Origin of the sequence: Streptomyces sp. NPDC050560, assembly GCF_044457285.1 — a bacterium.
Lineage (GTDB): Bacteria > Actinomycetota > Actinomycetes > Streptomycetales > Streptomycetaceae > Streptomyces.
Genome location: NZ_JBITGT010000008.1, coordinates 362,490 through 420,160 on the forward strand (window position 1 = coordinate 362,490; position 57,671 = coordinate 420,160).

The 57,671-nt window shown below is 69.0% G+C and carries 43 protein-coding genes (2 of these 43 cut by a window edge); 18 read left to right on the plus strand and 25 right to left on the minus strand.

All coding sequences use genetic code 11. From position 1 onward, the window contains the following. Both ACIBIW_RS20880 and ACIBIW_RS20885 read left to right on the plus strand, forming a co-directional pair. Positions 1–556, plus strand: partial view of a bifunctional FO biosynthesis protein CofGH gene (locus tag ACIBIW_RS20880; protein ID WP_399338217.1) — the 3' portion only. Its footprint begins 2,060 nt before the window's first position; only the last 556 of its 2,616 coding nucleotides appear in the window; the start codon falls outside the window, past its left edge; its stop codon occupies positions 554–556. A gap of 126 nt (positions 557–682) precedes the next feature. Then, entirely contained in the window at positions 683–901 is a 219-nt protein-coding gene (locus ACIBIW_RS20885; protein ID WP_399338219.1) for a hypothetical protein, read from the plus strand. Between the two features lie 154 nt (positions 902–1,055). Here the strand turns inward: ACIBIW_RS20885 and ACIBIW_RS20890 are convergent, their stop codons facing one another. Next, the gene (locus ACIBIW_RS20890) at positions 1,056–2,120 is read right to left on the minus strand and encodes an SCO7460 family lipoprotein (RefSeq protein ID WP_399338221.1); all 1,065 of its coding nucleotides are present in this window, start codon (positions 2,118–2,120) and stop codon (positions 1,056–1,058) included. A 295-nt stretch (positions 2,121–2,415) separates the two neighbouring features. Between ACIBIW_RS20890 and ACIBIW_RS20895 the strand changes: the two genes are divergently transcribed. Continuing rightward, complete coding sequence (locus ACIBIW_RS20895; protein WP_399338223.1) at positions 2,416–3,531, plus strand: ADP-ribosylglycohydrolase family protein; 1,116 nt, start codon at positions 2,416–2,418, stop codon at positions 3,529–3,531. A gap of 159 nt (positions 3,532–3,690) precedes the next feature. Here the strand turns inward: ACIBIW_RS20895 and ACIBIW_RS20900 are convergent, their stop codons facing one another. From ACIBIW_RS20900 to ACIBIW_RS20915, 4 genes are all read right to left on the minus strand, one after another. Next, complete coding sequence (locus ACIBIW_RS20900; protein WP_399338225.1) at positions 3,691–5,250, minus strand: sodium:solute symporter family protein; 1,560 nt, start codon at positions 5,248–5,250, stop codon at positions 3,691–3,693. 823 nt (positions 5,251–6,073) lie between these two features. Further along, positions 6,074–6,283 (minus strand): DUF397 domain-containing protein, encoded by a 210-nt coding sequence (locus ACIBIW_RS20905; protein WP_399338227.1) that lies wholly within the window; start codon positions 6,281–6,283, stop codon positions 6,074–6,076. A gap of 467 nt (positions 6,284–6,750) precedes the next feature. Then, entirely contained in the window at positions 6,751–7,614 is an 864-nt protein-coding gene (locus ACIBIW_RS20910; protein ID WP_399338229.1) for a helix-turn-helix domain-containing protein, read from the minus strand. A gap of 510 nt (positions 7,615–8,124) precedes the next feature. Beyond that, positions 8,125–8,886, minus strand: coding sequence for a GPP34 family phosphoprotein (locus tag ACIBIW_RS20915; RefSeq protein ID WP_399338231.1), 762 nt, complete (start codon positions 8,884–8,886; stop codon positions 8,125–8,127). Positions 8,887–9,113: 227 nt separating this feature from the next. On the opposite strand from ACIBIW_RS20915, the gene ACIBIW_RS20920 reads away from it, so the two are divergent. After that, the gene (locus ACIBIW_RS20920; RefSeq protein ID WP_399338415.1) at positions 9,114–11,858 is read left to right on the plus strand and encodes a D-alanyl-D-alanine carboxypeptidase; all 2,745 of its coding nucleotides are present in this window, start codon (positions 9,114–9,116) and stop codon (positions 11,856–11,858) included. A 221-nt stretch (positions 11,859–12,079) separates the two neighbouring features. Beyond that, positions 12,080–14,065 (plus strand): MFS transporter, encoded by a 1,986-nt coding sequence (locus ACIBIW_RS20925; protein WP_399338233.1) that lies wholly within the window; start codon positions 12,080–12,082, stop codon positions 14,063–14,065. A gap of 128 nt (positions 14,066–14,193) precedes the next feature. On the opposite strand, the gene ACIBIW_RS20930 is transcribed toward ACIBIW_RS20925, so the two are convergent. Further along, complete coding sequence (locus ACIBIW_RS20930) at positions 14,194–15,093, minus strand: MerR family transcriptional regulator (protein WP_399338234.1); 900 nt, start codon at positions 15,091–15,093, stop codon at positions 14,194–14,196. Positions 15,094–15,258: 165 nt separating this feature from the next. Continuing rightward, positions 15,259–15,780: a glutathione peroxidase gene (locus ACIBIW_RS20935; protein WP_399338237.1), complete on the minus strand. Its 522-nt coding sequence runs from the start codon at positions 15,778–15,780 to the stop codon at positions 15,259–15,261. 431 nt (positions 15,781–16,211) lie between these two features. Here ACIBIW_RS20935 and ACIBIW_RS20940 point away from each other — a divergent pair, with 431 nt between their 5' ends. The 5 genes from ACIBIW_RS20940 to ACIBIW_RS20960 all read left to right on the plus strand — a co-directional run bounded on the left by ACIBIW_RS20940 (position 16,212) and on the right by ACIBIW_RS20960 (position 21,437). Then, entirely contained in the window at positions 16,212–17,267 is a 1,056-nt protein-coding gene (locus tag ACIBIW_RS20940) for an SDR family oxidoreductase (protein ID WP_399338239.1), read from the plus strand. A gap of 217 nt (positions 17,268–17,484) precedes the next feature. Continuing rightward, positions 17,485–17,757 carry an acyl carrier protein gene (locus ACIBIW_RS20945; protein ID WP_399338240.1) on the plus strand — a complete coding sequence of 91 codons (273 nt, stop codon included), beginning with the start codon at positions 17,485–17,487 and terminating at the stop codon, positions 17,755–17,757. Further along, positions 17,754–18,902, plus strand: coding sequence for an acyl-ACP desaturase (locus ACIBIW_RS20950; protein WP_399338242.1), 1,149 nt, complete (start codon positions 17,754–17,756; stop codon positions 18,900–18,902). The genes ACIBIW_RS20945 and ACIBIW_RS20950 overlap by 4 nt, the downstream gene beginning before the upstream one ends. Then, a complete protein-coding gene (locus tag ACIBIW_RS20955) occupies positions 18,886–20,118 on the plus strand; it encodes a beta-ketoacyl-[acyl-carrier-protein] synthase family protein (protein ID WP_399338244.1) in 1,233 nt (410 codons plus the stop codon). The genes ACIBIW_RS20950 and ACIBIW_RS20955 overlap by 17 nt, the downstream gene beginning before the upstream one ends. Positions 20,119–20,231: 113 nt before the next feature. After that, positions 20,232–21,437, plus strand: a complete 1,206-nt coding sequence (locus tag ACIBIW_RS20960) for a beta-ketoacyl-[acyl-carrier-protein] synthase family protein (protein ID WP_399338417.1) — start codon at positions 20,232–20,234, stop codon at positions 21,435–21,437. A gap of 100 nt (positions 21,438–21,537) precedes the next feature. Here the strand turns inward: ACIBIW_RS20960 and ACIBIW_RS20965 are convergent, their stop codons facing one another. Continuing rightward, positions 21,538–22,572, minus strand: coding sequence for an endonuclease/exonuclease/phosphatase family protein (locus ACIBIW_RS20965; protein ID WP_399338246.1), 1,035 nt, complete (start codon positions 22,570–22,572; stop codon positions 21,538–21,540). A gap of 874 nt (positions 22,573–23,446) precedes the next feature. Between ACIBIW_RS20965 and ACIBIW_RS20970 the strand changes: the two genes are divergently transcribed. Then, complete coding sequence (locus ACIBIW_RS20970; protein WP_399338248.1) at positions 23,447–24,004, plus strand: OvmZ protein; 558 nt, start codon at positions 23,447–23,449, stop codon at positions 24,002–24,004. A 1-nt stretch (position 24,005) separates the two neighbouring features. After that, the gene (locus ACIBIW_RS20975) at positions 24,006–24,185 is read left to right on the plus strand and encodes a helix-turn-helix domain-containing protein (RefSeq protein WP_399338250.1); all 180 of its coding nucleotides are present in this window, start codon (positions 24,006–24,008) and stop codon (positions 24,183–24,185) included. 234 nt (positions 24,186–24,419) lie between these two features. Here ACIBIW_RS20975 and ACIBIW_RS20980 read toward each other — a convergent pair whose 3' ends face one another. The 8 genes from ACIBIW_RS20980 to ACIBIW_RS21015 form a co-directional block, all read right to left on the minus strand. Beyond that, positions 24,420–25,085 carry a class I SAM-dependent methyltransferase gene (locus ACIBIW_RS20980; RefSeq protein ID WP_399338252.1) on the minus strand — a complete coding sequence of 222 codons (666 nt, stop codon included), beginning with the start codon at positions 25,083–25,085 and terminating at the stop codon, positions 24,420–24,422. Between the two features lie 9 nt (positions 25,086–25,094). Next, entirely contained in the window at positions 25,095–25,892 is a 798-nt protein-coding gene (locus ACIBIW_RS20985; protein WP_399338254.1) for a hypothetical protein, read from the minus strand. Between the two features lie 170 nt (positions 25,893–26,062). After that, the gene (locus ACIBIW_RS20990; RefSeq protein WP_399338256.1) at positions 26,063–27,694 is read right to left on the minus strand and encodes a class I adenylate-forming enzyme family protein; all 1,632 of its coding nucleotides are present in this window, start codon (positions 27,692–27,694) and stop codon (positions 26,063–26,065) included. Positions 27,695–27,790: 96 nt separating this feature from the next. Next, positions 27,791–28,753 (minus strand): UbiA family prenyltransferase, encoded by a 963-nt coding sequence (locus ACIBIW_RS20995; protein ID WP_399338258.1) that lies wholly within the window; start codon positions 28,751–28,753, stop codon positions 27,791–27,793. A 3-nt stretch (positions 28,754–28,756) separates the two neighbouring features. Continuing rightward, the gene (gene pabB / locus ACIBIW_RS21000) at positions 28,757–31,060 is read right to left on the minus strand and encodes an aminodeoxychorismate synthase component I (RefSeq protein ID WP_399338260.1); all 2,304 of its coding nucleotides are present in this window, start codon (positions 31,058–31,060) and stop codon (positions 28,757–28,759) included. 166 nt (positions 31,061–31,226) lie between these two features. Next, positions 31,227–32,399 (minus strand): 4-hydroxybenzoate 3-monooxygenase, encoded by a 1,173-nt coding sequence (locus ACIBIW_RS21005; protein WP_399338262.1) that lies wholly within the window; start codon positions 32,397–32,399, stop codon positions 31,227–31,229. A gap of 117 nt (positions 32,400–32,516) precedes the next feature. Next, complete coding sequence (locus ACIBIW_RS21010) at positions 32,517–33,590, minus strand: polyprenyl synthetase family protein (RefSeq protein ID WP_399338264.1); 1,074 nt, start codon at positions 33,588–33,590, stop codon at positions 32,517–32,519. A 389-nt stretch (positions 33,591–33,979) separates the two neighbouring features. Further along, entirely contained in the window at positions 33,980–36,325 is a 2,346-nt protein-coding gene (locus tag ACIBIW_RS21015) for an MMPL family transporter (RefSeq protein WP_399338266.1), read from the minus strand. Positions 36,326–36,632: 307 nt separating this feature from the next. Between ACIBIW_RS21015 and sigJ the strand changes: the two genes are divergently transcribed. Together sigJ and ACIBIW_RS21025 are read left to right on the plus strand one after the other, a co-directional pair. Further along, positions 36,633–37,616, plus strand: a complete 984-nt coding sequence (sigJ, locus tag ACIBIW_RS21020) for an RNA polymerase sigma factor SigJ (protein ID WP_399338268.1) — start codon at positions 36,633–36,635, stop codon at positions 37,614–37,616. Between the two features lie 2,385 nt (positions 37,617–40,001). After that, on the plus strand, positions 40,002–40,769 hold the full coding sequence (locus ACIBIW_RS21025) for a transposase (protein WP_399338270.1): 768 nt from the start codon (positions 40,002–40,004) through the stop codon (positions 40,767–40,769). 65 nt (positions 40,770–40,834) lie between these two features. Here the strand turns inward: ACIBIW_RS21025 and ACIBIW_RS21030 are convergent, their stop codons facing one another. The 4 genes from ACIBIW_RS21030 to queC are packed head-to-tail and all read right to left on the minus strand — an operon-like array spanning position 40,835 to position 43,295. Then, complete coding sequence (locus tag ACIBIW_RS21030) at positions 40,835–41,602, minus strand: GTP cyclohydrolase I FolE2 (protein WP_399338272.1); 768 nt, start codon at positions 41,600–41,602, stop codon at positions 40,835–40,837. A 2-nt stretch (positions 41,603–41,604) separates the two neighbouring features. Continuing rightward, positions 41,605–41,961, minus strand: coding sequence for a 6-carboxytetrahydropterin synthase QueD (gene queD, locus ACIBIW_RS21035; RefSeq protein WP_399338274.1), 357 nt, complete (start codon positions 41,959–41,961; stop codon positions 41,605–41,607). After that, the gene (gene queE, locus ACIBIW_RS21040) at positions 41,962–42,597 is read right to left on the minus strand and encodes a 7-carboxy-7-deazaguanine synthase (protein ID WP_399338276.1); all 636 of its coding nucleotides are present in this window, start codon (positions 42,595–42,597) and stop codon (positions 41,962–41,964) included. A gap of 2 nt (positions 42,598–42,599) precedes the next feature. After that, on the minus strand, positions 42,600–43,295 hold the full coding sequence (queC, locus tag ACIBIW_RS21045) for a 7-cyano-7-deazaguanine synthase QueC (RefSeq protein ID WP_399338278.1): 696 nt from the start codon (positions 43,293–43,295) through the stop codon (positions 42,600–42,602). A 463-nt stretch (positions 43,296–43,758) separates the two neighbouring features. Here queC and ACIBIW_RS21050 point away from each other — a divergent pair, with 463 nt between their 5' ends. Genes ACIBIW_RS21050 through dbpB (ACIBIW_RS21065) form a run of 4 tightly spaced genes read left to right on the plus strand, consistent with a single transcriptional unit; the run spans position 43,759 to position 47,845 of the window. Then, positions 43,759–44,319 carry a hypothetical protein gene (locus ACIBIW_RS21050; protein WP_399338281.1) on the plus strand — a complete coding sequence of 187 codons (561 nt, stop codon included), beginning with the start codon at positions 43,759–43,761 and terminating at the stop codon, positions 44,317–44,319. Further along, positions 44,316–45,458 (plus strand): DGQHR domain-containing protein DpdB, encoded by a 1,143-nt coding sequence (dbpB, locus tag ACIBIW_RS21055; protein WP_399338283.1) that lies wholly within the window; start codon positions 44,316–44,318, stop codon positions 45,456–45,458. Before ACIBIW_RS21050 ends, dbpB (ACIBIW_RS21055) begins: the two co-directional genes overlap by 4 nt. Continuing rightward, complete coding sequence (dpdA, locus tag ACIBIW_RS21060; RefSeq protein ID WP_399338285.1) at positions 45,455–46,699, plus strand: tRNA-guanine transglycosylase DpdA; 1,245 nt, start codon at positions 45,455–45,457, stop codon at positions 46,697–46,699. The genes dbpB (ACIBIW_RS21055) and dpdA overlap by 4 nt, the downstream gene beginning before the upstream one ends. 48 nt (positions 46,700–46,747) lie before the next feature. Beyond that, entirely contained in the window at positions 46,748–47,845 is a 1,098-nt protein-coding gene (gene dbpB, locus ACIBIW_RS21065; protein WP_399338287.1) for a DGQHR domain-containing protein DpdB, read from the plus strand. A 63-nt stretch (positions 47,846–47,908) separates the two neighbouring features. Here dbpB (ACIBIW_RS21065) and dpdD read toward each other — a convergent pair whose 3' ends face one another. The 5 genes in view from dpdD to dpdH are tightly spaced (each overlapping or abutting the next) and all read right to left on the minus strand, a layout consistent with a single transcriptional unit that may run on beyond the window. Beyond that, positions 47,909–49,945: a protein DpdD gene (gene dpdD, locus ACIBIW_RS21070; RefSeq protein WP_399338289.1), complete on the minus strand. Its 2,037-nt coding sequence runs from the start codon at positions 49,943–49,945 to the stop codon at positions 47,909–47,911. Then, complete coding sequence (gene dpdK, locus ACIBIW_RS21075) at positions 49,942–50,460, minus strand: phospholipase D-like domain-containing protein DpdK (protein ID WP_399338291.1); 519 nt, start codon at positions 50,458–50,460, stop codon at positions 49,942–49,944. Before dpdK ends, dpdD begins: the two co-directional genes overlap by 4 nt. Then, a complete protein-coding gene (gene dpdJ, locus ACIBIW_RS21080) occupies positions 50,457–54,956 on the minus strand; it encodes a protein DpdJ (RefSeq protein ID WP_399338293.1) in 4,500 nt (1,499 codons plus the stop codon). Before dpdJ ends, dpdK begins: the two co-directional genes overlap by 4 nt. Continuing rightward, entirely contained in the window at positions 54,953–55,639 is a 687-nt protein-coding gene (locus ACIBIW_RS21085) for a hypothetical protein (RefSeq protein WP_399338295.1), read from the minus strand. The genes dpdJ and ACIBIW_RS21085 overlap by 4 nt, the downstream gene beginning before the upstream one ends. Continuing rightward, positions 55,636–57,671 carry the 3' portion of a protein DpdH gene (gene dpdH / locus ACIBIW_RS21090; protein WP_399338296.1) on the minus strand. The gene runs 1,066 nt beyond the window's last position, so the window shows 2,036 of its 3,102 coding nt (coding positions 1,067–3,102); its start codon lies off the right edge, out of view; its stop codon occupies positions 55,636–55,638. The genes ACIBIW_RS21085 and dpdH overlap by 4 nt, the downstream gene beginning before the upstream one ends.

Consider the following 57,671-nt stretch of genomic DNA (forward strand, 5'->3'; position numbering starts at 1 on the left):
CGCCCTGGGCCTGCGCACCTCCTCCACGATGATGTACGGGCACGTGGACCAGCCACGGCACTGGCTCGGCCACTTCCGCACCCTGACCGACGTGCAGCGCACCGCGCTGGAGAACGGCGTCGACGGCTTCACCGAGTTCGTCACCCTGCCGTTCATCCACACCAACGCGCCCGTCTACCTGGCGGGCATCGCCCGCCCGGGACCCACCCTCAGGGACAACAGGGCGGTCACCGCCATGGCCCGGCTGCTGCTGCACCCGTACATCACCAACATCCAGACGAGCTGGGTCAAGCTCGGCGCCGAGGGCGCCGCCGAGATGCTGCGCTCCGGCGCCAACGACCTCGGCGGCACCCTGATGGAGGAGACCATCTCCCGAATGGCGGGTTCCTCCTACGGCTCCTACCGCTCGGTGCGCGACCTCGTCGCGATCGCCGAGGCCGCGGGCCGCCCCGCCAGGCCCCGTACGACGCTGTACGGGGAGGTCCCCGAGGAGCGGACCGCCGCCGCTGCCGCCTCCGACGGGCACCTCCCCGCGCTGCTGCCGGTCCTCGACTGACCGGCCGCGGCGCGGCGGGCGCGGCCGCCACGCGGGGCCGCGCCCGCCGTGCCGCGGCACGACACGCCGGGGGTTTCCGTGCTCCGGCGGGATGCATTCGGGCCGGGAGTGACGGAGGGTGGAGGGGTGGCGGATGCACCGATAGTCGTACACCAGCCGAGCCCGTCGGGCGGGCGGCGCGTGACCGCGCGCGGCCAGATACTCGGGCTCGCGCACAGCGATGCCGACCTGCTGGAGTTCCTGCGCAGGGCCGGCCTGCCGGACGCGGACACCATCATCGACGACCCGGACTGGGTGGAGTGGCGCGGCGGCGGACCGCACACGTACGGCCCCGGCGGCGACTGACGCCTGGGGCGGCGCCGGTCGGACCACGGGGCTGATCACGGGGCGGGGCACCTGGCGGACGGCGCGGCGCGGGCATCCCTCCAGGCGCTGATCGGGGGACGCGCCGCACGCGCTCGGCAGGAACACCTGGGCGGGCCCCGCGTGCCTGTGAGCCTCAGCCGTACGTGTCCCGTGCGGGCGGGCCCTCCGCCTCCGGCAGCGGCGGCAGCCGCAGCGCCCCGCGCTCGTCCCTGATGCCGTCCAGCACGGCGGGCGTCCCGCGCAGCCGCCCCTGCGGGTCGACCGTCACCAGCGCGGCCCTGTCGCCGTAACACCGTTGGCCCGCGGCGGGTTTGCCCGCGCAGAAGAGGACGTATCCGCGCAGCCTGTCCACGCGCCCGGGGGCCAGGTGCCAGACGCCGCTCCAGGCGTCGACCACGGCGGCGTCCGGATGTTCCGCGGCGAGCCAGGCCGCCACCGACCCCCGCGCGCGGTCGGCGAAGCGCTGCCCCTCCTCGAACGGCTGGGTGCGCACGAGCTGCCCGCTGCCCGGCACGGGCGTGTCGCCGTGCCAGCGGAAGCTCGCGGTGTGGAACGTGTGCTTGGACAGTGCCGCCAGGAGCCGCCGTGAGGACATCCGCAGCACGGTCGGATCGCCGTCGCGGCCCCCGGGCAGCCCCCGGGCGTGCTCGGGCGCGACGATATGAACGGACATCCCGGTACGGCGGCCCGCCTCCCCGTCGCCCGGCAGCGCGCGGGCCCACGCCTGGAGGCAGGCGCCGACCTCGGTGAGGGCGGCCGTCGCGGTGTCGTTGGTGAGCGGCGCCGCTATCCAGGGCTCCGACACGGAGCCGCCCGCGGCCGTGACCCCGAGGACCCGGTGGCCGCAGCCCGCGAAGGCCGTGTCCAGCGCGCGCCAGTCGGCCGCGGCGCGCTCGCCGCTGTCCCTGGCCGAGCGCAGCGCCTCCTCGCAGGGCTCGCCGCCGCAGTCGTCGCGCTTGGCGTCCATCCGGAGCACCACGGCCGCGTCCGGGTCGTCCCGCAGCGCGAAGGTGACCTCGGAGCCCGAGGTCTCGGGGAAGAGCGTCCCGGCCCGCACCACGCGCAACTCGCCCGGGTACACCTTCTCGGCCAGTTCTCTGGCCGCCCTGCGGTCCGCCTTGGTGGTGGTCGCGCAGCCGCTCGCCAGCAGCAGGACAAGCGGCACCGCCATCGCCCAGCCCGTACGTCGCCCCGACATGCCCGCCCCCTCAGCACTGGATGCGCTCACGCTGCCTGACCAGGCTAGGAGCGGGCGTGGCCGCGGCGGATGAGTACGGCTACTCAGAGCGCATGGGGCCCGGTACAGGCGCGGGCGGCGCGTGCGGTGCACGGGGGGCGTGAACGGGTGTCCTGAACCGGACACGGGGCGCGCGGGCGTGCGCCCTGGCGCCGGTGAGGGACGGTCTCCGTTCGATTACAGTGCTGCGGGGTCGCCGGTCCTGTCCGCTCAGGAGGTTCCCACAGTGCAGGTACCGACAGCGCGGGGAGGGCCCGTGAGCACAGGTGCCGCCCCGGTCTGGGGCCGTGCCGAACAGCAGGACTTCCGCAGCAGGGTGCGCGGCACCCTGCTCGGCGCCGCGATCGGGGACGCGCTGGGCGCACCCGTCGCCCCGCTGACGCTCGATGACATCCGCGCCCGCCACGGCGCGGGCGGCGTCACCGCCTTCGCGGAGGGCCCCGCGGGCCGCGGCGCGGTCACGTCCTGCACCCAGCTCATCCTGTTCACCGTGGACGGCCTCATCAGGGCGCAGGTGCGCAGGGACACCGGGGCCTGGCACCCGCCGACCGACCTGCACCGCGCCTACCGCCGCTGGTCGGCCACCCAGTTCGACTGGGGTCCCGACGAACGCCGCGCCGAGGACGGGTGGCTGGCCCGCGAGGAGTGGCTGTACGCGCGCAGGGGCCCGCTGCGCGCCTGCCTCACGGGCTTCGGCGACTCCACCATGGGCACCATGGACGCGCCGAAGAACCCGGGGGAGCGGGGCCCCGCGGCGGCCGTCAGATCGGCGCCCTTCGGGCTGCTGGTGGGCTGGGAGCCGCAGTTGGTGGCGCAGTTGGCGGTGGAGTGCGCCGTCCAGACGCACGGCCATCCGGCCGCGTATCTGGCGGCGGGCGCGCACGCGGTGATCGTGCACGGTCTCGCGCGCGGCGAGGGCATGGACGGGGCGGTGCAGCGCGCCCTGGCGCTGCTCGCGGCCCGCCAGGGCCACCAGGACGTCACGGACGCCCTCCAGCACGCGCTGGGCGCGGTGCGGCAGGGCATGCCGACCCCGGCCCGGGTGGAGGAACTCGCGCTCGGCGGCGGCGCCGAGGGCGCCCTCGCGGCGGCGGTCTACTGCGCGCTGGTGGGCGACGACATCCGGCACGGCCTCGCGCTCGCCGTCAACCACGGCGGCGACTCGGCGTCCTGCGGCGCCCTCGCCGGGGCGCTGCTGGGCGCGCTGCACGGCGAGACGGCGCTGCCGCCCGCGTGGCTCGCGGAGGTCGAGGGCCGTCCCACGGTGCTGCAACTCGCCGACGACTTCGCCATGGAGATGACACAGGGCCCCGCGCTGCACGGCCCCGCCCAGGCGTCCGGGGCGTGGCTGGCCCGCTACCCCCGGGCGTGAGGGCCTGCGGCGCGCGGGGCGTGACGGGGGCGTGGTGGTTTGCGGCCCGCGGGCGTGGCGGGGGCGTGATGGCCTGGGGCGCGCGGGCGTGCCGGTGCCGTCCAACTGCCCTTCGCCGATGCAGTTGGACGGCGCGGCGTCGGGTGTGCGTGTCCGGTCTCAGTCCTTGACGCCGGTGCCGCTGCTGCCGAGGGACTCGACCTCGGTGTCCGCGGGGGCCTGGGTGGGCACCGCGGCAGCGGCGTCGTCGTCGTTGTTGACCCGGGTCAGGATGGCGTCGCGTACGTCGCTCGGCTCCGGCTTGATGAACCCGATCAGGATGTAGAGGACCAGCGAGGTGGCGATCGGGGTGACGGTCTGTATCTGGGTGCTCAGGCCGTCGATGCCGTAGTTCGTCAGCCAGAACGCGAACAGGCCGAGCGCCCACGACACCAGGGCCGCGGTCGGCCCGGAGCGCCGGAAGGCCCACAGCATGCCGAGCATGAACGGGATGGCGATCGGGCCCATGAGCCCCGCGACCCACTTGATCACCACGGAGATGATGTTGTCGAACGTGGGCGAGTTGACCTGGGTGGCGACGGCCATGGACAGCGCCAGGAAGGCGATGGTGGTCCAGCGGGCCGCGATCAGCCCCACCCGGTGCTGCCAGTGCCTGGCCTTCCTGCTGAACGCGGGCAGGATGTCACGGGTGAACACGGCCGAGATGGCGTTGGCGTCGGAGGAGCACATGGCCATGGTGTGCGAGAAGAAGCCGACGACGACGAGGCCGAGCAGGCCGTGCGGCAGCAGCCGCTCCGTCAGCAGCGCGTAGGAGTCGGACGCGTCCGGCTTCTCGGCGTGCACCAGCAGCGGCGCCGCCCACATCGGGAAGAACAGCACGGTGGGCCAGATCAGCCACAGCACCGCGGACAGCGTCGCGGACTTGGACGCCTCCCGCGCGCTCGGGGTGGCCATGTAGCGCTGGGCCTGGTTCCACATGCCGCCGTTGTACTCGAAGGTCTTGATGAAGACGAACGTCACGAGGAACGTCACGGTGTACGGGCCCGTGGTGGGGTGGGAGTGGCTGGCGGGCAGGTCGTCCCAGATGCCCCACAGGCTGGAGCCGCCCAGTTCGAGCAGCACCGCCACCAGCATCGCGATCCCGGCGACGAACTGGATGATGAACTGCCCCATCTCGGTGAGCGCGTCGGCCCACAGGCCGCCGATGGTGCAGTACACCGCGGTGACCGCGCCGGTGAGCAGGATGCCCTGGTTGAGCGAGAGGCCGGTGAACACGGACAGCAGGGTCGCGATCGCGGCCCACTTGGCGCCCACGTCCACGATCTTCAGCAGCACGCCGGAGGCGGCGAGCGCCTGCTGGGTGGCGACGTTGTAGCGGTTCTTGAGGTATTCGAGCGGTGACGCCACCCCGAGACGGGAGCGCAGCCGGTTGAGCCGCGGTGCGAACAGTTTGATGCCTATCGCCACGCCGATGGCGATCGGGAACGACCAAGTGGCGAACGAAGTGAACCCGTACTGGTAGGCGATGCCGGCGTATCCGGTGAACATGACCGCGCTGTAGCCCGACATGTGGTGCGAGACCCCGGACAGCCACCAGGGCATCTTGCCGCCCGCGGTGAAGTAGTCGCCCACGTCGCTCACGCGGCGGTGGGACCAGACGCCGATCGCCGCCATCACGCCGAAGTACGCGATGAGCACGATCCAGTCGAAACTGTTCATGTGCCCCCTCCAGGGGTCCGCCTGCTGGTTTTCCTCGTACGGGTGCTGGCACTTCGGCGGCGGGGCCCACGGCGCGTTCCGGGAGGTCCCCAGGTCGGCAGCCCGTGCGGGAGGGGCTCGGGGGATTGAACCGCCGTGCGCGGGAGTCGGTCAAGGGCATATTGGTCATGGATATGAACAGGGATCAGTATCGGGAACATTTTTGCGTTCTCTTGACTATGCGAACGGTTGTTGCGACGTTGGCATGGACAAGACCATTGAGCAGGTGCTTTGTCGGCGGGCGCGTCCCTGGGGCGCGCATGCTCAAGGCCGTTCGGGATGCGGGTCCCGCGCGGCGGGACCGGCGGCCCCCCTCCGGCCGGAAACGGCTGCTGAGGCGGGCGTTGGTGCGACGGGTCGAACCAACGGGGATGTCGTCGGGCGGCCGGGAGGTGGGGAGAGGGCGCCAACAGCGGGTGGGCCACCGGGTGTTCCGGGCGGTGCCACGGGCGCGGGAACGCGCCAGAAAGCGGCAAGGAAGCGCCCAAGGAGGCGTAAAGCGGCAGGGGTTGCGCGGCCCTTCGGGCGGTCGTACACCGCCGTTGTGCCCTGCTGCGGCCCACGGGATTCCGGCCACCGCCGGTCATGGACCTGAACGCCCCGGGAGGCCCCGTCGGGCGTGGGCGGCGGACGCGTGCGCCCACCGCCCACGACGGACGTGCCTACCGCCCGCGGGAGTTGCCGCGGTGGCGGTCGGGCGCGGCGTGGTCCCGGCATGGTCGAGCCCCCTCGGCCGGGACGGCGATGCCAGTCGAGAGGGCTCAAGCGGGGGATCGGGGCTGCGTCAGGCGTGCACCCCGCCGTCCCGGCGCACGTCGGTCACGAACGTCCGCCAGGAGCCCGGCGCGAAGCCGAGCGCCGCTCCGCCCGGCACCTTGGAGTCCCTTACCGCGATCAGGTCGAAGAGGGGGGACTTGATCTCGACACAAGCCCCGTTCCCCGTGGAATGCGAGGACTTGGTCCACTCATGCGTGGCGCCCTGCTGAATTGCCATGTCTTCTGCTCCGGTTCAGACAGTCATCGGAATCGGTCATGCCGCGACCGCACGCCGGAACGATCGGGCGCCGCTGCGCTCGGGCGGCCGATGACGGCGGTGCGAGACCATGGGGGCCAACGTGTCCGCTGGCGCAAGCGACGGTACTCGCCAACACCCCGGGACGAACCGGGCATTCACTCGGTCGGATGGCATATTCCAGATGAGTCTTCCGCCGGAACTGGCGCAGGTGTAATGTACAGCGCCCTTCCCGTATGAGTTGTTCGCGAAGAGTGCCGCGAAAAAGAACCCTCGACCCTATTGGGTGAAAGTGTAACTCCTGTCCGCCCGGACCCTATTTGGGCTGAACTCCGCCGGCCGCACCGGCGCACGGCACGCCGGGGCGCGCATCCGCCGCGCTTGCACGCCCCCTGCCCGCGGCGGCTCGCCCCTCCCCGCCAGGAGCCATGGCCGTCCGCCCCTCCCCGCTACGGCCGCTCCGCGTACTCCTCGGCGATGTCCGCGATGAACCGCCGCGAGTGCTCCACGTTCAGCGCCTGCGCCCTCAGGTGCTCGTACATCACGCTGTAGCGCTGCACATCGTTCGCCTTCTCCAGATAGAGGTCGCTGGTCACACCCTCGATATAGACCACGCTGGAGTCGGTCGCCTCCGGGAACTCCAGGATCGCGTACTGGCCGTTGAGCCCCGGGTGCGCGCCCATCTCGAAGGGGATCACCTGCACCGTCACATGCGGCAGCCGCGACTGCTCGACCAGGTGGTCGAGCTGCTCCCGCATCAACTCGCGCCCCCCGACCACCCGGCGCAGCGCCGCCTCGTCGAGCACCGTCCACAGCCGCAGCGGGTTCTCCGGCGCCTGGATGCGCTCCTGGCGGCGCAGCCGCACCTGCACCCGCTTGTCGATGTCGGCCTGCGCCGTCTCCGGCAGCGCGCCCGCGATCAGCGCCTCCGCGTACTGCGGGGTCTGCAACAGCCCCGGCACCACCTGGGGGTCGTACACCCGCAGCGAGGCCGCGTCGGTCTCCAGGCCGATGTAGACGCTGTACGGGATGTCCCCGAAGGAGTGCCACCAGCCCTGCTGCCGTGAGTCCTTGGCCATCTGCATCAGGGACTCCACGATGCGCTGGTCGTCGACCTCGTAGACCCCGCACAGATCACGCACGTCACGCTGGCTGATGCTGCGCCTGCCGTTCTCCAGCCGGCTGATCTTCGACTGGGACACCAGCAGCCGTTCGGCGACCTCCTCCGCCGTCATCCCCTTCAGCTCACGTAGCCGGCGCAGCTCCTGCCCGAGGCGGCGCCGTCTGACGGTGGGATTGATATGGGACGCCACGAACGCGCACCTCCGGCCTGTGCTCGCGTATCTACTGCTGAGCAGCGTGCCATCCGGGGCCTTTCCACCGCTGGGAAACGGCGGATATCCGGCGCGTTCACGGCGCACCCGGGGGCTGGAACCGGCGGCCGCGCCACCCGCGCGCCCCGCGCATGACGGGCCCCATGGAAAAACGGGCCGCGCGGGCCCGTGGACGGCGCCCGAGGGCAGCCCACGGCCCCGCGCGGCCCAGCGGCTCCCGTACCGGGTCCTGGGACGGCGGCGCGGTCTTCCCGCCCGGGTGCGGCGGCTGGTGCGGTCATGGCACGGCTTCTCGGCGAACCGGCGGGTAGCGGTCCACTTGGGTCGGGACTGTGTGGATACCGCTGTGCCGGTTCTCCGAGAAGCCGACTGGGTCATGCTGGGTGCTGCTGGGTCAAACCGGTCCTACTGGTCCTTCTGGTCCTGCTCGGTCCTCCTGCCACACGACACCGCACCGCGTCCGTGGACGCCCGCGGCGACGCTCGCGCGTCAGTGGGCCACCGCCCGCGCCATGGCGCCGCGCCGCTGGGGCACGGGCATCCTCGTCGCGGACTCCGCCACGGGCCGTCCGCCGCCACGACCCGCTGGCGCGGGTGCGGGAGCGGGAGCGGCACGCCGCGGCGGTGCCGCGGCCCCGTTCTGGACGTCCATGACGGCGTGCGCCACCAGGCCGCCCATGGGGTCGTGCCTGATCAGATCCCGGAGCCTGGAGCGCGACGAGCGCCCCTCGTTGCCCGGGTAGAGGTGCTTGCCGAGGCCGACGGCGTGCGCCAGCGCGGCGAGCGCCGCGGTCCGTGGGTCCGGCGGTACGCCGGTACGGATCGCCGAGTCCAGCCGGGTTCTGATCTCCCGGCTGATGGCCGTGTCCGTCGCCTGGTAGCGAGTCGTCGGCAGCACCCCGCACATCTGGCCCGCCACGGCATGCACCATGCCGCACCGTTCCAGGTGTGAGAGATACGTCTGGCGCAGCCCCAGCCGGGGCCCGCCGATCCAGTGCACGGCACGCACCGGGGCGCCACGCCTTCGCAGCAACTCCAGTGCGCAGTCGAGTGTCGGATCTCCGGTCGGCCGTGGCACCACCACGGCGATACGATCCCCGTCAGGGGCTATCCGTCCGGCCAGCGCCAGCTCCACTAGCTGTGCTCCGGCCAGACCGAGGTCGAGCGACTGCGGCTGCGCTGTGGTACCCGTGGTCGGGTCCAGAGCGAGCAACAGAAGCTCCTCCGGAAGTGTTCTGCGGCTCCTGCCCATCCATGCCTCCCCGCGTGGATGAATGACAGGGTGACCCCTCTCACATTGGTCTGTCGAGAGTGCGTGACCGCTTCGTAAGGGAACCGGTAGGTATGTCGTTCTCGTCTAGCACAAGGGTCAACCCCCCACACAGGACACTGGTACATGGTTCGGACAGCGGCCCCAGGGCCCGTACGGGCCGAGACGGTCGAGCGACGATCGGTTGTTGAGGCATGAGCGCAGGGCGCATGGAGGAGGCATCGGTGGCGGGCAAGTCCCCCGACGGTTCGGAGCGGCGGAGGTCGTTGGGAGAGGCCGGAGGGGCGGACCCGGCGCCGCAGTCGCCTCCCGAGCCCGCGGACCCGAGACTCGCCGTGGCGCGCGAGCCGGAGCCCCGGGTCGACCAGCCGACCGCGGTGTTCACCGCGGCGCCCCATGGCGACTCCCGGACATCCTCTGCGCCCGGGAAGACGCCCGAGGAGGCGTCCGCGGTTGCGTCCCCCGCCGGGGATGTTCCCGGCGCTCCTGAGGGCGCTGAGGGCCGCGAGGGGGCCGAGGAGGCCGGGGAGGCCCCGGCGGGCGGCGACGGCGGCTCGGACAAGGACGTACCGGAGGGTACGGTTCCGCCCTCCGGCCCGGCGGAGGGAACCGACCGCCCGGTTTCGAACGAGGCCCCGGAACCGGCCGCCGCGCAGGGGGACGCGGCGGAGGAGGCGGGGGCGCGGGGGGCTGCGCCCGCCTCGGGGGGAGACGACTCGGCTTCGGATGGTGACGGGGCCGCGTCGGATGGCGATGCCTCCTCGTCGAGTGCTGACGCTTCTGTTTCGGATGCCGGTGACTCGGACGCCGCGGATGCCGGGGCCGACGCCCCTGAGGCGGTGGGGGATGCCGCCCCCGACGGCGACGACGCCTCCGATGGCGAAGCTCCGGGTGGCGAAGCCTCCGGTGGTGACGGCGCGCAGCCCGCCGAGGCCGAGGCAGCCGAGCCCGAGCCGGGTGAGGCCGAGCGGGAGGAAGCCGGGGAAGCCGACGCCGAGCAGGCCGACCCCAAGCCGGACGAAGCCGAAAAGGCCGCTCCCAAGCAGCCCGATATCAAGGCCGACTCCAAGAAGGCCGACCCCAAGGCCGACCTCAAGGCCGAAGCCGAGCCGGACAACACCGAGCCTGACAAGACCGAGGCAGATAACACCAAGCCGGACAACACCGAGCCGGACGACACCGAGGCAGACAACACCGAGCCGGACGCGGCCGAGCCCGAGGCGGGTGGCAAGCAGGGTGTCGATCAGGCCACCGCGGTCTTCAGGTCCGTAAAGCCGTCGCGTACCGACCAGCCCACGACGACCCTGAAGGCCCCGTCCTCGGCGCCCGCCCCCACCAAACAGGCCGAGCCGGACGAGAAGGCCGAGCCGGAGCCCGCGAAGGCGGAGCCGGGCCTGCCGTCCGGCGTGCCCCCGCAGCCCGGTGCGCCCGCGCCGGTGGGCGAGGCCGCCGAGGCCCCCGCGCCCGCGGCCGCGCCCGGCAAGGAGTCGGGTGCGAGCGAGGCGGAGAGCACCAGCAAGGCGGAGAGCACCAGCAAGTTCGTCGCCCTCAAGCCGCTCGACCAGCAGGTCAAGCCCGCCGACCAGGCCGGGGAGCCGGCCGACCCCGGCATGCCCCCGGCCGAGCGCACCACGCAGCAGCCCGTGCCGCCGCTGCCGCCGCTCGACCTGCTGGCGGAGCTGACCAATACCCCGCCGCCCCCGCAGACACCGCTGCGCACGGTGCTGCGCCGCGTCAAGATCTGGACGCCGCTCGTGCTGCTGCTTGCCGTGGTGTTCGCCGTCGTGCAGGCCGTACGCCCCCTGCCGACGCCGGAGCTGACGCTGACCGCGCAGTCCGAGTACGGCTTCGACGGCTCCGAGACCAAGCTGCCCTGGCCCGGCGAGGGGCAGGGCTGGATGGACGTCGCCGGCCTCGGCACCATGGACAACTTCGGGCAGCAGAAGCCCGTGCCGATCGGCTCGGTGGCCAAGACCATGACCGCCTATCTGGTCCTCAGGTCGCATCCGCTGAAGTCGGGCGAGCAGGGGCCGAAGATCAAGGTGGACGCGACCGCCGAGAAGGAGGGCGGCTTCGACTCCGAGGGCGAGTCCACCCTCAACACCATCAAGGAGGGCGACACCCTCACCGAGCAGCAGGCGCTGTCCGCGATCATGATCCCGTCCGCGAACAACGTGGCGCGGCTGCTCGCCCGCTGGGACGCGGGCTCCGAGAAGGCGTTCGTGGCGAAGATGAACGCGACCGCCAAGAAGCTCGGCATGAAGCACACCACCTACACCGACCCCTCCGGCCTGAACGCCACGACGGTGTCCACCGCCGAGGACCAGGTGCGGCTGGCCAACGAGCTGGTGAAGACGAAGGCGCTCATGGACATCACCAAGCTGCCGAGCTGGAAGGACCCCTCGGGCAAGACCTGGCAGAACTACAACCGCCTCGTTCCCTACGACGGCGCCCTCGGCATCAAGACGGGCACCACCACCAAGGCGGGCGGCAACCTGGTCTTCGCCGCGACCAAGAAGGTCGGCGCCGACGTCGTCACCGTCGTCGGCGCGATCCTCGGCCAGCACAAGACCCCGATCATCGACACCGTCAACGCGGTCAGCAAGACGGCCATGCTCGCCGCCCAGGACGCCCTGAAGTCCAAGACGATCCTGAAAAAGGGCGACGTCGTCGGCTATGTCGACGACAAGGTCGGCGGCCACACCCCCGTCATCGCCACCAAGGACGTCTCCGCGGTCGGCTGGGCGGGCCTCACCGTCCGCCTCACCCTCGACGAGGGCGCCGAGGACCTTCCGCACAAGGCCAAGGCGGGAACGGCCGTCGGCACCCTCACCGTCGGCGACGGCACCAACGGGGGCGCCGGAAACGGCGACAGCGCCGTGAAGGTTCCCGTCGCGCTACAGAAGGATCTGGCCGAGCCCGGCTACGGCGCGAAGTTCACCAATGTCGGCTGAGGCCGGGCTCCCGCCCGTGCCGACCCGCCCTCGACGGGGCACACGGACCCCGGGTCCCCTTCCGGTTCCGGCCACCGTGGCCCGCACCGCCCGTCCGGCGCGAACCCACCCGGGTTCCCGCTGGCGGGCGGCGTGCTAGCGTCGCGAAATCGGGGCAGGACGCCGGACAATCCGGGGGCGCATCCCCGGACCCCGGCCCAAGTGAACGGGGAGAGCTTTCCGTGGCCACTGCGGAGCCGACGCGGGCCGACGACGCCGAGCCGGGCGGCGGACGGACCCCGCGCGCCGACCGGGACGGCGCCGGGGACGCCCCGTCCCGTGACGGTGGCGGCGAGCCCTCGGAGGCGGGCACCGACACCCGAATACCGCAAGACCCACCCACGGAATCAGGCCAGATCCAGGACCGGGACACCGCCGCCCCCGAACCGCCCGCCGCGGCCAGCTCCGAGCCGCCCGCCGCGGCCGACGGCGAGGACGCCGGACGGACGGCCAGCCGGGAGCGTGCCCTGCGGCGGCTGTACCACCCCGTCACCGTCGCCACCGTGACCGCCGCCGTCGCCCACCTGGTCTGGTTCTTCACCTTCGCCAACGGCGGCGGCGACCTCGCCGCCCAGGACGCCTGGGCCGAGTTCGTCGGGCGGCACCCCGACTCCGCGTACAACCTCGCCTGGTACGGCGGCATGCACCCGGTGTCGTACAGCGTCGTCTCGCCGTATCTGATGTCGTTGCTCGGCGTGCGCACCACGATGATGATCGCGGGCACCGCCTCCGCGGCGCTGCTCACCCTGATGCTGGTGCGCAGCCGGGTGGTGCGCACCCCGCTGCCCGCCGCGCTCGCGGGCGTCTTCGGGCTGCTCTGCAACGCGATCTCGGGCCGTGTCACCTTCGGCCTCGGCACCCTCTTCGGGCTCGCCGCCGTGGCCGCCGTCTTCTGCTGGCCCCACCGCTGGCGCCGCAGACGCTGGGCCAAGGCCGTCGCCGCCGCGCCGCTCGCCGCGCTCGCGACCGCGGCCTCGCCCGTCGCGGGCCTCTTCGTCGGGCTCGTCGCGGTCGCCCTCTTCCTGGAGAAGCGGCGCCCCGGCGCCTACGCGCTGGGCCTCGCGCCCGTCGTGGTGGTGGGCCTGTCCGCGTGGCTCTTCCCGTTCGCCGGGACCCAGCCGATGTCGTTCGGCTCCGCCTCGCTCCCCTTCCTCTACGCCGTCGCCGGTGTGTTCCTGGTGCCCAAGCGGTGGCGCACCGTCCGTATCACCTCCGGGGTCTACGCGCTCTCCGTGCTGCTCGCCTGGCTGATCAGCTCCCAGGTCGGGTCCAACATCACCCGCCTCGCCATGCTGTTCGGCGGCGCGGTGCTGCTGGCCGCGCTGCCGTTCGCCGTGCCGCGGACCCGCAAGTGGTACGCGATCGTGGTGCTGTGCTGCGGCTTCGTGGTGTGGATCGGCGCCAAGTCCGCCATCGACGTCGTCCACACCACCCCGGCCGCCTCCTGGGCGAGGGAGCTGGCGCCCCTGGTCCACCAGCTCCAGACCGAGGGCGCCGAGCGCGGAAGGGTCGAGGTGGTCCCGGCGCGCAGCCACCGTGAGGCGTCCGCGCTCGCCCCGTACGTCAACCTGGCCCGCGGCTGGAACCGCCAGGCCGACATGGCCCGCAACCCCCTCTTCTACGACGACACCCTCAACTCCGCGAACTACCACGAGTGGCTGCGCCGCTGGGCCGTCCACTTCGTCGTGCTGCCCAGGGACGACCCCGACGGCGACGGCGGCCAGCGCGAGCGCGAGCTGGTCCAGCGCGGCCAGCCCTATCTGCGCCAACTGTGGGGCGACGCCAACTGGCAGTTGTTCACCGTCGTCGACCCGGTGCCGCTCGCCGACCCGCCCGCCGTGGTGGACCGCGCCGAGCAGGGTGAGTTGATCGTGGAGGTGAAGCGCCCCGGCCGGGTGCTGATCAGGGTGCCGTACTCGCCCTGGCTCGGCCTCGTCGACGCGAAGGGCAAGGGCGTCGAACCGCCGAAGGAGACCGAGGAGTCCAAGGACAGGCCGGAGGGCAGCCCCAAGGCGTTCGACAACGTCAACGGCTGTCTGATGGAGACGGACGAGGACAGCGCGGGCGACAAGTGGACGGAACTCCTCGCCCCAGGACCCGGCGTCTACCGCCTCGGCGCCCCCTACCAACTGCCACGCGGCACCCCCTGCCCGAAGGAACTCCGCTGAGCGGCCCACCGCGCGGACGTCCGGCGGCGGTACGGGGCCGAGGGCACCGGGGCCGGTGTCGTACAGGCTGACGACGTCCGGGGCCGGTGACTTACGGGGCCGGTGACAGGGCCGCGCGGGGCTCGGGCTCAGGCCACCACCGGGTAGGCCACGTCGCACATCGCCTCGTCGGGACCGGCCGCGTCCCACTCCTCCGCGGCGAAGTAGACCTCACGGCCGGGGCCCGCCACCCGCAGCCCCTGCCGGGCGATCCACTCCTCGACGGCCTCGTAGGCGCCGATGATCTGCGGGTACTCCACCTGCGCCTTGGTGATGGTGGTGCACGCCAGCCGCCGCGCGGGCTCCTGGCGCACCCCCACGGCGCCGGAACGCCCCTGCGCCAGCACCCACGCGCGTGCCGCCGCCGGGTCGCCCACCGGCACACAGGTCTCGACGGGGCCGTCGCTCTCCTGGGTGACCTCGGCGTGGAAGACCACGAACGGCGCGTCCGCCACCCCGCCGCACGCCGTCTCCGCCGCCCCCACCAGCCGGTCGAGCGAGCCCCTCACCCACGCGGGCAGCTCGTGCGCCAGGGCGTGCCGTGACTGCGTGATCACATACTGCGGCGCTACGTCCACGACCCTGACGTGGAACTGCTCGTACAGCCGCGTGGACTGCCCGGACAGCCGGGCCCGCAGATACTCGACCAGCGCGCGCTGCGCGGTGATCCTGGCCTCCACCTCGGCCCAGAACTCCCCGAGCCCGCGCGCCGCCGACGCCGCCCCGAGCCCGGTGACCTCGGCGACCCGGGGCAGGGGCATGTCCAGGCGGCGCAGCAGCGCGACGAGCCTGGCGTGCTCGACCTGGTCGGCGTCGTAGTAGCGCTCGCCGCTCGTCTCGTCGACCCGCGCGGGGGAGAGCAGTCCCAGGCGGTCGTAGAGGCGCAGCGCCTTGGGGGAGAGGCGGGAGCGGGCCGCGAACGCGCCCAGGGGCAACGCCGGGTGCCGGCCGTCCGCGCGCCGCTTCTCGTCGTCAGGTGCCCCGTTCACCCGTCCATCCTGCCTTGCCGCGGCGCCGTGCGACGCGGGCGGGGCAGGCGGCCGTACGGGCCGGGCGGCCCGCGGGGGCCCGGCGCGGTGGACCGTGGCGGAGGGCGGGCCCGCCTCCGGCAGGGCGCCGGGGCGGGCCATGGGTGCAGCCTTGTGCCGGTGTGGTCAGTGGCCTCCGGCGGTGGCCTTCTCGACGGCGGCCAGCACCTCGGGGGCCTCCGGCTCGGTCTGGGGCGAGAACCGGGCCACCACCGCGCCGTCGGGGCCGACGAGGAACTTCTCGAAGTTCCAGCGGATGTCCCCTGAGTGGCCCTCGGTGTCGGCGAAGTCCACGAGGCGTCGGTAGAGCGGGTGCCTGCCCTCGCCGTTGACCTCGACCTTCTCCGTCATCGGGAAGGTCACGCCGTACGTGGCCGAACAGAACTCGGCGATCTCGCCCGCCGTGCCGGGCTCCTGCCCCATGAACTGGTTGCAGGGCACCCCCAGTACGCTGAAGCCCTGCGGCTCGTACCGCTCGTGCAGCCGCTCAAGACCCGCGTACTGCGGGGTGAGGCCGCAGCGCGAGGCCACGTTCACCACCAGGACCGTACGCCCGCGAAACTGCCCCAGATCGGCTGCGCCCCCGCTCAACGCCCCGATCTCGACTTCGTAGATGTCCCCGGCCGTGCTCTGCGCTTCATCGCTCATGCCCGGATGCTAACTCCGCCGTCTGAACGGCCGCCCCCGGCACGGGACCCGGAGCCCGGCGCCCCCGGTCGCGAACGCGCCCTCGCGTAATGGCCCGCCGCCGAATTCCGCCGGGGCGGCCCGCGCGCGAATCGCCACACCCAAAAGAGGTGCATCTCTGTTCCGGCGCGAAAGCGAGACTCATGCGCCCCCTCGTCACCAAGTCGCCTCCCAGCCACGCCAACGCGCCCCCCGCGGCCCGGACACAGCGGGCCGACCAGCCCCGGCCACCACCCATACCCCGACAGGAATGGGATGATTCGCCATGTTCCCCAAGGCAAACGCTTAAGCGTCGAAAAGGCGTTCATTCGAATGGCCCACATCTCTTTTCGCCTTTGTCCGAATGATCTGACACAGTCCTCAAAGTGACACAAACAGCTCAAGGGGGATTCATGCGTACCCGGAGGGTCCTGGTGACCGGAGCCGGCGGTCAGGTGGCCGCCGCGGCGCTGCCCCTGCTGGCCGCCGACCACGACGTGGTGGCCCTGACCCACCGGACCGGAGTGCCGGGCCCCACGGTGACCGGCGACATCACCCGCCCCGGCCTGGGGCTGCCAGGCGACGTCCGCAGGGAACTGGCCGCGCGCGTGGACACGGTGGTGCACTGCGCCGCCGACACCGGATTCGGCCCCGACACCGCGCACACCCTGCGCGTGAACGCCGAAGGCACCCGCAACGTCGCCGAGTTCACGGCGGAAGCGGGCGCCACCCTCGTCCACCTCTCCAGCGCCTTCGTCGCCAGGAGAGAACTCGCCCGCGGCAACGCCGCCCTGTTCGGCGGCTCCGACACCGCACCCGTGCTCGCCTACCTGGACTCGAAACTCGCCGCGGAACGCATCGTGCGCGAACTCGGCGTGCCCACCGTGACACTGCTGCCCTCCGTGGTCGTCGGCGACTCGCACACCGGCCGCAGCCAGCGCCACCAGGGCCTCACCGCGACCCTGTTCTGCGTGGTACTCGGCTGGGTGCCGTGGCTCCCCGGGCAGCCCGACACCACGCTCGACCTCGTCCCGAGCGACCTGGTCGCACGCGCCATCGCCACCGCCGTCACCCGCGGCGAGAGCGGCGGACGCCACTGGGTGACCGCAGGCACCACGGCCCCCCGCCTCGACCGGCTCTGCGACCTCGCCCACGAGATCGCCCACGACCACGGCATCCACCTGCCGAGGCCACGCCTCGTGCCTCCCCCCGAGGCCCCCGCGCTGCTCAACCGCCGCGCCCCCGGCGCCCGTACCACCCGGATGCGGCAGATGCTCGGCCAGGCCGCCGTCCTCCACGGCGGCGAGCCCTTCCCCTCGGACCACCACACGCTGCTCGGCGCGCCACCCGCCACCCCGGCCGCCACCGAGAACGCCTTCCGGCAGACCTTCACCCATGTCGTGCGGGAACACCTGTGGTCCAGACCCACGAGCACCCGCAGGGGCGCGCCGCCCGCCCCCGCCGCCTGACGACCGCGACACACGGTCCCGTGCCTGCCCGGACCGCCCCGAACCCGGGAGCGGCTCGCGCGGGCACGCCCGCGACCCCGCGCGCCACCGCGCAGGGGCCGCACAGGCACGCCAGCCCCGCACCCACACCCGTCCCCGCGGCGCCCCCGCGCGCCGACGGGCACGACACGCAACGGCAGGCCGGGCCACCCCGGCAGTCCCGCCCTCTGGAGTCCCCATGGAACGCAGCGCCCCCTCCCTCCCGGAGGAGTTCGTCTCTCTGCTCACCGACCACTTCCCGCTCGACCGGGCACGCCTCGTGCCCGACGCCACCTTCGAGAGCCTGGAGATGGACTCACTCGCCCTCATGGAGATGGTCACCATCGCCGAGGAGGACCTCGGCTTCGAACTCCCCGACGAGGCCATGGACCTGACCCCCGCCACCACCCTCGGCGAGGCCGTACGCGCCCTCAACCTCGCGCCCGCCCGGCACGCCGCGAGGGCCTCATGAAGACCATCGGCGACCCCGGCCTCCTCAGAGAACTCGAACCCTGCGTCGCCCGCTACGTGGACCGCCACCTCAGGACGTCCCGCATGTGGTTCCCCCACCAGTACGTGCCCTGGAGCACCGGCAGCGACTTCGACGGCCCCCTCGGCGGCGAGCCCTGGGACCCCGGCCAGGCCGCCCTGCCGGCCGCCGTGCGCGACGCCATGGTCGTCAACCTCCTCACCGAGGACAACCTCCCCAGCTACCACCTGGAGATCGTCCGCCACGTCGGCCGCGACGGCCCCTGGGGCACCTGGGTGCACCGCTGGACCGCCGAGGAGGACAGGCACAGCCACGCCCTGCGCGCCTACCTCACCGCGACCCGCTCCGTGGACCCGATCGCCCTCGAAGAAGAGCGCATGCGGCACGTCTCCACCGGGTTCCGCTTCGACCACGACGACTCGCTGCTGAGCGCCCTGTCGTACGTGGCCGTCCAGGAACTCGCCACCCGCGTCGCGCACCGCAACACCGGCCGGGCCTGCCGGGAGCCCGCCGGGGCCGGGCTCCTGGCCAGGATCGCCGCCGACGAGAACCTCCACATGGTCTTCTACCGCGACGTCTGCTCCCAGGCACTCGAACTCGCCCCGGAAGCCTTCATCCGCGCCTTCACCGACGTCCTCACCTCCTTCCGCATGCCGGGCCACACCCTGCGCGGATACGGCGCCAGGGCCGGCCGGATCGCCGCCTTCGGCATCTTCGACCCGCGCATCCACCACGACCAGGTCGTCGTCCCCCTCGTGCGCTCCCTCGGCCTCCTGGAGCGGGGCGCACTGCACCCCGAGGGCGCCCGCGCCCAGGACGACCTCGGCCGCCACCTGGAGGACTCGGCCGACCGCGCCGACCGCTTCGACCGGCTGCGCCCCCGCCTCGCCCGCCGCCACCCCGGCGGCACGGAACGGCCCGCCGCCGCACCGGAACAGGCGTTCCCCACGATCCCCCGCGTCCGCCGCCCCGCCCCCGGCGACACGGCACACCGGGCCGCACGCCCAGGACCCGCCGCCGCCGACGACGGCTGCCCGAGCCTGCCCCCACCGGTCCACCCGCTGGACCGGGACAACGGCCCCCGCCCGCACCCACCCGAGAGCGAGAACGATGCCCGCCGCACCTGACGTCGCCGTCACCGGACTCGGACTGATCACCCCCGCGGGCCTCACCGTCGAGGACAACTGGGCCACCCTCTGCGCGGGACGCTCCCTCGCCACCCGCGACCGTGCGCTCGCCGGGCTCCCTGTGGACTTCACCTGCCGCGCCCCGGCCTTCGACGCGGCGGCCGAACTCGGCAGAGCGCGCGCGTTCCGCCTCGACCGGGCCGCGCACCTCGCGCTGCTCGCCGCCCGCGCCGCCGTCGCCGACGCCGGACTCGACCCCCGCGCATGGCCGGGCGAACGCGTCGGCGTCGTCCTCGGCACCGGAGGCAACAGCCTGGACACCTACCCCACCGAGTTCGGGCACCTCAACGCGGGGCGCCACAGCCGCATCTCCCCCCTCGCGCTGCCCCGCAGCATCGCCAGCACCCCCGCGGGAGAGGTGGCCATCGACCTGCGCGCCCTCGGCCCCAGCTTCGCCACCGCCAGCTCCTGCGCCTCCGCGGCCACCGCCATCGGCATCGCGCGCGACCTGCTGCGCTCCGGCACCTGCGACATCGTCCTGACCGGCGGCAGCGCCGCGCCCCGCGACGCGATGAGCGTGCTCTCCTTCACCCGCATGAAGGCGCTCTCCCGCCGCGCGGAACGCCCCGAGGAGGCATGCCGCCCCTTCGACGCGGACCGCGACGGCTTCGTCCTCGGCGAGGGCGCCGCCGTCCTCGTGATGGAGCGCGTCGACGACGCACGCGCGCGTCGGGCACGCGCCTGGGCCCTGCTGCGCGGCTACGGCTCCACCTGCGACGCCCACCACCCGCTCGCGCCGCTGCCCGACGGCGCCGGTGCCGCCCGCGCCGTGCGCACCGCCCTGGACGACGCGGGCGCCGCCCCCGAGGACATCGGCCACATCAACGCCCACGGCACCGCCACCCGGCTCGGCGACGAGGCCGAGGGCGCCGCGCTCGTACGGGAGTTCGGCGACTGCCCGCCTCCCGTCACCGCCGCCAAGGGCGTCGTCGGCCACTCGCTGAGCGCGGCCGGGGCCCTGGAGGCGGCGTACACCATCCTCAGCCTGCACCACCAGCGCATCCCGCCGACGGCCAACTTCCGCCACCAGGACGACGCACAGCCCAAGCTCGACATCGTCGCGGGCGCCCCGCGCCCCACCGCCATGAGGGCGGCGCTGTCGTCCTCTTTCGGCTTTGGCGGCCACAACGCCGTGCTGCTCTTCACCACGCCCTGAGCCCACGGAACACGTACAGAAAGGTTCCGCCCGTGCCACCCCGCGCAGTTCCGCAGCGGCCGGCAGCAGTCCCCGAAGGACCCGGCACCCCGCCCCCCGGGGACCGCGACGCGATCGTCACCGGCATCGGCCTCGTCACCCCCGCCGGCACCGGAACCGAGGCGGTCTGGGCGGGCCTGCGCGCCGCCGCCCCGCGCGCCGCCGCCGACCCCGTCCTCGCGGGACTCCCCGTCGACTTCTCGTGCGCGGTCCCCGACTTCGACGCCGCCGCCCTCCTCGGCGCCATCCGCGCCCGCCGTCTCGACCCCTACTGCCACTTCGGGATCGCCGCCGCACGCCAGGCCGTCGCCGCCGCCCGGCTCGCCCCCGCCACCTGGTGCGCGCCCCGCGTGGGCGTGGTCATCGGCACCAGCGGCAACAGCCTGCACTCCTACGAGGACCAGTTCCACCGGCTGCGCCGCGGTGCCCGCCGACTGTCCGCGTTCAACATCACCCGCAGCCTGCCCAACATGGTCGCCGCCGAGATCGCCCTCGACCTCGGTGCCCGCGGCGTCAACCTGGTCACCGCCACCGCCTGCGCGTCCGGCGCCACCGCCCTCGGCACCGCGCTCGACCTGCTGCGCGCGGGCCGCTGCGACATCGTCCTCGCCGGTGGCAGCGACTCGGGCCGCAGCAGGATGACCGCCGCCTGCTTCGCCAGCATCGGCGCCCTGTCCCGGCGCCGCCACGACCCGGCGCGCGCCTCCCGCCCGTTCGACACCGGCAGGGACGGCTTTGTCCTCGGCGAGGGCGCCGCCGTCCTCGTCCTGGAGCACCCCGCGCACGCCCGCCGCCGCGGCGCCCCGGCCCTCGCCCGCCTCGCCGGGTACGGGGCGGGCGCGGACGCCCACCACCCCGTCGTCCCGCACCCCGGGGGCGCGGGCGCCGAGGACGCGGTGCGCGCCGCGCTCGCCGACGCGGGCTGTACGGCGGCGGACATCGACCACATCAACGCCCACGGCAGCGCCACCGTGTACAACGACGAGGCCGAGGCCCGGCTGATCCGCCGGGTCTTCCCGCACGCGCCGCCGGTGACCGCGAGCAAGAGCGTCATCGGGCACTGCCTCGGCGCCGCCGGGGCCGTGGAGGCCGCGATCACGGTGCTGTCGCTCCGGCACGGCGCCGTGCCCCCCACCGCCAACCTGGACGGCCAGGACCTCGACCTGGAACTGGACGTGGTCACCAAGGCCCCACGCACGGTGGCGATGCGCACCGCCCTGAGCACGTCCTTCGGCTTCGGCGGGCACAACGCCGCGCTGGTGTTCAGGGCGGCGGACTGACCCGCGCGTACGCCGCCCTGGCGCCCGGCGAGGGCCCGCCGCGGACGGACACGCGCGCTCTACGCGCGGGGCGCGCGCGTCCCGCGTGACCTCGGCCGGGTCAGCTCGCCGGGAACGTGGTCGTCGCGGTGACCGGGACGTGGTCCGAGGACTTCACCCGGGCGTCCGTCACATAGCAGGACGTGGTGGCGTCCTTGCTGGCGAAGATGTAGTCCAGCTTCGAGCCGCGGGTGCCGTCGGTGCCCTGGAAGGTGCCCTCGCCGTCGCGCGCGCCGCCGTAGTTGGCCTGGTCGCACTCGGTGTACGCGTCGTACAGCGGCCCCACGGTGCTGTTCTTGCTCGCCACCGGCGTCGCCGAGTTGAGGTCGCCGCCGAGGATCACGCGCGGGCCCGAGCCCCCGTAGCCGATGAGGTCCTTCACCTGGGCGGCCTGCGCGTCGTGGAAGGCGGCCGAGGAGCCGCCGGGCGCGGGCGTGAGGTGCGTGCCGCACACGCGCGTGTTCCACGAGGCGACGTCGGCGCAGATGGCCGCCTGGTGGACGTTCCAGTGCTTCCACTTGTCGCGCGCGTGAGGCACGTGGTCCTCGGGGTAGTAGTGCACGGCGAACGAGGCGTCGGCCTTCACCCCGATGGAGATCCCGAAGTTCCCCCGGCTCTTGGCGCAGGCCCGCGGTGCGACCGTGCCGGTGGGGGAGGAGCCGCTGCCCTCGTCCTTGATGCCGGTGAACCGGAAGTTCCAGTCGGAGCTGACCTTCTTGCGCAGCGCGACGATGTCGTTGTAGCAGACCTCCTGGAGGAACACCACGCGCGTGTCGGGGTGGAGCGTCTGGATGCGGTTGGCGAGGTCGGAGGCTACCTTCTCGGTGTTCTGACCGTTGATACAGACGTTCGTGGTCGGCGCGGTGTTGGCGCACGCGTTGAACGTCATGGTCTTCAGCGTGAGTTCGGCGGCGGCAGCCGACGCCGCCTTGTCCGCCCCGGCCTTGGCCCCCGTGGACGCGGCGTCCTGGGCGGCCGCGGTCTGGACGGCGCCGCCGGCCAGGGCCAGGGCCGCCCCGACCGCGAGCACGCCCCGCGCGCGCCGCAGCCCCGCGCGCCGACTCGCCTCACCTGTGCGGTACTTGCGTTGGATCATGTTCTGCTTCCCCCTGAAACTGAGTCATGTCCGTGACAACGGGGCCGACCCTAGCGAGCCCTGACGTGTCGTGGGGACCGTCCGCTGCACATCGTGCGGATTCGTGACGCCACGCCCCATCATGGGCAGGGAGGGGCCACGACCATGCGCCGACGCATCCGAAGCGCCGCTTTCCCGGGCTTCCGGTAGATTTGTGAAAACAGGGGGCGGGAGACCCGTTTCGACTGCCGGTGAGGTGTAAATGGGCGCATGAGGGTGATGAGGGGGAACCGCTAAGGGCAATTCCGTTTTCGTGTGCGGCTTGACGCTTGTTCTGGTGTCTCATCTCCTCTGTGTGGCGGGCGGGTTCATGGATTTCAACGCCCGGTACGATGAGCGTATGGCCATGAATAATTACTTCACGACGGCATGATTGCCTGTTTCTTTATGGGGCCTGTGGATTTCCTCCTTGACGCTGCTCAGGGCCCTGGTTACCTTGGAGACCCTGAATCACGCAGGGAATTGCCTCGGGGGATTCTCATGGGCAAGCCGCTCTTTCCACATGGCCGCGCACGGCGATAAAGCGAATTCGCCGTGCCCCATCCGCATGGCGCCGGCAGTCACTGCCGCCCATCCTTTAGTCGGCTCGCCCATTCCCCCCTGCCCGGACTCATGGCACCGCGCCATGAATCCGAATTCACCTCCCCTTGCCTCCGTGGCGCCACAAACACGCGAGAAAACTCGCGCCACCCGTGTGTGCCCGCAGGGGAACTCGAATTAACGGGAGCCTCAAATGAACCACGGTCAACCATGCCCGGTAACAAGGCGGACAGAAGTCGCGGAAGCCACCCAATTAAACCGGGCCCGTATCGGGAACGGCCCCTCACCGGCCAGAATGCAGGCCCTTCTCGACGAACTCCCCGCCCTCTACGACGCATGCGGGCACGCCCTGGCAGGACCGGGCGACCGCAGGGTCAAGGAACGCATCACCGGCACCCGGAACATCGGCATCGCACTGCGACAGGCCATCCTGGACGTACGCGACGCCACGCTCCAGGTGCTGGCCTCCTGGGCCGACCTGGTGGTCCAGGAACGCGCGACGGACGACCGGCCCGCCCGGAACGTACCGGCCCTCGCGGAGTTCCTCTCCCACCACCTGCCCTGGCTCGCCGAGCACCCCGCCGCGGACTCCCTCCTCGACGAACTCGACGCCCTCACGGCCGACGCCCACCGCGTCATCGACACACCGGAGCCCGCCGACACCGTCCTCGGCCCCTGTGTCATCCCCGGCTGCGACGGCACCATCATCGCCCCGGCCACCCCGGACACCGGGACGGGCCCGCCCGCGCCCCGTGTCCACTGCGACGCGGGCCACACCTGGAGCCCCCAGCAGTGGCTGCTCCTCAGCCGCCGCATCCAGCCCGGCAACAGCCCACGGACCACAGGAGACTGACGTGCCGCCGAACCGCCACAGGCGGCTGCCCACCAAGCTGGCCGCCCTCGCCCTCGGCGTGTCCGAGGCCACCATCCGCCAGTGGGCCCGCCGCGGAAAACTCACCCGCTACGGCTCCCCCGGCCGCGCCATATACGACGTCGACGAACTGGCAAACCTGGCCGAACGCCGGGACCACTGACCGCAGGAGGGCGGCGCCCTCTCCCCGTCACCGCGCCCCGCGCGTCCCGGAGTCCTCGGCGGACGCGTACGCCGCATCACGCGCGTGGGCGCGGACCACCGCGACGCGGCGCCGGTGGTTGGCCGTGGCGATGAGTTGGGCGATCGCGCTCCGACCGGGTTCAGGGGCGCGAGCCCGCCGGCCACACCCCCACCGGGGCTCCGAATCCCGCACACCCTTCACGCCGTATCCGGCTCACCCGACGGTCGCCTCGAAGAGCCCGCAGCATCCCTCCATCCGTAGCTCGTACGTCGAGAACCGTCGGGCCAAGGCGTCGTCCAACGCCTCCGCGCCGTCGTCCGCGTTGTGGAAGACCCCGGACCTGTTCAGCCGGCCCATTTGAAAACGGGCGCCCCGGCCCACCGGCACCCCCGCCGACAGGACCGTCGCCCCGAAGATCCGGCCGCCCTCCCGCACACACGCCGCCACCCGGTCGAAGACGCGCGCCTTCTCTTCGAACGAGCCCGGCAGACAGTGCAGCAGGAAATTCATCGACGCCGACTCCTGGGACCGCTCCGGCAGCGGCAACGGCTCCAGGGCGTTCGCACGCACCGCCACCGGCCGGAACCGGGCCAAGCGCTTCGCCGCGTACCGCAGCGCCGTCTCGTTGAGGTCCACCAGCGTGACCCGGGGAACGGCACCGGACTTCTGGCAGCGGTCCAGGAGATAGCCGGTCCCCACGCCCACATCGAGATGCGACGCCGACACGTTCCGCCCGAACAGCTCAAGCAGCTTCCCCTTCGGGCACTTCCAGGTGTAGCGGCAACTCACCTCGTACAGCGCGAAGTCGTACACCGCGAGCGTCAGCCGGTTGTACACGGCATGGCCCGCCCGCACCTCCGGCGACAGCGGTCTGGTCACGGCAGCCTCCTAATCCGTCGTCGCCCCGGACACCGCGCCCGCCCCCGGCCCGACACCGACCACCGCTATGTCCTCCGTACCGCCGCGCGCCACGTCCACGGGGGGCCTGCGAAGGGTCCACGGCGACTGCCCCTCCGCGCGTATGCGCCGGCGCAGCAGCACGATGTAGGCGATGTCGAGGGCGCTGACACTCGCCGCTAGCAGCTGCAGCAGATGCCGCTCGGGATACAGGCCGACGAAGAGGAAGCCCACCATCAGCGTCCCCAACCACTTCCCGAACGCCACGTACAGGCACTGCCCCGCCGACGAACCGCGCCGGTGCAGCATCAGCAGAAACGCCAGACTCAGGGCGATGTTGATCCCGAGCCCCGTGTAGATGCCGTAGAAGTCCCCGAACTCGAAGGTGAGCGTCACCAGGAACACCGAGGCATAGCCGAGCGTCCCCCACACCACCCACCGGAACGCCCCCGGAGACAACCCCGTGTCCCTGCCCCCGTACCGCAGCGCCTGGGCAAGGATCACCAGATCGAGCACCATGGCCCCGAAGTTCAGCGGGCGCTGCTCGGGCAACTGCTCAAGCACTAGGGAGTGGGTGAACTCCCAGGCCAGATTGACCGGCACCAGCAGCACCGGGATGCCCACCCGGCGGTCCACCCGCGCCCGGTGGATCGCCAGCGCGTAGGCGGGCAGCCAGAAGACACCGACCGACAGCAACAGGGTCCAGTAGAGCCAGTCCGGCATCGGGGACGTGGCGGTGTCCACCGGGGCGGTGGCCGGAAGATCGATGAGAGGGTCGGGGACCCACATGGGAAGCACTCCTTGTCTGGGGGAACTCCGGGACGCGGTGACAGGGCGGGAGTGGGCCGGGCAGGGACGGAGCCGGAGCCGGAGCCGGAGCCGGAGCTGTGCCGTGCCGTGCTGGAGCCGGTGTTGCAGCCGGAATCCGGGCAGTTGGGCGGGGGCGGGGCCGTTGCCGCTCAGGTCCAGCGGCCGGTGCCGAAGGACTCGCCGGGGCCGAGGACCTTCTCCCGCAGCGGTATCCGGCGCACCTTCCAGGTGGCCGTCCTCGGCATCTCGTCCCAGGGCAGGATTCGCGGCCTCCCCAGCGCCGGCAGCCCCTCCGTGGCGAGCCGCCACTCCTCGGAATCGAGTTGCCCGTCCCGGATCGCCAGTACCGGCACGGGCAACTCCCCGCGCACCGCGAGTACCACCACCTCCGTGGCCCTCGGCAACCGGTCGAGCAGCACGCTCTCCAGTTCGATACAGCTCAGGCCAGGAATCATGTCGACCTCCCGGTCGATCAGGCTGAACCGGAAGAGTCCCACCCGTCTGCCCAGGTCCCCGGTGTTCCACCAGCGGCCGTCGAGCTTCGCCCGGTGCCGGTCGCTCTCCCCGAGGTAGTCCAGACAGCGTCCCGCGCTCGACGCCATCAACAGCCCTGGCTCACCGCGCCGTACCGTCCGCCCCGTCGCCGGGTCGACGGCCCGCACCCGGCACAGCAGCGGCCAGCCGACCTCGTTGGTGACACCGTGCGTGCCGGCCCGTTCGCCCGCCGACGGACGCGGCCGCACCGAGCGCCGGGTGAAGAGGTTCGAGCACAGCGGCCCCGTCTCCGACTGTCCCCAGCCGTGCGCCCACAGCGGCAACTTGCGCTCCGACGCGCTCAGGAACGCGCGAACCGTCCGCGGGTGGACGGCGTCGAAGGTCGTGACGAACAACCGCACACGCGCGAACAGCGCCGGTCTCAGATCCGCCAACTCCTCCCACCGCTGGAAGATGTTCGGACACGCCTCCAGCACCGACGGCCGGTGCCGGGACAGCATCTCCGCCACTCGCTCCGGCGCCGGGTCCGACAGGACCACCATGCGTCTCGGCGCCAACCTGAGCTGCCCGGCCGTCCACGACAGCACACGGAAATGCGCAAACGAGATCGCCGAAGCGGTCACGTCCGACCGTCTGCTCACCACCACCGGCAGCCGGGACGACTCAAGCCGTGCCTGCGCCCCCACCGCCGTGGCGGCCGAGTGGACGACCAGCTTGGGCACCCCTGTCGTGCCCGAGGAGTGGGTCACGACCATCGGCTCGTCCGCGGCGCCCATCCGCACCGGCGCGGGCGCGGCACCGAGCACGTCCGCGAGCCGTAAGGCGTCGCCGGGGAGCGGGACCCCCGGCTCACCGAGGACCACCGTCCGCTGCCCGGAACCGACCAGTTCACAGCTCTCCACCGCGGCCCGCGCCACCACGGCGGCCCCGAGGACCACAAGCCGTGGACCAATCCGGTCGATCATGGTCCTGATGGACCCGGTCGCCGTGATCGGTGCGATCATCACCGGGAGGGCGCCCATCCTCGCGGCCCCGGCGGCGACGATCACCGTGTCGTAGTGGTTCTCCTTGACGATGGCCACCCGGTCCCCGTGCCGCAGCCCCGCCGCGTGCAGCCAGCCGGACGCCTCCCGCACCAGAGCGGCCAGCCGGGCGCCGTCGAGGACCGTCCCGGCGTCGGGGGCGATGTCGAAGGGCCGGTCCACGTGCATCACCGTCTGCCGGGACCGGCCCGCATGCCATTCGAACAGCTCTCCGAGGTGGTTCGGCGTGCGCGCGCGTGCCAATGGCTCCTCCTTCGGTGGGGGTACGGCTGGTGGGGTCAGGGCAGGGGTGAGCGCCGCACGTCGTGCGGGGGCGTTTCGGTGGTGGGGGGGGGCGGGTCAGCCGCGGAGTGTCAGCAGGGCCGTGGTGGCGGCACCCAGGAAGCCGAGGTCGTAGGCGAGGAAGCCGATACGACGTGCCTTCAGCCACTGCCCGCGGAGCGGGCCCGCGCGGAGCTGCGCGAGATGGGCGGCCACCACGGGGGCCAGCGTCAGCGTGGTCCACCAGGGCCACCGGGTGCCCAGGGCCAGCGCCCACACCAGCCCCCAGGAGAGCAGGGCGATCACGACCAGGACCGCGGTGACCACCCGGGGGCCCGCGACCACCGCCAGGGTGCGCCGCCCCACCCGGCGGTCGCCCTCGGCGTCGTTGGCGTTGGAACAACTGCTGACCATCACATGCCACGTGCCCAGCAGCGACGCCACCAGCAGGGCGTCGGCGGACCATCCTTCGTGCACGGCCACATACGGGGCGAGCAGTCCCGCGGCGGTGGCCGAACCGAGCAGGCACTCCGCGCCACCCCTGAAGAAACTGAGCCGCAGGCCCGCCGAGTACTGCACGCTCAGCGCGAACCCCAGCGCGTACAGCAGATACGCGGAGACCGGGGCCGACCATCCCAGGCTCCGGAACGCCCCCGCCCCGCAGAGGACCGCCGCGGCCCCCGCGCCCCACGCGAACCACAGGGCCGCCCGCTCGGTGAGCGCGCCGCTGAGCAGGGGCTTGCCCCGTATGTCGCGGGTGGTGTCGCCGGTGAGGTAGTTGGCGGCGTCGCTGCCGTTGCGGTAGCCGACGATGTCATCGATCGCGCAGGCGCAGGCGAATATGGACACCGAGCCGCCCAGGAACAGCCACATCGGAACCACGGCCGCGGGCCGGTCCGCCGCCGTCGGCGCCAGCAGCAGCCACGCCAGGAGCCAGCCGTAGTACTGCTGGTAGACGAAGCACTTCGACAGCCGGACGCATCCCGCGACTGCCGTCCGGCCGCGCCGTGCGCGCGGGCGGACCCCGGTGGCGGCGGGCATGGCTCACCCCGCCGACCACGGGACCGTCACGGGCCGCGCGGTGATGCCGCGTGGTGTCGCGCGCGGGACGCCGCGCAGGGGGTGGGGGCCGCCCGGGGCCGCGGGCGGGGACAGTGCCCGCAGGGGGGCGTGGGCCTTCAGCAGCATCTCGGCGTACTCCTCCGCGGGATCGGAGTCCAGGACGATGGCGCCGCCGGCGCCGATATGCCAGGCGCCGTCGAACAGCACGGCGGTGCGGATGACGATGTTGAGATCGGCGGTACCGTCACAGCCGAGGTAGCCGATGGCCCCCGAGTACACGCCCCGCGCGTGCCCTTCGAGCGAGTCGATGATCTCCATGGTGCGCTTCTTCGGGGCGCCCGTCATGGAGCCGCCGGGGAACGCGGCCCGTATGCAGTCGATCGCGTCCAGGCCCTCCTTGAGCCTTCCGGTGATCGTGGACACCAGTTGGTGGACGGTGGTGTAACTCTCCACCGCCATCAGCCGGGGCACCGTGACGCTGCCGGGCTCGCAGACGCGCCCGAGGTCGTTGCGGAGCAGATCGACGATCATCAGGTTCTCGGCGCGCGTCTTCGCGCTGGTGGCCAGGGCCTTGGCGAGCAGCCTGTCCTCGCCCGGGGTGGCGCCCCGGGGCGCGGTGCCCTTGATGGGCTTGGCCTCGACCCCCCATTCCCGGTCGACTTTGAGGAACCGCTCGGGGGACGAGCACGCGATCTCCATGCCGTCCCACTTCAGATAGGCGCCGTACGGGGCCGGGTTGTGGCGGCGCAGCCGCCGGTAGAAGGCGATCCCGTCGTCGTCCGAGGGGACGCGCAGGGAGTTCGTCAGGCAGATCTCGTAGCTCTCCCCGGCGAGCAGTTGCCGTCGGCAGGACTCGATATCGGCGACATAGCGTGCGCGGTCCCGTGCGAGCCATGGCTCCGGGTCCAGGGTGCCGGTGGGGGCGGGGGTGGCGCGGGCTGGTTCCGTGCGCGGCAGCCGTGCCAGTGTGGCCGCCGTCGCGTCGAGCCAGCGCTCGGAGTCGGCGGCGCCCGTGGCCGTGCCGTCGTCGAGGGCGAGGACATGGGTGGTGTCCGCCTCGTGGTCGACGGCGACGAGCCGGTCGGCGAACAGCCAGCGGGCGTCCGGCGTGGGGGAGCGGAACCGGGTGGCGGAGCCGCAGTCGGTCCGGAGTTCGTAGCCGAAGTAGCCGACATAGCCGCAGCGGAAGTCGAACGGCAGCTCGGGCCCGCTGACGATCCGCCGCCGCAACTGCCGCTTGAGGTGGTCGAACACGCTGCCGGGTATGCGCCGCGGCACCCCGTCCGCGCCTACCGCCTCCACATGGCCGCTGCCCACCCGGTAGGTCAGGGACTCGGCGAGGGGCCCGCTGCCGTCCCCGAGGAAGGAGAAGCGGGAGAGGCCGGGTTCGACCCGCGCGCTGTCCAGCCAGAATGCCTGGGGCGAGGCGGAGAACAGCGCGTCGAAGACCCGCTCGGTATCCACAGCACGCCCCACCGTCCGCACGCGTAGCCGGAAGACCTGCGGCCGGGGCAGGGCCTCCGCGTGACCCGCGGCACCGGCCCCAGCGGCCTCCGAGTGACCGGCCGCACCGGTTCCGGCCGCCGGGCGTTCCGACGCCATCCGACCGCCCACCGAATCCCCTCCGCTCGTGTGGGTGTCCTGCGGGCGGCCGTTGTGGGCGGGCCCCGGCGTGGACAGCACCGCCTGGTCGCGGCGGGCGGCCTGGTGGCGGCGGGTGAGGTCGGCGAAGTTGCGGACGAGGGCGAGGCCGAAGCGGGTCTCCACGGACTCCGGGTGGAACTGCACGCCCCACTGCGGCCGCTCCCGGTGCCGTATGGCCATGACCACGCCGTCCTCCGCCCAGGCGGTCGCCTCCAGCGCGGTCGGCAGCGCCGCGTCGACGCAGAGGGAGTGGTAGCGGACCGCCGTGAAACCCTGGGGAATGCCGTCGAAGAGTCCGCGTCCGTCGTGGGTGACCGCGGTGAGGTGGCCGTGCCGCGCCCGGGGAGCGGCCCGTACGGTGCCGCCCGCGGCGACCGCGATGCCCTGATGACCCAGGCAGACGCCGAGCAGGGGGACCCGCGCGTCCGCGACGACACTGGCGGCGGCCCCGAAGTCCCTGTCCCGCGCGGGGTGGCCGGGTCCCGGCGAGATCACCACGTTGTCGAACGAACCGAGTTCCACGTGCCGCAGCCGGGGGTCGTCGTGGGTGAGGACGACCGGCTCGCTCCCATTGACCTCGGCGAGTAGCTGGAAGAGGTTGTAGGTGTACGAGTCGTGGTTGTCGATCAGTAGCGTACGCATCGGTGGACTGCCCTCTCTGCGGACGGTGGTGGCTCCGTGACCGGGGCACGCCGAGGGCGCGGCCACGCGCGGACGACAGCCGGGCGGGGCGCGTCGCCGAGTGGGGGGCGCCGCTCGACCCTCCGCGGGCCCACCCGGACTTCGGCGCTGTCCGGGGCCGACGCGGTCAGGCGCGGGGCGTGTTCACATACCGTTCCGCGAACTCCCTCGCCGCGGACGGCGAGCCGACGAGCCGTTCGAGGCGGGCCCGCTGGAGCTGCTGCTCGAACCGCTCGTGGTGGTCGAAGCGGTGCAGCAGCGTGGTCATCAGAGCCGAGAACTCCTGTCCCTGCCAGGCTCTCCGCAGTGCCTGGGCGGAGTAGCGGTCGAGGGGCTCCGGGTCGCGATCACGATACCAGGAGGTGAGAGCGTCAGCGAGGGCGGCGGTGTCGGCCATGGCGAGGTTGAGCCCGAGGGCGGCGCTGGGCGGCACGATGTGCGCGGCGTCGCCGACGAGGAACAGCCGCCCGTACCGCATGGGTTCCGCGACGAAGCCGCGCATGGCCGTGATGCCCATGTCCAGTACGGGCCCTTCGGCGAGGTCGTCGAGCGCGAGCCGCAGCCGTAGCTCGGGCCAGACGCGCCGCTCGGGCCAGTCGCTCAGGCAGGCCCCGCTGCCGACCTGGAGGTAGAGGCGGCTGACGGCGCGCGACCGCATGCTGTGCAGGGCGAAGCCCCTGTCGTGGACCGCGTACATGACCTCCCGTGTCGAGGGCGGCACCCGGGCGAGGATGCCGAGCCAGGCGAAGGGGTAGTCGTACCGGTACACCGTGAGCCGCCCGCTGGGTATCGACTGCCGGGACACACCGTGGAATCCGTCGCAGCCCGCGACGAAGTCGCAGCGGAGCCGTGTCCGCTCGCCCCCGAGCGTGCAGTGGAGTGCCGGGGTGTCGCCGTCCACTCCGGAGATCCGGATGTCGTCGACGCCGAATTGGAGCCTTCCGCCGACGTCGAGCCGCGAGGCGATGAGGTCCTTCACGATCTCCTGCTGGCCGTACATGGTCACGCGGCGGCCGGTGAGTTCCGCCAGCGGGATGCGGTGGGCCCGGCCGCCGAAGCGGAGTTCGAAGCCCTCATGGACCAGGCCCTCACGGTCGAGCCTGGCGGCGACTCCTGCCTGTCTGAGGGTGTCCACCGTGGAGTGCTGTAGTTGCCCCGCGCGTACCCGCCCTTCCACGTACGCGCGTGTGCGTTTCTCCAGCACCACCGACTCAATGCCCCGCTGGTGCAGCAGGTGGGACAGCAGGAGCCCACTGGGGCCCGCCCCGACGATGCCGACCTGGGTGCGCTCCTGCTTCAACCGGCCCCCTCGCTCGCGGCCGTGCTTCTGGCACCTTCCACCTCGGTCCCTCCCTCTCGTCCCGTGCCCGTCTCCTCCGCCCGCCCGCACCGCGCGCGGTGGTGTGGCGGGCGGGCGTCATGTGGTGCGGTAGGCCACCGCGTAGGCCATGTCGACGAGTTCGTCACGCCACTGCTGGGGCAGCGGTGCCGTCGCCAGCGCGTTGCGGCCGTCGGTCACGAGGCGCTCGATGGTGCGCTCGACCTCGTCCGCCACCCCGGCCTCGGCCAGCAGCGGGCGTAGTCGCTCCGGTTCGATCCGTCCCGCGCGTACGAGCGCCCGCACCCTGTCGTCGCGTTCGACGGCGAGGGAGAGCAGCAGGGTCATCTTGCGGCGGCTGAGGTCGAGCCCGGCGGGTTTGCCGCTGGCGGTGGTGGTGCCGAAGGCGTCGATGAGGTCGTCGCGGAGTTGGAACGCCTCGCCCACCTTGGTGCCGTACGCCTCGAAGAACGGGGCGAGCCCGGGGCGGCCCGCGAGGGCGGCCCCGATGACCAGGGGCCTGTGGACGGTGTAGTGGCCCGACTTGGTCAGGGCGATGTGCCGGGCCAGCCGTGGGTCGGTGGAGAGGTGTGCGGCGGCGCTGATGTCGAGGCACTGCCCGGTGATCAGCTCGGTGCGCAGCTCGCCCCAGAGTTCGCGGATCTCGAACGGCACTTCGGCCATGAACCGGTCCGAGTAGACGAGGGCGAGGTCGCCCGCGAGGACCGCCATGCTCTCGCCGAACCTGCGTGGTTCGCCGTGCCAGCCGTGGTCGCGGTGCCGCCCCGTCTGCTTGGCATGGACGGTGGGGAGGCCGCGGCGGTGGGAGGCGGCGTCCATCATGTCGTCGTGGATCAGGGCGGAGGCGTGGAGCAGTTCGAGCGCGATGGCCGCCGGCACCGCGCGGGGGTCCTCGGGGTCGCCCCCGGCGGCGAGATACCCGCTCACGCAGAACGCCGGACGCAGCCGTTTCCCCCCGGCGGTCACCAGCTCGGATATGGCCTCCAACGGCACGACCGCCCCCGGCCCCACGCCTCGCCATCGGGTGTGTTCGGCGGCGAGGAACGCGCGTAACCGCTCCTCCGCCAGGTCCATCAGCCGCCGACGCTGGCGGCGCAGCGTGTCGCGTGCCGACGCTGCCGCTACCGCGGGCGTTCCCGCACCGGTTGTCATGGAAATCGGGCTCCTTCCACGCTCGGATGGGCACGAGAGGGGGCTCGTAAGGCGGCGGACGGGGGCGGACGGGGAGGGGTGTTCGTGTGCGGGGCGGGCCAGGTGCGGGGATCGGTCGCGAATTCGGCACGGCTACCGGTGGAGTCCGGCCGTGCACAGCGCAACGGCCCCGGATTCGCGCGGAATCCGGGGCCGTCGTCGCTGTCTTCAGGATGGGGAACGAGCGTGCAATGCCTTGGAGCGGTCCGTCACCAACTCCCGGACCTCAACGCGGGCACACTGCGCCGCCAAAAGTGTGACACAGGCGATGTGCCCCGCACAACCCCCTTTGAGGGGCCGTATCCCCTGAAGTCCGAAGTCCATCCCGGCGGTCCGCGTCCCGCACCGTTTCAGGAGTCCGTGTCACAGAGCACACCGTCGGCCGGTGCCGCCTCCTTGCCCGGGGGCGGCGCCTCCTCCCCGTCCCGCAGCCCGAATCTGCCGTGCAGCCTGGTCAGGGCGGCCGGGGCCCACCAGGTCGCCCGCCCCGCCAGCCGCATGGCAGCAGGGAGCAGCGCGCCGCGCACCAGCGTCGCGTCCATGAGTACCGCGAGCGGAAGCCCCACCCCGAACGCCTTCGCGAAGCTGATGCCCGAGAAGTTGAAGGCGAGGAAGACCAGCGAGATCAGCACGGCGGCCGTCGTGACGAGCCGCCCGATGCGTTCGAGCCCCTGCGCCACCGCGGCCGTACCCGAACCGCTCAGCGTGTACTCCTCCCTGATCCTCGCGAGCATGAACACCTGGTAGTCCATGGCGAGTCCGAAGGACAGCGCGAACAGCATCACGGGAACCGTCGCGATCACGCTGCCCGTTACCGTGAAGTTCCCCAGCAGCCAGGCCAGATGCCCGTCCTGGAAGATCCAGACGAGAGCGCCGAAGGTGGCGGTGATGCTCAGGCTGCTCAGCACGATGGCCAGGAACGGCAGCAGCACGCTGCCGGTCAGCAGGAACAGCAGCACCACCATCAGCACCGTCAGGGTGATCAGTGCCGCCGGCAGCCGTTCGCCGAGCGCCGCGGTGGCGTCGACGCTGATTGCGGCGGGGCCCGCCACCAGCGTCGTGAACGGCGCCCGGGTGCCGCGCACCGCCCGCACCAGCCGCTCCGCCGCTCCGGTCGCCTCGTCCGCGCTCGGCACCACCGAGAGGTAGAAGGCGTCCCGGGCGCCGAAACGGCGGTGCTGCGCCCCCGCCTCCACCGCCCTCGCCCCGGAACGGAAGCTTCCGGTCACGGTGTCCACACGGGCGACTCCGTCGAGCGCCGAGAGCCTGCGCGCGTACGCGGAGATCGCCTCCGGGGTGGCGTCGGCGTGCGGCGCGACGACTTGGAGCGCGTTCTGCTCGCCGGTCGGGAACTCCGCCCGTACCACCTCCGCGACCTGCCGGGACACGCCTGAGGACGGCATCACGCGCTCGTCGGGCAGGCTCAGTCGAAGCCCGAGCACGGGCGTGCCGAGCAGCAGCAGGAAGGCGACGACGAGGGTCGCGATCGGCACGGGACGCCGCATCACGAGCGTGGCGAGCCGGTGCCAGAAGCCGTTCTCACCGCCTCCGCCTCCGCCTCCGCCTCCGCCTCCGCCTCCGCCTTCTCCCCTGTTCTCGTCCCCACGCCCGTCCCTGTCGGCCGCGTCCCGGTCGGCGGCGGCTTCACGCGCGCGTGCCGCCCTTCGGCGTCCCAGCAGCCTCCCCCGGTCGATGTTCGGCCCGAGCGCGGCCAGCAGCGCAGGAAGCACCACCAGCGACGCCGCGGCCGCGAGAACGGCCGTGGCGACACCCGCGTACGCCATCGAACGCACCGCGAGCAGCGGGAACCAGCCGAGGCACGCCAGCACCACGGCCACCGTCAGCGCGGAAAAGACGACGGTACGGCCCGCCGAGCCCATGGTGCGCCGGACCGCGTCCCCGGTCGCGTGCCCGGCGCGCAGCTCCTCGCGGTAGCGGTTGACGATCAGCAGGCTGTAGTCGATGGCCAGGCCGAGCCCGAGCAGGGTGACGATGTTGACCGAGAAGATCGACAACTGCGTGAACGTCGTCAGCAGCCACATCACCCCCATCCCGAGCAGCGCGGTCACCAGCGCGACCACGAGCGGCAGCGAGGCCGCGACGACGCTCCCGAACACCACGACCAGCGCGATCAGCGTCACCGGGAACACCAGCGTCTCGCCGAACGTGGCGTCCTTCTTGGTCTGCTCTGTCAGTTCGTACTGGAGCACCCCGTAGCCGCCGGGCTTGATGTGCAGCCCGCGCCAGGTCGTGTGGTAGCGCGCGAGCAGCTCACGCGCGCGTTGCTGCACGGCGCTCTCGTCGCCCGTGATGGTGCCGACGACGAGCGCCTTCTCGCCGCCGGCCCCGCGCAACTGCGGTGATCTGCCGCTCGTCCAGTACGAGGCGGCGTCGACCACGCCCCGTTCCGCGCCGAGCCGCCGCGTCAGCGCCGTACCCGCGCGTGTGACGTCCTTCGTGTCGACCCCGTCGGGGGCCGTGACCAGCAGCACCAGGTTCGGCGCGCCCTGGTCGAAGGTCTTGGCCAGGGCCTTCGTGGCCCGGTCGGACTCGCTGCCCGACGCCTCGAAGCCGCCGGGGGACATCCGGCCGAACAGCGTGGTGCCCGCCGCGCCGCCGAGTAGCGCGAGCAGCAGCGCGCAGACCAGCACGGACCGCCGCCTGCGCAGCGCGAACGCCGACAGTCTCCGTAACATGACAAGTTCCCTTCTCCGTGTCGGGCGCCCGCGCGGGACTCGTGGACGGCCGTCGGCCGCGTGGGCGCCCGTGTCGTTTCGCCACCCGCGCGTGAGCCCGCTCGTGCGACCGGGGGCGTACGAGCGGGGCCCGCGCGGTGCGGTAAACCGTTGCGTCCGGCCCGGCCGGACCGTTGTGATCTCGGCTGCGCCCTAGACGCACGGGACGTCCGCGATGTGACATCGGCGCCATCTCTGTCGCGTTTGCCGGATTGACCGCGTCTTCGGGCGGTACGCGGGCATGCCCCAGGAGAGCGAAGGAGCGAGGGTGCGTGAGGACACCAGTACCGGCCGCGACACGGCGAAGCCGGTGCTCGACGAGGCCACGGAGTCGTTCGTGCGGCACAGGGAGCTGCTGTTCTCACTGGCCTACAACCTGCTCGGCACCGTCTCCGACACCGAGGACGTCCTCCAGGAGACCTGGCTCTCCTGGGCGTCGGCTCCCCGCCGCGACATCGTCAACCCGCGCGCGTATCTCGTACGGATCGCGGTCAACGAGGCGGTGTCACGGCTGCGGCGCGTCCAGCGGAGCAGGGAGCGCTACGTGGGCCCGTGGCTGCCGGAACCCCTGGCCACCGAGGTGGCAACGGCGGAGGAGCGGGCGCTGCGCGCCGAGTCGGTGTCGCTGGCGCTCTTGGTCGTCCTGGAGACGCTGACACCACTGGAAAGAGTGGTTTTCGTGCTGCGGGAGGCGTTCGGCTACGCGCATGCGGAGATCGCCGCGATCCTCGGCCGCAGCCCCTCGGCGGTCCGTCAACTCGCGCGTCGCGCCCGCGCGCACGTGGAGGCGAGACGGCCCCGCTTCGACCCGGACCCCGCGGCCCGCCGCGCGGCCACGGAACGGTTCCTCGCGGCGACCGTGAACGGCGACATCGAGAGGCTGATGAACGTACTGGCGCCGGACGTACGGCTCTGGTCCGACGGCGGCGGCCGACTGCGCGCCGCGCTGCGCGTGATCGAGGGCCGGGAGAAGGTGGTACGCCTCCTCACCGCACTGCGCGCGAACCCGCCTGGCACGCTGGACATCCCCCGCCTCGACATCCGCTACGTGGAGATCAACGGCGGCCCCGCGGCGGCGGTGTTCTCCGGCGCGACCCTCTACGCGGCCCTCGCGGTGGACCTGACCGCCCCGACACCGCGGACGAAGCGCGGTGAGGGCCCGGTGGCGGCCATCTACGGAATGGTCAACCCGGACAAGCTGACCCCACTGGCTCGGTCCCTGGCGCACGGCAGGGGAGAGGCGCCGGGATGACCCACGAGATCGCCGCCATGTGTGCATGACCGACGGGGCGTATAACGCGCGCGTGGCCGTCGACAGGGCACGTGGGATGGCCCTGGACGGGACGGATCTTGGCGACGTCGTTGTCCGGAGAGGAGGGCAGCCTGCGGGCCTCGACAGGTCCCGAGCGCTGAGCCCCTCGTCCGCTCTGACCACGATCGCGAGACCCGCATGGCGCCTCCTGATGGCTGCCGCCACGAACGGGATTGACCTCCACGCGCGCGTGGAGCGCGACCCATGCGGCGCGTGAACGGCCGCGTGACAGCGTCGTACGGGAGCGTGACCGTTCCACGCTTGTGAGATGCCGAACGGCAAGAGCAGGCGACAACAGCTCAGGTTCCGCTCAAGTGGGTGCACGGGAGCGGTGAAGTAGGGGAGGCTGGTGGCCCACGGGATTGAACCGTGGGACCGGCCTCCCCGCTCGGGTCCCACGCGCCCGACCGGGCCCCGGGGGCACCCCGAGGCCCGGTCAAGGCGGCATCCCCCGCTGCCCTCCACGCACGCGTGGAGGACGCGCGACTTTCATGTGGCCGATCTCATGCGGCTACGGCCGGACGACAAGTCGCCAAATCGACTGCTCCCCGAGACGCCCGCCCACCCCGATCCTCGCTGCTCAGCCCCCCGAGGAGCCCCCACCCCCTTGCGCCGCACGCGCGCGTGCCCTGATTCCCTCCCGAGTGCCTTGTATCCGCCGCCAACTCCGGGTCGTCCTGCTTGCCCATGCCGGCCAGGCCGTCTTGCTGCGCAAGCCCGCTGTCCATTCCCTGGGAGCCACTGGTGTGGTCCGTCCCGACCGGGTCGACCGAGATCAAGGCATTCAGGCAATGGAGACGAATTCACTTCTCCCTCCCCGCAATGGGTCGTGGTTCCGTCACTGGCCGTATGCCGGTGACGGTCGAGCCTGAGATCCACGTGTACACCATCGTCATTCCCCGGCTGTCTGCGCCGACGGGCACCAGATTGCTTAGCCACAGCCGGAGTTGGCATCCGATCGCGTGATTGGCGCAGAGCACGGTCTTCCTCGTCGAACTCCCACTGCTCATCGAGGGGTACGTGGAAGGCAGGCTTCCTGACGGACCGATCACGCTGGATCACTGAGTCACAGGGCGAGCATGAGTGCTTTGCGGCAGGGTTCGGCGTGTCTTTCTCCCTGCGTCATGAAGGCCCTGCTCAGGCCATATGCCTCGCCTGCCACGGAAGCATCGGCACCGGTGGTGTGGTCGATCAAGGTCTGGCGCGGACGCCTTGGGACCGGACGCCGTTTCCGAGGTACCCCAGTCCACGGCCCCTGAGCCCGGCGCCCAGCAACTGCACGTCGGTGAGGCTGAGCAGCCGTATGGGGTTCTACCGCGTCGATCGAACTAGTGCTTTCTGCGAGCACGCTTACTTGGCGGAAGGCTCTGCCAGTCACCGTATTGAGGTCCTACTTCCATCTAGGCCCCTGATTCTCGCGCAGCCTGCTGCACGAACATGAACTCATGAGCGCTGCTGGACAGCCTGAGAAGGGACCACGCCATGGCGTAGTCAAGGGACAGCCCAAGTCGGTGCATGAGGCGGCGGGTTCGCCATCGAGATATGAGGGCGAGCAGCCAGCGTCGCGTGCCTAGCATCGTGCCGAGTTGAATCCGGGTTCACTGGCGTGGGCGCCATCCAATGAGTTGCGGCCCGTTGCAGGTCGGTGCTGCCGAGCGCATGCACGGTCTGAGTGAGGGCACGAAAGGAACGCTTCGCGTTGCTGTGGGGCAAGCATCTCGGCGAGTGCCTCCGGCGCGTGATGCCGCGGTGGGGCGTTGTCGTCCTTGCGCCGCGTGCCGTCGATGGAGACGGTGAAATGAAGTCTGGTCAGGTGGTTGGGGATACGTTCGTCGTACATGCTGAAGGTGGTCGGTCGCCCGGAGCGGCTGGGGCCGTCACCAACTCCTGTTTGGACGGTGACGGCCCCTGGGCACTGCGGCGACAGGTGAACAGCCCTATGCGGACGGCTCAACTAGTTCCTGACCAACTCCATGTGGGATCTCCCCGTCCGACACCTGTGGCTCGGGGGTATCCTCCGCGACGGCGGGCATGATGCGATTGGACACCCCAACCTGACAAGCGTTGCCTTCGTGCATGGTGGTGACTCCACCCACCCCGGGACAGTCCGATACCTCCTTCAAACTGGGAACAGTTCATCGCATCCACAGAACACAAGCTGATACTCCCTGGCACGAGCGTGCAGACTGAAAGGCCACGAAAACTAGCCCGGCTCGGGCGATGCTCAGGGGGGAGGGGGCAGAAAGAGCCCGCACGCTGGATGCCGTGGACAGGGTGGCTAAGGGCTGTCCCGTAAGTGCTGGTCACGCATGAGGTGATCTTGGTGTGTCTGGTGTGATCACGGTGTCGGAGCCGTCCTGGATAGCCCCGTTCACCGGGCTGAGCCCGCGGGCCTTCGGGAAGCTGGCGGCGGTTCTGCGGCGTGAGGGTGCGGACGCGGTTCGCAAGGGCCGGCCATGGAGTCTGCCGCTGGAGGACCGGGCGCTGCTAGTCGCGGCGTACCGGCGGACGAACCTGACCGTGCGGCAACTGGCCCCGCTGTTCGGGGTGTCCAAGCCGGCGGCGGACCGGATCATCGACCACCCCGGCCCGAGGCTCGCTCTCCCACCCCGCAAGCGGTCCGGCAAGGACACCGTTCTGATCGCGGACGGCACCCTAATCCCCACCCGCGATCACAGCGTCGCAGAGCAGTCCAAGAACTACCGCTACCCCACCAGCCACCAGGCCGTCATCAATGCCGACACCCGACTGGCCGTCGTGGTCGGCAGACCCCCGCCCGGCAACCGCAACGACAGCAGGGCATGGGAGGAATCCGGCACGAAGGCCGCCGTCGGCACAACCATGACCATCGCCGACGGCGGTCATCCGGGCACCGGGCCCGTGAGGCCCCACCGCCGCCGCACAGGCAGGGAACTGCCCGACTGGAAGCAGGCGCACCACAAGTCCCACAAACAGGCCCGTGCCCGCGTCGAGCACGTCTTCACCCGCATGAAGAACTGGAAGATCCCCCGCGACTGCCGCCTCAAAGGCGACGGCGTCCACCACGCCATGCTCGGCATCACACGGATGCACAACCTCGCCCTCGCCGGATAAACCGCAGGGCCGTACGGCACACCGCCCTACCCGCGGCCAGCCAGAGATCATTTACGGGACAGCCCTTAACCAGAGATGAAAGCGATGGCGTCGTGGCTGTGGATGCTCTCCAGGTTTCGGATGCTCACCACGTGCTGAAGGCTCCGATCCCGGCAGGAGGTGCTTACCGCGCGGGCCATGTCCTCGACGAATACCGGGCTGTCGTACGCCTGCATGGTCAGGACGCGCTCATCGGTGCGCTTCACCAATGGCACTACCGGCGCCGAAGCGCAGGATGAAAGCAACCGCAGCCCGCTCTGAACCGGCAGAGGGTACGGAGTCTCGCCCTGACCGGTCACGGTGAGCGTGACCTGGCTGCGTTGATTGTGCGCGCCATAGTCTGAAATAGCCTTGGAGCACGGGCAGAGGCTGGTCACCTCCGTGGTGACGGCGGTCTTTACTGTCACGTCACCGTTATCCCAATGCCCTTCGATGCGGATGTCGTGAACCTGCCTCGATTCACGGCCACTAGCCGGGGCGACTACAGTTGTGCTTATGGGCATCGCCATTGCCACCGTGATAGCGGGCGCATCCAGGAGATCCGCACCGACCTTGAGGACAACGGGCAACTGGCGAGGGTCGAACCTCTGTAGGCGCTCGTGCACAAGCGCAACCATGCGGCTCATGTGCGTGCCCCGCCGATCGTGCTGGAGCCTCACCGTCACCTCGAAGTTGGCGATGCCCTCCTGCCGGAGGCAGCCGTCCTCGAAGCTCACGGGGTAGCGGACACCGTCGATACCCACCTTGTCGAGTTCGATACCCCGAGTATCAGTCTCGTTCTGGATGTCGTGCATGCTCACTCGCCTCGATACGTGCAGCCTGACGTGCACGTTTCCCGAACCGTCAGAGCCGAGAGGCCCGACAAGTTGGGCTGGAGACGCTCCCAGATCCAGCGGGCCAGGACCTCGCTGGTCGGGTTCTCCAGGCCCTCGATTTCGTTGAGGTAGTAGTGGTCAAGCTGTGCCTCGATCGGCTTGAACGTCCGCTTGAGGTCGCCAAAGTCCATGACCCAGCCAGTTTCGGAGTCAACGGGCGCCTCGACGTGCACGATCACCTTGTAGGAGTGGCCGTGCAGGCGGGAGCACTTGTGGCCCTCCGGGACGTTCGGCAGACGGTGTGCTGCTTCGAAATTGAACTCGCGAAAGATTTCCATTTACTGAATTCCCAGATATTTGTGCGTCTGGAGAGAGAGGATCCAGCGCGGGTTCTTCATACAGTAGTCGACCACTGCACGAGTGTTGGCCTCCAAGTCGGGGCCATCCATTGCTTGCAGACGGAAAAACCTGAACTCCAGATCCTCAAATTGGGCAGGGTTTCCGCCTAGTTGGGGGTACACGAGCTTCAGTTCGTCGCCCTTCGTCACTGCGAGTTCGGAGCCGATTTTGGGGCTCACGCACAGCCAGTCGATGCCCTTTGGCGGCACGCGCGTGCCGTTCGTCTCGACAGCGACCTCAAAACCTCTGACATGCAGAGCCTCGATGGCTACTTCATCGAGTTGGAGCAGTGGCTCGCCTCCCGTGCACACGACGAAGCGATACTCGGTGGACTCCGAAGGCCACGCCTGCTCGACGGCGTCAGCGAGGTCCTCAGGTGTGGCGAACCTTCCGCCGCCTTCGCCGTCGGTGCCCACGAAGTCGGTGTCGCAGAACTGGCAGATGGCGCGATGGCGGTCCTTTTCCAGTCCCGTCCACAGGTTGCAGCGAGAGAAGCGGCAGAAGACCGCTGGGCGGCCCGCGTGGTTGCCCTCCCCTTGGAGAGTGTAGAAGATCTCCTTGACCAGATAGGTCATACTCAGGCGCCCTGGTACTGCACGGGGTCGGTGACACCAGCCTCGGCGAAGCCCTTCAGGCGCAGCAGGCAGGTCTCGCAGTGACCGCAAGCACGCCCCTGCTCGTCGGGGTCGTAGCAACTGGAGGTAAGGGAGTAATCCACACCCAGACGCATGCCCTCGCGCACGATGTCCGCCTTCGACATCTCCATGAGCGGTGAGTGGATGGTGAGCTTTTGCGTGCCTTCGACGCCGGCACGGGTCGCTAGGTTGGCCATCTTGGTATACGCGTCGATGTACTCAGGGCGACAGTCCGGGTAACCACTGTAGTCGACCGCAGTTACACCAGTGAAGATGTCACTGGCGTTGACAGTTTCGGCGTACGCGAGAGCAAACGAGAGGAAGATCGTGTTACGTGCAGGCACGTAGGTGATCGGTACGCCGCCCTCCCCGCTGTGGTCCAGGGAGTCATGCTTGGGCACGTCAATGTCGGAGGTCAGAGCGGAGCCACCGAAAACTCGCAAGTCGATGTCAGCAGTGACGTGCCGGGCCGCGCCCTGGGCCTCAACCACACGCTTCGCAGCCTCAAGCTCCACACTGTGGCGCTGGCCGTACCGGAAGCTGAGGGCATACGGCGTGTAGCCCTGGTCCTTGGCGATGGCCAGAACCGTGGTCGAGTCCAGACCACCACTCAGCAAAACGATCGCAGGACGTCCCATGCCTTGCTCCCTAGTTAGACCGTCGTGTGCACGCGCCAGCCTAGCGTGATAACTGGCAGGTAGAGTAACCGCCAACAAGGACTAGTTATCGCTGGCGGGAGTCGACTGCGTGAGGCAACTATCGCTGGTGGTTACGTGTACCGACCGCAAGGTTGATGCGCCGGACGCAACTCTGCGCGCCAGGAACCTGCCGGAGGGCAGCGTGAAGCAACGCTCCAGTGACTGGCAGGAGCGCATTCAGGCCGCGACCGCGCGAGGGGGAGCCTCCCTACCCTCGCTTGCGGATCTGTACCGCGGTGATCACTGGACCCGTTCTCGCCACCTGGTAGCAGCGGCCTCGGCTGCGGGTTTCAGGACTCAGCTGTGGGTGGCATCGGCAGGGCTGGGCCTGCAGCCAGTGGAGCCAAAGACGCAGACTGCACCCGCCTATGCGGCAACATTCAGTACACGGCACGCTGACTCCGTGGCCACATCTGCGGCGGAGAACGGCCAGTGGTGGGGGCATCTTCAGGCGGCAATCGGCCAAGCCACGCTCCAGGAGCTCGGTCGGCAGGGCCCGGTACTCATGGTTCTGTCCGAGGTCTACGCGAGCGCCATGGAAGAAGAACTCGAAGCACTTGGGAATCTAGGAGGCGAGACGCTACTTATCGGCGGCTTGCGTGAGATCCCAGGAGTTCATCGAGTCCGATCCGATGCTGGGCTGAGTCACGCGCTGGGGGGCACGTTGACAAGCCTGAACGTGCGCATGGCTGCGTCATGGCTTGAGCACTCCAAGGACAGCATGCTCGCCTCACCGGCGACGCAGAAAGCATGGAATGAATGGGCGGCAGCAACCACGAAACCAGTGACGTACAGCCGAAAGCCGATGACGGATGAAGACGTGATTGTCTTCATCAAGCAGGAGACAGCGAAGTTGCCCGGCGTCTCCCGTACACGGCTGCTGCGGGCCTTGCGTGATGCCGGCAAGGCCTGTGAGCAGAGCAGGTTCGCGAATCTATACAAGAGGACCATGGGGGAACGGTGACACAAAGCGTCATCCGCCGCAGAGCACTACGGATCGAGCAAAATCCTGGCATCCCGCTTTATGTGTTTGCGCTCCAAGCAGAAGAAATTGACCGCGTGGCCGATGTGGCCCGGATCTCTCGGGACGAGGCAGGAAAACTATTCGGGTACCAGAGAGCGGAAAAGAAGCAGCATGTGAAGCAGATTCTGGAATACCTCGACAGCGAGAACGTGCTCTTCCCTAACGGCCTTATCCTTGCTCTGCCCACCTCAGTACGGTTCAGGGGAAGCCGCGGGCCGAACAGTACAGACGGCCTCTCCACGATCGGGACGTTGGAGATTCCCCTGCCGGAGTCGCCAGCTATGCCCAGGCCCGCCTTCATTGTGGACGGTCAGCAGCGAAGCCTTGCTCTTGCACGTACTCGGCGCTCCAAGTTGCCTGTCACCGTGGCTGGCTTCGTGACTGAGGACATTCAAGTACAGCGTGATCAGTTCCTTCGCGTCAACACCGTGTCACCCCTGCCTAGTAGCCTGGTGGCGGAACTGCTTCCCGAAGTGCATACCAAACTCCCGACGAAGCTGTCCGCGAAAAAGCTGCCTTCCGTCTTGGTCAGTGCCCTGAACCAGGACGCCGATTCTCCCTTCAAGGGACTGATCAAGCAGGCGTCAACCATGACGGATAAACGATCCAACGCTGTAGTGAAGGATAATAGCCTGATCTCGGCCATAGAGGAGTCCCTGAAACCGTCGGGTGCATTATTCCCGTACAAGAATCTCTCGAACGGCACGGTCGACACCGAGGCAATGCGCAACATTCTTGTCACGTATTGGAGTGCCGTGCGAGACACCTTCCCTGACGCCTGGGGCGTGTCTCCGACCAAGAGCCGCCTCATGCATGGCGTCGGCATCCGCTCGATGGGGCGGCTGATGGACCGAGTCATGGACCGAGTGCTAGCCGACGCAGAACCAGATTCGCCGGAAGCCTATGAGAGGGCTAAGGCCGAACTGGCGTTCATTAAGCCCCACTGCCGATGGACGAAGGGGCGATGGCCAGAGCTCAACACCCCATGGAATGAACTCCAGAACTTGCCGCGCCACATTAGCACCCTGTCGAACCTTTTGATTCGCATCTACCTCCAGTCAAGGATGAGCGCGTCGTGAAGTTTTACTTCCCTGATAGTCAAGACCAGATCTACCCCAGGTATGATTTTATCCATGACGAGTATCCCGACGAGCGCCATCGCCAACGAGACGACTTGTATGCTCATCAGGCGGTGAGGCCGGCCCCCTATGACGGGCTACTGGTCAGCAAGGCCATCGTGGATGGGTCGATTAAGGGAGCCGGGAAATATAGTGCTCCTCAGAGGTCGCGGCTTTATCGCGATGGCGTGAGAACCTTTTTTGGGCTGCCTGAGCCGATGAAGAGCCTAGGTGACTGCGGATCCTTCAATTACATCAATGAGGAGCGCCCACCTTACGAGACTCCTGAAGTTCTCCACTACTACACTGAGTGTCGATTCAATGCAGGAATCAGTATCGACCACGTGATCTTCGGATACCGACCGGAGGCTTCTGAAGAGGAGGTCGATCCGACGTGGGTAACGCGCCGTGAGATGTCACTCGATTATGCGCAAAAATTCTTTAAGGCCACTCGAAGCCACAATAGTCTGATTAGTGACAGGAAACTGCATCTAGAGCCAGTCGGTGCAGCCCAGGGGTGGAGCCCAGTCAGTTATGCGGATAGTGTTGTGCAACTCCAAAAAATGGGTTACAAGCGCATCGCCTTGGGGGGTATGGTCCCGCTGAAGACGCCAGAAATCATTGCTTGCCTTGAGGAAATCTCCAGGATTCGCAAGCCTGATGTCGGTTTCCACCTTCTTGGAATTACTCGCATCGACAGTATGGCGCGTTTCGCCGAGTACCGTGTCACTAGTTTCGATAGTACGTCAGCATTTCGGCAAGCCTTCATGGACGAGAAGAACAACTACCACACTGCTGACGGTTCATACGTTGCGATTAGGGTTCCTCAAGTTGACGGAAACCCTACTCTAAAGCGACTGATCTTGGCGGGTGTGGTTTCTCAGTCGGCAGCAATTAAAGCTGAACGTGAATGCCTCAAGCTGCTGCGTCAGTATAGAGATGATGAGGATTTCGACGTGCAGGAAGTCCTCGGTTCTTTGCGTGCCTATCATACCCTCATTGGTGACACTAAGAAACTAAAGAAGGTCGATGACTACAGGGAAACTCTTGTCGACCGACCCTGGGATCACTGCCAGTGTGAACTCTGCAAGAAGCACAAGATCGACATGGTCATTTTTCGCGGAACAGAGCGAAACAAGCGTCGCGGATTCCATAATATGACGGTACTGGAAGCCAAGATGCGCAAGTTGCCGCTCACGTAATCGCCCAGATCATGCACAGTACTCAAAGTAACTCAAACAGGAGATGATGTGGCCGACCGCTACGTTCTGAAAGTTCCCGCCCTCAAAGTGCTCCAAGGTGACAAGGAGATCTACTGCTTCGCTGTCGATGGCAAGAGGTTGGAAGGCTTCGCAGCCGTCTCGCGCATCCGCCGCGACAGCGAGAGGAAGCTGCAGGGGTACCAGCGGCCTGAGGTCCAGAGTCACATCCGCTCGATCCGTCGCTACCTTGAGTCTGAGGGCGCGATGCTCCCCAATGCTTTGGTTCTCGGCTTCGATGATCGCGTCACGTTCGAACCCGCGGTCCGCGGCGGCAGTGTGAGCTACTCCATTCCGGGCGAGTTGATCATCCCGGTCGACGAGTCACTGGCTGACGACGAGAAGCCGGCCTGGCTCGTGGATGGTCAGCAGCGCAGTGCGGCGATCAGGGACGCCGACCTAGCAGAGTTCCCCGTCGCGGCTGTGGGCTTCATTGCGTCTCAGGAAGAGCAGCGGTCGCAGTTCATTCTGGTCAACTCGACCAAGCCACTCCCCAAGGGGCTCGTGTACGAACTCCTGCCGGAGACCACAGCCAAGTTGCCGCGCTCGTACGCGCGCCGCCAGCTCGCCGCGAAGATCATGGTCATGCTGAACATGGGAGACGGCCCCTTCTGCGGGAGGATCAGCAGCCCCACGTCGCCAACTGGCAATATCAAGGACAACAGCATTCTGAGGATGCTAGAGCACAGCATCTACGAGGGTGCCCTCTTCCAGTACCGGAACGCCGAGGACGGCACCGGGGACGAGGAGGCGATGGTGGCGCATCTCCTGGGCTTCTGGACAGCAGTCGAGAACGCCTTCGAGGATGCATGGAACAAGCCTCCCAAGGCCTCCAGGCTGACTCATGGCGTGGGTATCCAGGCCATGGGCTTCGTGATGGATCAGCTCACCACAGGCGTCCACTACGACAAAGTCAACTGGGACAAGATTCGCATCAGCCTGCGCCGACTCAAGACGCACGTCGCCTGGACTCCAGGCGGCACGTGGAAGTTCTCGGATGGAGAGGAACGCAATTGGAACGGCCTTCAGAACACGGCCAAGGACGTCCGGCTGCTCAGCACCCACCTGCAGGCCCTGGTCGGTAAGTAGCCGAAGCCCTTCCCTTGCATTGGGTGGTCTCTCCCAGCGGGGTCAGGGAGACCACCCAATGCGCTAGCGGTCTCCTGCAGTCGAGCGAAGACCTTCGACGGCTGCTCGCAGCATGGACGCCGAGCCGCTGCCGTCCGCGTAATGGATGTGCTCGGTTCGAGCGTGCTGCGTAATGAAGCCCGTCGCCGCGTGCTTCGCGCAGCGCGTTGCGATAACGATCAAATCAGCGGAGCGCGCCTTCTGCCGAAGCTGAGGACTGCCGACGTGATCGCTAGCCTTTGTGGCGTCCACGGCGGGGGCAAGCTGCTTGATCTCCTCGGCGCAGCGTGAGAGCACGGCGTCGTCCAGGGAGTACAGCAGGACTTTCATGGGCGGAAGGTCTGAGAGCGACAGCTCACGTTCGTCGTCGGAGTCGGCCCGGTCCTGCCAAGGGAAGTCGACGCCGAGTTCTCTTGAGAGACGCTTGGAGAACGCCAAGTCAGCTTCGCTGAGCCGCCCCTGGTGCCGCCAGAGCGGCTCCAGCAGGTTGTACGCGAGCTTGCTGCGAGCGTCCACGTCTGGGCAAGCGACCAAGAACAGCCGGTCGACGAAGTCCAGCGCAATTGATGCTCGTTCAGGTGAGACCCACCGACTGCTGTAGGCGCCGATCTCATCGAGAAGTTCGGTGTAGGTGTGCGCCGAAGGGCCGCTTCGGAGCGCGATCTCTGCAAGCGCTTGGAGCACGGCGAGGTCGCCGGGACCGAACCGGTCGAAGGTGACCGCGTTCCGAATGAATGCATGAGCGGTCAGACTCGCGGGAGCTATATATCCATCGGCGTCGATGAAGGCTCCAACCGCCCGCCATACCTCTTCAGCAGCTTGGTTCTCCAACCCGTCCAGAAACTCGGCGAGAGCTGCGTCATGGGCTGCTGGTGGTGACCACGCGGTCCAACTGCGCTGTTCGACTGCTGCCTGTCCTGCACGGCTGCTGGCGGCTACCGCAGCCAGGAAGGCTGGCCAGGAGTCGATGGTCGGCAACGCTACCGATGCATCGTTCTCAGAAGCCTGCGGTGCCTGCACCGCAGCGGCGGGAGGGGCTGCCGCGCCATCGTTTGTGGCCAGGAGGCGCTGAGCGTCCTCCCAGACGGGCGAGGACATCTTGCCGATGCGGTCTGTGTTCTGCACGGCTTCCACGAGACGGCGCAGCGCAGGCAGATCTTCAAGGACTGTGGCAGCCATGAGGAGAACAGTGACGGCCTGTGTGCCGAGTTTGGCCGCATCGGTGTCCAGCAGGGCAGGCACGAAGCGGCCTCGTTCTTGGAGCTTTGCCCGTGCCGATGAGACGTCGCCCTCCGCAAGAGACTCCTCCAGCACCGTGTACACGGCGGTCAAAATCGCTTCCTTTACCGGGAGGGGAGGGTCCTGTCGGACGGCGTCGGGCAGTTCAGAGAGTTGGAGTATCTCCTCGCTGCGGCCGAGCCGGTCAAGCCGCTTGATCCTCAGGTTCGCGAGGTTGGCTGCGGTGACACCACCGGCCGCTGCCAACTGGTCAAGAACGACATTCGAGGCGGCCTCCGCGCCGGCGGAGAGAGAAGCATCAAACTCGGCGAGGAGCCGGCCGATTGGCTTGGCTACTCGCCACATCCTCGGAGGGCGGCGGGCCTGAGTCCTCTGCATCAACTCAAGTGCCCTGGCCAGATTCCGGCGGTGCTCAAGTGTGCGGCCGGTCTCCACACGGAACGTGGTCCGGTCCCCGGCGAAGTCCCGTACGGCCTGTTCGATGGGATCGCTAGGGTCAAGCCAGGCGGGCTGGATTCCGACCTGCTCGTCGTACGTAATGTAGGTCGGGCCGGCGAAGGCGCGGATCAACTCAGCCGTCTTGGCTCGCTCGCGGGGTTCTTGGGCTATGACGTACATAACGAAGCGGTCCCGGTCCGTATATGCGCGTGGCAGGACGACTGGTGCGTCGTCACCGCGTCGAAGGGCCTCAACGAACGGCAACGTGCGATCCTTGTAGCGGTACTCCGGATCGAGATTCGGCCAGACGCCGTTCCCTGGACCGAAGAAGCGGTGCAAGAACGTTTCGAGGGCTTCCCGCTGCTGAATCTGGGGCTGAGTCACGAACCACTCCTCCACCGTTGAGCCAGGTCCAGTCGCGCCTGACCGGCATCCGGTCCGCCTACCTTGTAGGTGACCAGTTCATCGTTTTTTGCCATGCCGCGTACCGTGTAGTTCATCGACCCGGTGAGAATCCATTCCTGCCCGCACAGCGTCTTCTCGTGAACATCGGGATCACGCTTGACACGCACATTATCCAGTTCTGGGGCCTCGATTCGACGCAGGAAAGCATCGTTATGAGGGTCCGGTCGCGTGACCACATGAATGCGTGCTCCCGCTCCAGCGATGCGCAGGAGGGTGTCTGACAGCCGCCAACCGCTGGGCGGGACGTCACCAAAGAGGGCGTCATAGGTGCCATGACTGTTGTCAATGACCTGGACGTCGGTGATCCATGGGGAGAGCAGCCACAGGTCGATGCTCGGGTTGAGTATCTCTGCCATCAGTGCCGCGGACAGTATGGAGTCGATGCGCAACCCCGTACGCGGACCGGTGCGCACGGTTCTGGTGAGGTCCTTCACTGGGTTGCCTCCCGCAATTCCACCCGTACACGGAGTTCATCTCGATGTCTGCTGTAGCCACGGACCTCGCCATGGACTCGCAGGACATCCTGGTCCACCGGCAGCGCCGGTACGCGGACCAGAGCTTCCGCCAGGGCCTGCGACTCGCCTGCGGGGCAGACGAGTTCCGTGGCACCGTTGTCAGTCAGGGCCCTTTGATAAGCCAGGACCCAGTCGCTCGCTGTGACGTCCACCTCAGGCACACGGTCGTTGTGAGCTTCGCGCACGAGGAGGCGATCGAGTACGGGGGCGACGGCGTAGGGCTGGTAGTGCTGGATGCCTTGTGTCCGAGCTTGGCGTCCGCGAGGCCAGAGCATGCTGAAGGCCTGGTCGGCTGTCAGACGCCTGCTGCCGTCCACATTCAGTTTTTCGTCGCCGACCGCGAAGGCAATGACGTTGGCGTCGACCTCAATACCGAGCCTCTGCTCCAGTCCTGACCAGGCGTCGACCATGGCGAGAGCCTGCGCGTCAGTTTCGGGTCCGGACCCTGGCCGGAGAAGGCGGGCCGACAATGCTGAAACCGCAGTGCGACGAGGTCGGCCGTCCAATTGTTCCCACGCGGCTAGGAGAGTGCTCAGGGCCTCATGGGCCGCTACGGCATTCTCAGCTCCGCGTAGTGCGCGCATGGCTTCTGCCGCATCTCCCCCGGGCTCGTCGGCCAGGTTACGGAGCAACTGGGTGAGTGTGGCGTCTACGTACTCGTAATCGCTCGGGGCCAATGCACTAGTGACAAGTGCCCAGAATCGGCGAGGGTCCTCCCCGTAGAAGCGCAGCAAACTCTCCACAACGCCCAGGCCCCCTACGGAGGTCTCGCTGAGCCACACAGCGGTCGGCTCGCTGGAGGTGGCACCGGACGCTACATCGACGATCAGGTCACCGTCCTGTGCATCGGGGCAGGCACGCTGTGCGGCAGCGAGGATCCCCGCGGCCACCGTGTCGCGATAGGCGCGCTGAGCCAGGTCCTCCGTCTGGGTTGCAATGTCCGGGTCAACGAGATGCTCCGACGCACGGTCAACGGCGGCAAGTACTCGTTCGTCGCGCAGCAAGTCCGTGAGCCCGTCAATCAGCCGCGCATTCTCCAAGGAACGGTCGGGGTCGCTGTTGTCGCGGTAGAGGACGCTCAGGATACGCGACAGCTTCCCCATCCACCCTTCGCTTGCGAGTGATGCTCGAATCTCCTCCGGTGTACGGGACCCCTTGAGACCTTCGAGCGCGAAGGCTGTGAGATAGACCTGACCAAGCCACGCGCGCTGGAACTTGTTCGCGATGTCCTCGAGAGCAGGATCCTCGGCGAAGGCGTAGGAAAACGCGAGGGACCGCCACTGCGGAGACGACAAGTACTCCCTGACGGCAGGGTCTGAGGTGCTCAGAGGCCTGAGCAGGATCTGAACAGCGTCGACGCTGAGCCTGAAGCCAAGTGCGGCCGGCTTGCCGTGCAGCTCGTAGTAGACCCTGCGTGCCTCGACCTCACCGTGCTCAAGGGCAACCTGGCAATCGGCACCGATGGTCATGCGCCGCATCTCGATGGGGTTGCCAGCAGCATGCGTGGCGAAGCGGACAGCCTGCACACGCTCGTGCCACAGAGACGGGTTAGGAATGTCCGCTGGGGCCGGAGGGGCCTCTTCGGCCATAACGATCTGGGTGCCCCAAATGGGGAGACCCTGCGAGCGGTCGGAGATCTCCTGGCTGGGCTGCGCCAGCTTCAACTGGGTGGGCCGGAAGACTTGAAGCCCTTCCGGTGCGTAAGCATCGGGGTGCCAGGTTCCTTCGGGGTCGGCGTGCTGCACGATCTGGGGCAGCGGCAGAGTGTTGCTGCCAGCGGGCGGTACTGGGAGCCAGGTGCGGTGCTCGTCTCGCCGGTGCCCGAATCGGCGGCTGACTCGCCCCGGTACGGCCTCACGTAGCGCCCTGGCGATCGGCAACTGTTCCAATGTGTCGTTCGTGGTGAATGGTAGGAGGAGTTCGACCTCGGGCAGATTTAGCGGCTCGAAGAGTGTGCGAGTGATGAACTCGGGGAGGAGAGAGCCCTCCTTTGCGCCCGGGTCGATGCGCTGAAAGGACCAGTCGCTGCGTAGTCGCCGTAGCGCCGTGGGTACGACGGACAGCAGCAGTGATCGGGGCTGCTCCCACAGCAGGGCCTGTACCTCTTCCGCGTTGATCTGGAGAGCCCTCCCCAAGTGCTGGGCGAGTTCGTCCTGCAGATCAGGCCTATCGAGAATCGCCTGGAGCAGCGATGTCAGCATGTCGTGCCCTGGCCGGTCCTCGCTGCGCACGGAATGACCAGGGGGTGCTTTGAGGATTTTTCGGGGGTCGGCCCACAGCTTCCTGTAACGGAGCTTGCGGCTCGCCCAGTCCAACAGTGACTGGGTAGCTTGGATCTTGAGAACGAAACGGTTGCCGATCGGCAGGCTTCGTGCGGGCACTTGCGGTGCGAAGAGCGTCTCGTAGGCCTGGTAGGCGAGTCGGTCCCGGCCGTAGTCAGACAGGGTGACCACCGTGATAGGGCGTGTGCCGCGCCCTCGGCCTGCGCGGCCTCGGCGTTGGATGAACGCGGCGGCATCACGGGGTGCTTTGTGCTGCATGACTAGGCCCACGCGTGGGTCGTTGAAGCCGACTTCCAGGGAGGCGGTCGCGACGGTCAGGTTCGCGTCATGATCGACCCCGACATCCTGAGATGACGTACGGCCGACGTGCAGGTGGTGCAGTTGCAGGGTCGGGTCAAGGTCATGACCGATCTTCTCGACAATGTCCCACGACTGGCCGTCCAGGTAGCGCGCAGCGTGCTCGTTACGTTCAGAGGAACGCAGGCCGGCAAGTACGGGTCTGCGGCCGTTGCGGCGACCGGCCCGGTTCTGGCCACCCTCTGCATCGCGCAGGTCGTTGTAGAAGCGATTCGTGACATCTAGGTCATCCGTGAAGAGGAAACCCGTGGAGCCGTACAAGTATTGCCCTCTGTCCAAATCGAGCATGCGGCCGTGGAGCATGGCTACTTGGATCGATGCAGACAGCAGGCTCGTTCCGGATACGGGATCGCCACGGAGAGCCAGGGCGTACTCGCGGCCCTCGGAGTGCATGGCGTCATCGGTCGGCTCAATCGGATCGACATCGCCCGGTCGAAGGCCGACGAGTTGAGCGAAGAACTTGTCCGCGTCACGAAGGGTCGCGGAGAGACCGACGAACGTCATGGGCCGACGGGCCGCCTCACGCCAGCGTCGCAACAGGAGAGCTACCTGTGCGCCGTGAAAGCCGCCGTAGGTGTGAACCTCATCGAGAAGCACGAGCGCTGGAGCCGAGTTGCTGCCACACCAGCCGAGTAGCCATTCCAAGTAGCTGTCGCCGCTGTGGTTCAGCATCTCCGTTGTGGTGAACAGCAAGTCGGGCGGATTCCTCTTGAGGGATTCGCGGGTGAGCGCAAGGCGCTGGTCCTTCAAGGTGTAGCCGCACCTGATGCAGCTCAGTTCCTCACGGCCTCGCCTACGGTCTTCGTCCGTCCACTGGAGTTCCCCAGTGCCACAGTCTTGGGCAGGACACGGAAGATATGGGCATACGACGCCGAGGGGGGTGCGTTTCCAGGCAGTGGCGAGCCCTGAGTTCGGCTCCAATCGGCGATCCTGAGCGTTCCATGGGGTGTCACCGTAGAGCGCCCCGACTCGGATGGGGCGACGCCTGCACTCGTGCAGCGCCAGTTCGACGTCGTCGACAGACCGGATCGACTCTCGTAGCTGATCGCGCAGAAGTTCCTTGCGTGGATAGAGCGCCAGTGTGTGAACGCGCTTTGCTCGACCAGAGGGCATGTGTTCTGCCATCGCCGCGAAGGCCGGCAAGTAGAACGACAGCGTCTTGCCGCTACCTGTACCAGCGCCGACGATGATTCCCTTGGACTTCTGGGAGTTGAGCGAAGTGAAGACGGAGCATGTGGCATCCAGTTGGAAACGTGCCAGCTTCCGGCCTCGCAACTGAGCTGCTGCCACCCGCTCTTGGACTTCACCCCAGTGGGGCAGTTGCGCGAGTTCGCGGAGAGCGTCGGATGCAGAAATGTCCCGATGCGGGTAGCGACGCGGTGCTACGTGCAGCCGATAGTCAGCGACGAGGCGCCGCTGGTGCTGCCACCAGCCAGGTCGCTCCTCCTCTGCCCAGCCACCCCGGGCAAAAAGCTGTCGGAGCCCGGTCGTGAGCCTGAGTGACTCCGCCAAACGGGTGCGATACCGCGGCGGTGACGTCACAGGCACCGGCACCTCGAACAGCAAGGCACGGAGCAGGAATTCCTCGAGCACAGCGTCAGCGGACATGCCGGGCGGGGCATTCTCGTGACTGTGCAGGAGGATATCGATGGTCTCTATGACTTCGGCCTGGGAGAGAGCCGACTCCGTGACACCCCAGGACAGCAACGGCAGTTCGCGGTCTTCCAGGTGGTTCAGGAGTTCGTTCGCGAAGCGAACATCAAGGTGCTCTGTCACGCGCCCGTCCTCTGTAGGGTGATGTGGATATCCATCTCAAACTGACGCAACAGCGCAATGTCGCCATCTGTGATGTCGCGGAGCGTGGGACTCGGGCGCTTCTCAAGCCGTTCCAACAACTCCAGCAGTTCACTGGGAGGATCACTCTTGTCGTGCAGAGACTCCGCGAGGAGGGCATACGTGCTTTTGAACAGCCTGATGTCTGCCTGGGACAAGCTCTTGGCAGCAACGGTCTGACGAAGTTCCCTCTCGCGGCCACGGGCTGCCTCACTCTCGTCGCGAGAAAGCATGGGGATACGCGCCAGAGGGAGTTCGGCGACTTGAATGGACGCCCAGGCGATCCAAGCCTCCCTGTTATCGGTGCGGAGCTTGTCCTTGATCTCTTGCGCCTTACGCCTTGCGGTATTAAACACTGTGTCACTGGGCAACCCATTTAAGGCCTTGCGCTCGAACGCGGTACGCGCAATATTAATCCCCGTCAGGTCGGGCTCACGCATGGCGCCCATAGCCGCAAGCATGCGGCTCAACTCAACCTGTCCTCTGAGTTCAGCCAACGCCGCGCGGAGTTCCTTGGTACGGCTCAGCACCCGAGTTGCTTCCTTCTCGCCGACAGCACCTGCGGCGATCTGACGGGCACGGTTCTGCAACTGTACGGCCTTGTCATACACCGACAAGCTAGTCACCGGTCCTCCCTGCCATCTTCGTCGGACGGGGCAGCGGTGATCGCTTGCCACTCCGCACAGATGTGCCCGACGTCCTCCGCGGCGCTGTCGCCTGCTGAGCCACTCGATCGTGATTCGGCGCTGGCAAGGGCAACATCCAGCCAGTCGCTAGCGACGCTGAGTAGCTGTTGAATCGCCCTGAGTGAGCTTCCGTGGTCTCTGACAGCGGCTATTACGCGCGCCTGGTGGTGAGATGAGGAGCCGCGGCTGTCGTCAGTTGCCTTGGCCAACTCGTCTTCGAGCAAAGAAACGCTCGTCCAGTCCGCCCTCTTGCCAGCTTCAAGCAGAGCTTCAAACCGGCGCGACTGCTCGGCTGTCAGCGGGAGCCCAACCTCTCGGGCCGCGTTGAGCGCGTCGCGGATCCCCGACATGGCCTGAACGGCTGTGGTGCCGCGCGGCTGACGGCTTCGGATCGACTTGAGCAATTCCTCGTGGCGGGAGAGTTGGTCCTGGATGATGGTTGGCCAGGACGAGAACCCCGTGACGGCTGGCTTCACCCACTTCGGAATGTCCAGAGCCTCAGTGTCCCAACCCCACGAGGAAGCAGCCCTGTCGAGCAGTGGCAGAACGCGCGCGGCGTCCACCATGTTCACGGCGCCGATGCCTTGAGTGATGCCGACGGCGTAGCGCAACTGCTTCACGAGTTCAACTCGTGCTCGTAGGTGTGACTGGAGGACGTCCATCCACCTCTCAGCACGCAGGGCGTCGTCATCTCGATGCCACCCTTGCCCATCGTCAAGAACGGCTGCAACAAGTCCCGAAGTGGGCATTCCGGGCCACGCTTTGCCAGCCAGTGCCGCACCGAGCAGCGATGCACGGAATCCTGCAACGAGGTGATCGTCGGTGACTTCCATGTGCTGTTGCAGCCGTACTGTCAGGTCCCGACTGTGACTCTCGGCTAGGAACGCCAGCCGCCGGATGTCCTCCGCTCGTCCAGGTAGATTTCGCTCAGCCTTTAGCAGGGAGTCGAAGAACCAACTGTCCTTTGGGCGGCGGGAGAAGGTGATGGGTGCATTCTCAACGCCGACCAAGTTCTCCTTCGCCCCCTCGATGGATACGACGGTCGCCTTAGCTGGCCATGCGGCCCGTCGCAGTTCGGTGGTACCCACCTCGCGCATCAGAGGGGAGTTCCACTGATATCGCTGCACGACCGCGGTGGCGACGACGCCGCGGACTCGGCTTGCAGTGGCGGTGTCCAGCCCACCTTCTCGGGTGACCCACTCGTCTACCGTCTCCAGCATGCGCTGAAGTTCCCGCGGCAACTCGCCACGCTTTACCTCGGCCCCCGTCTTGGATCTTGCCTGGGCGGCACCCGTCTCATCCAAATTGGACGGAGCAAGTGACGGACGGGCTTGGCTCTCTTCGTCATCGAGCGGCTCAAGAGAGAAGGCCTCCAAAATGGTGGGGTGCAGATCGTTGATGCTATCGGGGGCGTCGCCCCAGAATTCAAGGACGAGCTTGCGTCGTTCCACAGAGGCAGGGGTGTGATCCTTCTCCGCGATGAATCCGAGCACATCCCGGCTCATAAACTTGTCAAGGTTCGTTGGACGGAATCGCTGTCGGAACAGAGGATCCGGGAACTCGCCCTGCTGTATGGCTGTGGCGTGCTCCACCAAGACTGGACGCACGACACTGCCCAGGACAATGCGTGGATTGAAAGACCATGGCTTGGCCTGGTCTGCCGTGGCATGAACGGCTCGGATAAGTGCCGACTCGTTGAAGGGGTACAAGCCGTACCCCTCAGCGGTGGCACCGAACGTCTCGTGACAATCCGTCTTTAGCTGGCAACTCGCGCATTTATTGGGGATCTCGTTGCCAGTTGCCTGTTCCAGGGCTTCGCGGCCGACGCGCCCTGCATTCAAGTAGCGGCCGACGAACTCGGCGATGTCTGCTCGTCCAGTCTCTTCTGGGCTGAAGGGGACATCCAGGTGATAGACGTATCCAGTGCCAGCTTGAATTCGGGTCAGGACGGTCTCGTCCAAAGACTGGAAGT

Coding starts and splice junctions, on each gene's coding strand:
- pabB (WP_399338260.1), bottom strand. CDS start 31,060: ATGCGTACGCTACTGATCGACAACCACGACTCGTACACCTACAACCTC.
- ACIBIW_RS20985 (WP_399338254.1), bottom strand. CDS start 25,892: ATGTGGGTCCCCGACCCTCTCATCGATCTTCCGGCCACCGCCCCGGTG.
- ACIBIW_RS20940 (WP_399338239.1), top strand. CDS start 16,212: ATGCGTACCCGGAGGGTCCTGGTGACCGGAGCCGGCGGTCAGGTGGCC.
- ACIBIW_RS20955 (WP_399338244.1), top strand. CDS start 18,886: ATGCCCGCCGCACCTGACGTCGCCGTCACCGGACTCGGACTGATCACC.
- ACIBIW_RS20995 (WP_399338258.1), bottom strand. CDS start 28,753: ATGCCCGCCGCCACCGGGGTCCGCCCGCGCGCACGGCGCGGCCGGACG.
- queD (WP_399338274.1), bottom strand. CDS start 41,961: ATGGAAATCTTTCGCGAGTTCAATTTCGAAGCAGCACACCGTCTGCCG.
- ACIBIW_RS21015 (WP_399338266.1), bottom strand. CDS start 36,325: ATGTTACGGAGACTGTCGGCGTTCGCGCTGCGCAGGCGGCGGTCCGTG.
- ACIBIW_RS20905 (WP_399338227.1), bottom strand. CDS start 6,283: ATGGCAATTCAGCAGGGCGCCACGCATGAGTGGACCAAGTCCTCGCAT.
- ACIBIW_RS20920 (WP_399338415.1), top strand. CDS start 9,114: ATGGAGGAGGCATCGGTGGCGGGCAAGTCCCCCGACGGTTCGGAGCGG.
- ACIBIW_RS21010 (WP_399338264.1), bottom strand. CDS start 33,590: ATGACAACCGGTGCGGGAACGCCCGCGGTAGCGGCAGCGTCGGCACGC.
- queE (WP_399338276.1), bottom strand. CDS start 42,597: ATGACCTATCTGGTCAAGGAGATCTTCTACACTCTCCAAGGGGAGGGC.
- ACIBIW_RS21030 (WP_399338272.1), bottom strand. CDS start 41,602: ATGCACGACATCCAGAACGAGACTGATACTCGGGGTATCGAACTCGAC.
- ACIBIW_RS20945 (WP_399338240.1), top strand. CDS start 17,485: ATGGAACGCAGCGCCCCCTCCCTCCCGGAGGAGTTCGTCTCTCTGCTC.
- ACIBIW_RS20915 (WP_399338231.1), bottom strand. CDS start 8,886: ATGGGCAGGAGCCGCAGAACACTTCCGGAGGAGCTTCTGTTGCTCGCT.
- ACIBIW_RS20900 (WP_399338225.1), bottom strand. CDS start 5,250: ATGAACAGTTTCGACTGGATCGTGCTCATCGCGTACTTCGGCGTGATG.
- queC (WP_399338278.1), bottom strand. CDS start 43,295: ATGGGACGTCCTGCGATCGTTTTGCTGAGTGGTGGTCTGGACTCGACC.
- ACIBIW_RS20935 (WP_399338237.1), bottom strand. CDS start 15,780: ATGAGCGATGAAGCGCAGAGCACGGCCGGGGACATCTACGAAGTCGAG.
- ACIBIW_RS20890 (WP_399338221.1), bottom strand. CDS start 2,120: ATGTCGGGGCGACGTACGGGCTGGGCGATGGCGGTGCCGCTTGTCCTG.
- ACIBIW_RS20965 (WP_399338246.1), bottom strand. CDS start 22,572: ATGATCCAACGCAAGTACCGCACAGGTGAGGCGAGTCGGCGCGCGGGG.
- ACIBIW_RS20970 (WP_399338248.1), top strand. CDS start 23,447: ATGCAGGCCCTTCTCGACGAACTCCCCGCCCTCTACGACGCATGCGGG.
- ACIBIW_RS20950 (WP_399338242.1), top strand. CDS start 17,754: ATGAAGACCATCGGCGACCCCGGCCTCCTCAGAGAACTCGAACCCTGC.